54 protein-coding genes (2 of these 54 only partly in view) are annotated in these 55,960 nt (G+C 62.1%); 29 read left to right on the forward strand and 25 right to left on the reverse strand.

The window, feature by feature from the left end:
- The 8 genes from eutC to ACODTD_RS16145 form a co-directional block, all read left to right on the forward strand.
- Nucleotides 1-131: the end of an ethanolamine ammonia-lyase subunit EutC gene (eutC, locus tag ACODTD_RS16110; RefSeq protein WP_373423147.1), read on the forward strand. It extends 703 nt beyond the left edge of the window; the window shows 131 of its 834 coding nt (coding positions 704-834); the start codon falls outside the window, past its left edge; the stop codon is at nt 129-131.
- Between the two features lie 116 nt (nt 132-247).
- Nucleotides 248-709: a GNAT family N-acetyltransferase gene (locus ACODTD_RS16115; protein ID WP_007958617.1), complete on the forward strand. Its 462-nt coding sequence runs from the start codon at nt 248-250 to the stop codon at nt 707-709.
- Nucleotides 710-936: 227 nt separating this feature from the next.
- The gene (locus ACODTD_RS16120) at nt 937-1,587 is read left to right on the forward strand and encodes a DedA family protein (protein WP_011336118.1); all 651 of its coding nucleotides are present in this window, start codon (nt 937-939) and stop codon (nt 1,585-1,587) included.
- Nucleotides 1,588-1,591: 4 nt separating this feature from the next.
- A complete protein-coding gene (locus ACODTD_RS16125; RefSeq protein ID WP_201818762.1) occupies nt 1,592-2,404 on the forward strand; it encodes a M90 family metallopeptidase in 813 nt (270 codons plus the stop codon).
- Between the two features lie 114 nt (nt 2,405-2,518).
- Nucleotides 2,519-3,046 carry an inorganic diphosphatase gene (gene ppa / locus ACODTD_RS16130; protein WP_007933577.1) on the forward strand — a complete coding sequence of 176 codons (528 nt, stop codon included), beginning with the start codon at nt 2,519-2,521 and terminating at the stop codon, nt 3,044-3,046.
- Nucleotides 3,047-3,267: 221 nt separating this feature from the next.
- The gene (locus ACODTD_RS16135; protein WP_011336120.1) at nt 3,268-4,008 is read left to right on the forward strand and encodes a S24 family peptidase; all 741 of its coding nucleotides are present in this window, start codon (nt 3,268-3,270) and stop codon (nt 4,006-4,008) included.
- A gap of 442 nt (nt 4,009-4,450) precedes the next feature.
- Nucleotides 4,451-4,690, forward strand: a complete 240-nt coding sequence (locus tag ACODTD_RS16140) for a type II toxin-antitoxin system RelB/DinJ family antitoxin (protein ID WP_285357863.1) — start codon at nt 4,451-4,453, stop codon at nt 4,688-4,690.
- Complete coding sequence (locus tag ACODTD_RS16145) at nt 4,680-4,976, forward strand: type II toxin-antitoxin system RelE family toxin (protein ID WP_169432089.1); 297 nt, start codon at nt 4,680-4,682, stop codon at nt 4,974-4,976. The genes ACODTD_RS16140 and ACODTD_RS16145 overlap by 11 nt, the downstream gene beginning before the upstream one ends.
- A 59-nt stretch (nt 4,977-5,035) precedes the next feature.
- Here ACODTD_RS16145 and ACODTD_RS16150 read toward each other — a convergent pair whose 3' ends face one another.
- From ACODTD_RS16150 to ACODTD_RS16175, 6 genes are read right to left on the reverse strand one after another with little or no spacing between them, the layout of a single operon-like run.
- On the reverse strand, nt 5,036-5,848 hold the full coding sequence (locus ACODTD_RS16150) for a YfaP family protein (protein WP_489105007.1): 813 nt from the start codon (nt 5,846-5,848) through the stop codon (nt 5,036-5,038).
- A 3-nt stretch (nt 5,849-5,851) separates the two neighbouring features.
- Nucleotides 5,852-7,471, reverse strand: coding sequence for a DUF2300 domain-containing protein (locus ACODTD_RS16155; protein WP_489105008.1), 1,620 nt, complete (start codon nt 7,469-7,471; stop codon nt 5,852-5,854).
- A gap of 1 nt (nt 7,472) precedes the next feature.
- A complete protein-coding gene (locus ACODTD_RS16160; protein ID WP_489105009.1) occupies nt 7,473-12,038 on the reverse strand; it encodes an alpha-2-macroglobulin family protein in 4,566 nt (1,521 codons plus the stop codon).
- Nucleotides 12,035-12,700: a DUF1175 domain-containing protein gene (locus tag ACODTD_RS16165; RefSeq protein ID WP_285357871.1), complete on the reverse strand. Its 666-nt coding sequence runs from the start codon at nt 12,698-12,700 to the stop codon at nt 12,035-12,037. The genes ACODTD_RS16160 and ACODTD_RS16165 overlap by 4 nt, the downstream gene beginning before the upstream one ends.
- Entirely contained in the window at nt 12,670-14,382 is a 1,713-nt protein-coding gene (locus ACODTD_RS16170; protein WP_201818771.1) for a DUF2138 domain-containing protein, read from the reverse strand. Before ACODTD_RS16170 ends, ACODTD_RS16165 begins: the two co-directional genes overlap by 31 nt.
- A gap of 51 nt (nt 14,383-14,433) precedes the next feature.
- The gene (locus tag ACODTD_RS16175) at nt 14,434-15,225 is read right to left on the reverse strand and encodes a YfaP family protein (protein ID WP_489105010.1); all 792 of its coding nucleotides are present in this window, start codon (nt 15,223-15,225) and stop codon (nt 14,434-14,436) included.
- A 277-nt stretch (nt 15,226-15,502) separates the two neighbouring features.
- On the opposite strand from ACODTD_RS16175, the gene ACODTD_RS16180 reads away from it, so the two are divergent.
- From ACODTD_RS16180 to ACODTD_RS16210, 7 genes are all read left to right on the forward strand, one after another.
- Nucleotides 15,503-16,636: a Fic family protein gene (locus tag ACODTD_RS16180; RefSeq protein ID WP_201818774.1), complete on the forward strand. Its 1,134-nt coding sequence runs from the start codon at nt 15,503-15,505 to the stop codon at nt 16,634-16,636.
- 120 nt (nt 16,637-16,756) lie between these two features.
- Nucleotides 16,757-18,064: an AAA family ATPase gene (locus tag ACODTD_RS16185; protein ID WP_064382206.1), complete on the forward strand. Its 1,308-nt coding sequence runs from the start codon at nt 16,757-16,759 to the stop codon at nt 18,062-18,064.
- On the forward strand, nt 18,057-18,647 hold the full coding sequence (locus tag ACODTD_RS16190) for a retron system putative HNH endonuclease (protein WP_084777013.1): 591 nt from the start codon (nt 18,057-18,059) through the stop codon (nt 18,645-18,647). Before ACODTD_RS16185 ends, ACODTD_RS16190 begins: the two co-directional genes overlap by 8 nt.
- A 102-nt stretch (nt 18,648-18,749) precedes the next feature.
- Nucleotides 18,750-18,992, forward strand: coding sequence for an exodeoxyribonuclease VII small subunit (locus ACODTD_RS16195; RefSeq protein ID WP_007894317.1), 243 nt, complete (start codon nt 18,750-18,752; stop codon nt 18,990-18,992).
- Complete coding sequence (ispA, locus tag ACODTD_RS16200; protein WP_201818776.1) at nt 18,989-19,876, forward strand: (2E,6E)-farnesyl diphosphate synthase; 888 nt, start codon at nt 18,989-18,991, stop codon at nt 19,874-19,876. The genes ACODTD_RS16195 and ispA overlap by 4 nt, the downstream gene beginning before the upstream one ends.
- A gap of 91 nt (nt 19,877-19,967) precedes the next feature.
- Nucleotides 19,968-21,866: a 1-deoxy-D-xylulose-5-phosphate synthase gene (gene dxs / locus ACODTD_RS16205; RefSeq protein ID WP_064382210.1), complete on the forward strand. Its 1,899-nt coding sequence runs from the start codon at nt 19,968-19,970 to the stop codon at nt 21,864-21,866.
- A gap of 153 nt (nt 21,867-22,019) precedes the next feature.
- A complete protein-coding gene (locus ACODTD_RS16210; RefSeq protein WP_285357887.1) occupies nt 22,020-23,903 on the forward strand; it encodes a TonB-dependent receptor domain-containing protein in 1,884 nt (627 codons plus the stop codon).
- Here the strand turns inward: ACODTD_RS16210 and ACODTD_RS16215 are convergent.
- The 12 genes from ACODTD_RS16215 to nrdR form a co-directional block, all read right to left on the reverse strand.
- Nucleotides 23,900-24,700, reverse strand: coding sequence for a cobalamin-binding protein (locus ACODTD_RS16215; RefSeq protein WP_221615927.1), 801 nt, complete (start codon nt 24,698-24,700; stop codon nt 23,900-23,902). The two genes, ACODTD_RS16210 and ACODTD_RS16215, sit on opposite strands and share 4 nt — an antisense overlap.
- Complete coding sequence (locus tag ACODTD_RS16220; RefSeq protein WP_011336131.1) at nt 24,700-25,119, reverse strand: hypothetical protein; 420 nt, start codon at nt 25,117-25,119, stop codon at nt 24,700-24,702. Before ACODTD_RS16220 ends, ACODTD_RS16215 begins: the two co-directional genes overlap by 1 nt.
- A complete protein-coding gene (ribA, locus tag ACODTD_RS16225; protein ID WP_007955551.1) occupies nt 25,116-25,733 on the reverse strand; it encodes a GTP cyclohydrolase II in 618 nt (205 codons plus the stop codon). Before ribA ends, ACODTD_RS16220 begins: the two co-directional genes overlap by 4 nt.
- 132 nt (nt 25,734-25,865) lie before the next feature.
- Nucleotides 25,866-26,591 carry a substrate-binding periplasmic protein gene (locus ACODTD_RS16230; protein ID WP_285357892.1) on the reverse strand — a complete coding sequence of 242 codons (726 nt, stop codon included), beginning with the start codon at nt 26,589-26,591 and terminating at the stop codon, nt 25,866-25,868.
- A gap of 28 nt (nt 26,592-26,619) precedes the next feature.
- Nucleotides 26,620-27,123 (reverse strand): phosphatidylglycerophosphatase A family protein, encoded by a 504-nt coding sequence (locus ACODTD_RS16235; protein WP_011336134.1) that lies wholly within the window; start codon nt 27,121-27,123, stop codon nt 26,620-26,622.
- Nucleotides 27,120-28,085, reverse strand: a complete 966-nt coding sequence (gene thiL, locus ACODTD_RS16240) for a thiamine-phosphate kinase (protein ID WP_489105011.1) — start codon at nt 28,083-28,085, stop codon at nt 27,120-27,122. The genes ACODTD_RS16235 and thiL overlap by 4 nt, the downstream gene beginning before the upstream one ends.
- Nucleotides 28,086-28,111: 26 nt before the next feature.
- A complete protein-coding gene (gene nusB / locus ACODTD_RS16245; protein WP_064382216.1) occupies nt 28,112-28,612 on the reverse strand; it encodes a transcription antitermination factor NusB in 501 nt (166 codons plus the stop codon).
- The gene (ribH, locus tag ACODTD_RS16250; RefSeq protein ID WP_003228649.1) at nt 28,609-29,085 is read right to left on the reverse strand and encodes a 6,7-dimethyl-8-ribityllumazine synthase; all 477 of its coding nucleotides are present in this window, start codon (nt 29,083-29,085) and stop codon (nt 28,609-28,611) included. The genes nusB and ribH overlap by 4 nt, the downstream gene beginning before the upstream one ends.
- A 91-nt stretch (nt 29,086-29,176) precedes the next feature.
- On the reverse strand, nt 29,177-30,268 hold the full coding sequence (ribBA, locus tag ACODTD_RS16255) for a bifunctional 3,4-dihydroxy-2-butanone-4-phosphate synthase/GTP cyclohydrolase II (protein ID WP_011336136.1): 1,092 nt from the start codon (nt 30,266-30,268) through the stop codon (nt 29,177-29,179).
- A gap of 16 nt (nt 30,269-30,284) precedes the next feature.
- Nucleotides 30,285-30,947, reverse strand: coding sequence for a riboflavin synthase (locus ACODTD_RS16260; protein WP_285357906.1), 663 nt, complete (start codon nt 30,945-30,947; stop codon nt 30,285-30,287).
- Between the two features lie 47 nt (nt 30,948-30,994).
- Complete coding sequence (ribD, locus tag ACODTD_RS16265) at nt 30,995-32,128, reverse strand: bifunctional diaminohydroxyphosphoribosylaminopyrimidine deaminase/5-amino-6-(5-phosphoribosylamino)uracil reductase RibD (protein ID WP_489105012.1); 1,134 nt, start codon at nt 32,126-32,128, stop codon at nt 30,995-30,997.
- Nucleotides 32,125-32,589: a transcriptional regulator NrdR gene (gene nrdR / locus ACODTD_RS16270; protein WP_003228656.1), complete on the reverse strand. Its 465-nt coding sequence runs from the start codon at nt 32,587-32,589 to the stop codon at nt 32,125-32,127. The genes ribD and nrdR overlap by 4 nt, the downstream gene beginning before the upstream one ends.
- A 128-nt stretch (nt 32,590-32,717) precedes the next feature.
- Between nrdR and ACODTD_RS16275 the strand changes: the two genes are divergently transcribed.
- Genes ACODTD_RS16275 through trxA form a run of 3 tightly spaced genes read left to right on the forward strand, consistent with a single transcriptional unit; the run spans nt 32,718 to nt 34,747 of the window.
- Entirely contained in the window at nt 32,718-33,182 is a 465-nt protein-coding gene (locus tag ACODTD_RS16275; RefSeq protein WP_197870097.1) for a YbaY family lipoprotein, read from the forward strand.
- Nucleotides 33,179-33,835: a class I SAM-dependent methyltransferase gene (locus tag ACODTD_RS16280; RefSeq protein WP_489105013.1), complete on the forward strand. Its 657-nt coding sequence runs from the start codon at nt 33,179-33,181 to the stop codon at nt 33,833-33,835. The genes ACODTD_RS16275 and ACODTD_RS16280 overlap by 4 nt, the downstream gene beginning before the upstream one ends.
- A 39-nt stretch (nt 33,836-33,874) precedes the next feature.
- Nucleotides 33,875-34,747, forward strand: coding sequence for a thioredoxin (gene trxA / locus ACODTD_RS16285; protein ID WP_007955581.1), 873 nt, complete (start codon nt 33,875-33,877; stop codon nt 34,745-34,747).
- A 4-nt stretch (nt 34,748-34,751) separates the two neighbouring features.
- Here trxA and ACODTD_RS16290 read toward each other — a convergent pair whose 3' ends face one another.
- Nucleotides 34,752-35,111, reverse strand: a complete 360-nt coding sequence (locus tag ACODTD_RS16290; protein WP_489105014.1) for a hypothetical protein — start codon at nt 35,109-35,111, stop codon at nt 34,752-34,754.
- Nucleotides 35,112-35,245: 134 nt separating this feature from the next.
- Between ACODTD_RS16290 and ACODTD_RS16295 the strand changes: the two genes are divergently transcribed.
- The 5 genes from ACODTD_RS16295 (at nt 35,246) to ACODTD_RS16315 (ending at nt 39,215) form a co-directional block, all read left to right on the forward strand.
- Nucleotides 35,246-35,839, forward strand: a complete 594-nt coding sequence (locus ACODTD_RS16295) for a DUF2796 domain-containing protein (RefSeq protein ID WP_489105015.1) — start codon at nt 35,246-35,248, stop codon at nt 35,837-35,839.
- 14 nt (nt 35,840-35,853) lie between these two features.
- Entirely contained in the window at nt 35,854-36,564 is a 711-nt protein-coding gene (locus ACODTD_RS16300; RefSeq protein WP_489105016.1) for an ABC transporter ATP-binding protein, read from the forward strand.
- A 1-nt stretch (nt 36,565) separates the two neighbouring features.
- Nucleotides 36,566-37,831, forward strand: coding sequence for an ABC transporter permease (locus ACODTD_RS16305; RefSeq protein WP_064382224.1), 1,266 nt, complete (start codon nt 36,566-36,568; stop codon nt 37,829-37,831).
- A gap of 11 nt (nt 37,832-37,842) precedes the next feature.
- Entirely contained in the window at nt 37,843-38,361 is a 519-nt protein-coding gene (locus ACODTD_RS16310; protein WP_011336146.1) for a DUF3299 domain-containing protein, read from the forward strand.
- Nucleotides 38,362-38,516: 155 nt separating this feature from the next.
- On the forward strand, nt 38,517-39,215 hold the full coding sequence (locus ACODTD_RS16315; protein WP_011336147.1) for an OmpW/AlkL family protein: 699 nt from the start codon (nt 38,517-38,519) through the stop codon (nt 39,213-39,215).
- Between the two features lie 178 nt (nt 39,216-39,393).
- Here ACODTD_RS16315 and ACODTD_RS16320 read toward each other — a convergent pair whose 3' ends face one another.
- Nucleotides 39,394-40,323 carry an NAD-dependent epimerase/dehydratase family protein gene (locus ACODTD_RS16320; protein WP_011336148.1) on the reverse strand — a complete coding sequence of 310 codons (930 nt, stop codon included), beginning with the start codon at nt 40,321-40,323 and terminating at the stop codon, nt 39,394-39,396.
- On the reverse strand, nt 40,316-41,200 hold the full coding sequence (locus tag ACODTD_RS16325) for a sugar nucleotide-binding protein (protein ID WP_011336149.1): 885 nt from the start codon (nt 41,198-41,200) through the stop codon (nt 40,316-40,318). The genes ACODTD_RS16320 and ACODTD_RS16325 overlap by 8 nt, the downstream gene beginning before the upstream one ends.
- Before the next feature lie 178 nt (nt 41,201-41,378).
- Between ACODTD_RS16325 and ACODTD_RS16330 the strand changes: the two genes are divergently transcribed.
- A complete protein-coding gene (locus tag ACODTD_RS16330) occupies nt 41,379-45,674 on the forward strand; it encodes a DEAD/DEAH box helicase (protein WP_489105017.1) in 4,296 nt (1,431 codons plus the stop codon).
- Here the strand turns inward: ACODTD_RS16330 and ACODTD_RS16335 are convergent.
- Nucleotides 45,668-47,773 carry a mechanosensitive ion channel family protein gene (locus ACODTD_RS16335; protein WP_489105018.1) on the reverse strand — a complete coding sequence of 702 codons (2,106 nt, stop codon included), beginning with the start codon at nt 47,771-47,773 and terminating at the stop codon, nt 45,668-45,670. The two genes, ACODTD_RS16330 and ACODTD_RS16335, sit on opposite strands and share 7 nt — an antisense overlap.
- A gap of 190 nt (nt 47,774-47,963) precedes the next feature.
- On the opposite strand from ACODTD_RS16335, the gene ACODTD_RS16340 reads away from it, so the two are divergent.
- The 5 genes from ACODTD_RS16340 (at nt 47,964) to ACODTD_RS16360 (ending at nt 53,278) form a co-directional block, all read left to right on the forward strand.
- Nucleotides 47,964-49,175: an MFS transporter gene (locus tag ACODTD_RS16340; protein WP_489105019.1), complete on the forward strand. Its 1,212-nt coding sequence runs from the start codon at nt 47,964-47,966 to the stop codon at nt 49,173-49,175.
- Nucleotides 49,176-49,276: 101 nt separating this feature from the next.
- A complete protein-coding gene (locus tag ACODTD_RS16345; protein ID WP_489105020.1) occupies nt 49,277-50,203 on the forward strand; it encodes a DUF72 domain-containing protein in 927 nt (308 codons plus the stop codon).
- Nucleotides 50,200-50,997: an endonuclease/exonuclease/phosphatase family protein gene (locus ACODTD_RS16350; RefSeq protein ID WP_489105021.1), complete on the forward strand. Its 798-nt coding sequence runs from the start codon at nt 50,200-50,202 to the stop codon at nt 50,995-50,997. The genes ACODTD_RS16345 and ACODTD_RS16350 overlap by 4 nt, the downstream gene beginning before the upstream one ends.
- Nucleotides 50,994-52,280: a cardiolipin synthase ClsB gene (gene clsB, locus ACODTD_RS16355; protein ID WP_285357933.1), complete on the forward strand. Its 1,287-nt coding sequence runs from the start codon at nt 50,994-50,996 to the stop codon at nt 52,278-52,280. Before ACODTD_RS16350 ends, clsB begins: the two co-directional genes overlap by 4 nt.
- On the forward strand, nt 52,277-53,278 hold the full coding sequence (locus ACODTD_RS16360; protein WP_085609125.1) for a lysylphosphatidylglycerol synthase domain-containing protein: 1,002 nt from the start codon (nt 52,277-52,279) through the stop codon (nt 53,276-53,278). Before clsB ends, ACODTD_RS16360 begins: the two co-directional genes overlap by 4 nt.
- On the opposite strand, the gene ACODTD_RS16365 is transcribed toward ACODTD_RS16360, so the two are convergent.
- The 3 genes from ACODTD_RS16365 to ACODTD_RS16375 form a co-directional block, all read right to left on the reverse strand.
- On the reverse strand, nt 53,266-54,024 hold the full coding sequence (locus ACODTD_RS16365; RefSeq protein WP_007955615.1) for an alpha/beta hydrolase family protein: 759 nt from the start codon (nt 54,022-54,024) through the stop codon (nt 53,266-53,268). The genes ACODTD_RS16360 and ACODTD_RS16365 overlap by 13 nt on opposite strands.
- Nucleotides 54,014-55,120, reverse strand: a complete 1,107-nt coding sequence (locus ACODTD_RS16370) for a DUF3182 family protein (protein WP_489105022.1) — start codon at nt 55,118-55,120, stop codon at nt 54,014-54,016. The genes ACODTD_RS16365 and ACODTD_RS16370 overlap by 11 nt, the downstream gene beginning before the upstream one ends.
- 178 nt (nt 55,121-55,298) lie before the next feature.
- Nucleotides 55,299-55,960 carry the 3' portion of a GlxA family transcriptional regulator gene (locus ACODTD_RS16375; RefSeq protein WP_489105023.1) on the reverse strand. The gene runs 334 nt beyond the window's last position, so only the last 662 of its 996 coding nucleotides appear in the window; the start codon falls outside the window, past its right edge; it ends in the stop codon at nt 55,299-55,301.

Below are 55,960 nucleotides of genomic sequence, written 5' to 3' on the forward strand. Positions count from 1 at the left end.
TGATGCGCGAAGCCTGTCGGCGCCAGCTGTCGGGCGTCAATCTGAAGGACGAAGCGCAGGTTCAGACGCTGGAATCGGAAGCCGGTACAGACATGAAGAGTAATTTCCTACTCGATCCGCCCCCAGCCTGAACCGTTTCCGCATTGCCTTTCTGCGCCGGTTTCAGGCAGGATCGATGCACGGCCGCCCGGGTTTCCCATCGCCGTCAGAGCACGTGAAGACAGACACTTGAAGGACGAGACCTACCATGCGGATTATCCAAGCGACCCTCGAACACCTGGATTTGCTGACCCCGTTGTTCGTTAAGTACCGCGAGTTCTACGGCTCCCTGCCCTATCCGGACTCGTCCCGGGCCTTTCTCGAAAAGCGCCTGCGACGCAAGGAATCGGTGATCTACCTGGCCCTGGCCGATGACGACGACAAGAAACTCATGGGCTTCTGCCAGCTCTACCCGAGCTTTTCCTCCCTGTCGCTCAAGCGCGTGTGGATCCTCAACGACATCTACGTCGCCGAAGACGCCCGCCGCCAGCTGGTAGCCGACAACCTGATCCGCACCGCCAAGAAAATGGCCAAGGAAACCCAGGCCGTGCGCATGCGCGTCTCCACCAGTGCCGACAACGAAGTGGCGCAGAAAACCTACGAATCCATCGGATTCAAGGAAGACACCGAGTTCAAGAACTACGTGCTGCCGATCAGCGACGAGCTCTGATCCCGGGGTGTCCTGCGGGGAGGGAGCAGACGCCCTCCCCAAAATGAATCCCAACCCGACATTTATTCACACCGACATCCCCCGCTACAAAACCAACGCGCTTTTCACCTCTCAAACCGTATAATCCCGAGCTTTCCGGCTTGTAAGAAAAACTACACCCGCTTGTAGGCTTACACGAAGTCATCCGCACAGGTCTGCCGAGTCAGGCCGTCACCACAGGTGCCTCCATGGATTTCAACCCGCTCGACCTTATCCTGCATCTCGACGTTTATCTCGACCTGCTGGTGAACAATTACGGGCCATGGATCTACGCCATCCTGTTTCTGGTGATCTTCTGCGAGACCGGTCTGGTGGTAATGCCATTCCTGCCGGGTGATTCCCTGCTGTTCATTGCCGGTGCAGTGGCTGCAGGCGGTGGCATGGACCCGGTATTGCTGGCGGGCCTGCTGATGCTCGCGGCAATCCTGGGCGACAGCACCAACTACGTGATCGGGCGAACGGCCGGTGAAAAACTGTTCAGCAATCCAAATTCGAAGATCTTCCGCCGCGACTATCTGCAACAGACCCACGACTTTTACGACAAACACGGTGGCAAGACTGTAACCCTGGCGCGCTTCCTGCCGATCATCCGCACCTTTGCCCCGTTCGTCGCCGGTGTCGCGAAGATGCCTTACCCGCGCTTCTTCGGGTTCAGCGTGTTCGGTACGGTTCTGTGGGTCGGCGGTCTGGTGACGCTGGGCTACTTCTTCGGCAACGTGCCGTTCATCAAGAAGAACCTGTCGCTGCTGGTGGTCGGCATCATTCTGCTGTCGCTGATTCCGATGATCATCGGCGTGGTTCGCAGCCGTTTCGGCGGCACCAAAGCCCAATCGCACTAAGCCGATGTGGTCGCTGAGCGCCTGGCGCCGCCGGCGCATTCTGGCCAGACACCCGATTGCCGACGAACTGTGGCAGCGGGTGCGCCATCACCTGAGTTTTCTCGATGGCATCACTGCCGCAGAAGACCAGTGGCTGCGCGAAGCCAGCGTGCTGCTCCTCGAAGACAAACACCTGACCGCACTGCCCGGCGTCGAACTGCACCAGGAACAACGCCTGCTGCTCGCCGCCCAAGCCCAATTGCCGCTTTTGCATCTCGGCGATCTGAACTGGTATCAGGGTTTCCACGAAATCGTCCTCTACCCCGACGATTTCCTCAGCCCCCAGCGCCATCGCGATGCCAGTGGTGTCGAACATGAGTGGGACGGCGAACACAGCGGCGAAGCCTGGCAGCAAGGGCCGATCATTCTCGCCTGGCCGGGCGTGATGGCCAGTGGTGGCTGGGAAGGCTACAACCTGGTGATCCACGAACTGGCGCACAAACTCGACATGCTCAACGGCGACGCCAACGGCCTGCCACCGCTGCACGCCGACATGCGGGTCAGCGACTGGGCGGAGGTGATGCAGGCGGCCTACGACGACCTCAACCGCCAGCTCGACCGCCATCCCGACGCCGAAACTGCCATCGACCCGTATGCCGCCGAGAACCCGGCCGAATTCTTCGCCGTTACCAGCGAGTACTTCTTCAGCGCTCCGGATCTGCTGCACGAGGCTTATCCACAGGTGTATGCGCAGTTGCAGCTTTTCTACCGCCAGGATCCGTTGGCGCGTCTGAAGCAACTTCAGGCCACCGACCCGGTCTATCAGGCTCACGAGTAAAGGTCTGCACGACTTCCGGTACGTGGCGTCCACGGCAGAATATGCCTATAATCGCCGCCACTTTTTGGTCAATCCGGCCAAGTGTTTTTGGTCAACTAACGGGGGCAACGCCCAATGAGCTACAGCAAGATTCCGGCTGGCAAAGACCTGCCGAACGACATCTACGTCGCGATCGAGATCCCGGCCAACCACGCGCCGATCAAATACGAAATCGACAAAGACAGCGATTGCCTGTTCGTTGACCGTTTCATGGCCACCCCGATGTTCTACCCGGCCAACTACGGTTACATCCCGAACACCCTGGCTGACGACGGTGATCCGCTGGACGTGCTGGTCGTAACCCCTTACCCGGTTGCTCCAGGTTCGGTGATCCGCGCGCGTCCAGTCGGCATCCTGAACATGACCGACGACGGCGGCGGCGATGCCAAAGTCATCGCAGTTCCACACGACAAGCTGTCCCAGCTGTACGTGGACGTGAAGGAATACACCGACCTGCCAGCCCTGCTGATCCAGCAGATCGAGCACTTCTTCGCGAACTACAAAGATCTCGAAAAAGGCAAATGGGTGAAAATCGAAGGCTGGGACGGTGCAGACGCCGCCCGCGCCGCGATCACCAAGTCGGTTGCTGCCTACAAAGGCTAAGCCTCGCGACCTGCGACACGCTTGAAGAAAACCCCGGTTGATCCGGGGTTTTTTGTGCCTGCCCGGCAGAGGCTTAAACAGCCTGTTTATGGCGGCCTACAGAAAGGTTTTAGTCTGTGTAATTTCCCACAAGCACGCCTTACATCCCGTCGCAAAATTTGCCCTTATTTTGAACGCAAGGTTTATTCAAACCGCTCTAGGCCGGTCGTAGACTCGTGTTTATGAGAAAGAACACTAGCGGTCCAAGATTCAAGGCACTCCTGGAAGCTGCGAACATCACCACCACGGGATTCGCAAAGTTCTGGGGCACGGAAGCCCAAAACGTTCATAACTGGTACACCCGGGGCGTACCCGCGTACCGCATGGAAGAAGTCGCGCGCCTGCTGTCCGTCAACAGCCAATGGCTGAAGACCGGCGAAGGCCCGAAAGACGCCCCGCACCTGCATACGGAGTCGGGCGACATCCTCGATGCCCATGCCATTCGCGGCGTCTACACGGTGCTAGAAACCAACGACATCGAATTGCCGCTCTACAAAGAAACCCCGGTCGCCCCCGGCTCCGACAAAACCCATGTCATAAAAGACCCGGAGCAAACCATCCGCCTGCCCCGCAGTCACCTCGAAACACTGGAAATCCGCTACACCGACGCCATTTGCACCCACATGATCGGCAACAGCATGGCCGAGAAAATCGAAGACGGCTCCACCCTCGCCATCGACCGCGGCCTCACCCAGGTGGTTGACGGCGAAATCTACGCCATTGAGCACGACGGCATGTTGCGTATCAAATACCTGCACCGCATGCCCGGCAACGCCCTGCGCCTGCGCAGCCACAACAGCGCCGAATACCCGGACGAGATCTTCCGGGCCTCACAGATCGAAGAGCAGAGGATTCATGTGTTGGGGTGGGTGTTCTGGTGGTCGACGCTGGGCAAGCGGCGGCCGGTGGTGCCGTTTCTCTGATCCTCCATCACTCCCGGCCCCAGCACAGAACGTTGTAGGAGCGGGCTTGCCCGAGAAGAGGACCGGATACCCGGTACAAACCTCTGTTTTCTGCCGCAGAAATCGCTCTATTCCGCACTTGAGACTGGGAATCCCCAACAAAACTCAGTATCCTGCGCCCCACATTCGCGCATCGACCCGCCAAGCGGCCCAGATGACGCCTGACGCGGCAGACCACTGTCTGACCAAGTCCCACAGCCGGACGCAAGATCCGGATGTACGTTTTGAAGGCTGGCGCGGTTTACCAAAAATAAACCAAGCCAGTCCCCGAGAAGCCGGCCACAAGCCGGCTTTTTAATGCCTGCTGAAAAGCCAAACCTACCGTCCGAAATCTGAATCGCCGCTTGCCGGATACCAAACGCGCTAGTACCGTAAAGACAAACGTCATTACAGGTAACTCATCATGGCATCCATCAACATTCGTATCGACAACGAACTGAAACAGCGCGCCTTCGCAGAGCTGGAAAAGCTCGGGCTGACGCCCTCAGAGCTTCTGCGCCAAACGCTTCAATACGTCGCGGACCGGGGCAAACTACCATTCAAAGCGGCATTGATTAGCGAAGAAGATGAAGCGCTTATCGCCGTGGTCACTGAACGTCTTGCCGCTCCTCAGCGAGTCAAGGTAAGTCTGGATGACCTATGACCTCGAGTTTGATCGTCGTGCATTGAAGGAATGGAACAAGCTGGGCGATACGATTCGCGAGCAGTTCAAAAAGAAACTCGCCGAGGTTCTCAAGAATCCTCGCATAGAAGCCAACAGGCTTCGCGAGCTGCCAGATTGCTACAAGGTGAAGCTGAAAAGTGCTGGATATCGCCTGATTTATCAGGTGATTGATCACGAAATTGTGGTGTTCGTAGTCGCTATCGGAAAGAGGGAGCGAGAGGCGGCTTATGACACTGCACAGGATCGACTGTCGTCCCAACCCTGAGCCAGTTAATCATCAGGATCAATTCTGAAATTGGGCAGCAACCTGCTGCCCAATTACCCTCACGGATAACTGAACGACTTCACCAACGTCAATTCCCCCACCGCCCGCATCGGCACGATGAAAGTCTCCATTTTCTCGCTAGGCGTCCCCTCCTCCGTAATCACCGTCACCTGCGCGGTGGTCAACGGCTGCACCGCCTCTTCCCCACCCTCATCATCACCGCGATACCCACCGCCAAAATAATTCACATACACCAGATACTGCCCCTTGATCGGCGCCGGCATGGCGAAGATTTCCGGGCCGTATCCGGTGGTCACGTCGACATCCAGAGCAGCGCCATTGGGGGCAACGCGATCGCCATACCAGATGTGCGCGCCATCAGGCGTGACCAAGTGCAGGTCGAGGTCAGTGCCATCGCTGTCCCACGCCAGCAACACCCGCAGTTTTGCCGGAGTAGCGCCGCCACTGGTGTTGAGGAACTGCGTGCGGTGCCGTTGCTGGCCGTCCGGGCTGCGGACTTCGACGCTGTTGCTGCCGTTGGGAAAGGAGAACGGGCGGTCGAAGCGGCCGCTGTCGTCGATTTTCAGCGGCATGCTGACGCCGTTGACGATCAGGCGGCCGGGCTCTCTGTTTTTCGGTGTGGCTTTGATTTCCCCGCTGATGCGGGCGGTGTTGGCCTGGCTGAGCGGGGTGTTCACCGAGGAGGCCGGGTAGTTGACGGTCTGGCGAAAGCTCTCGCCCTCGCCTTCAGGCGCGCCGCTGCGCCAGCCGCCGACCGGGGTGTCGAGTTTGACGCCGTCAGCGGCGATCACCGGCGAAACCGCGGTAAATGCACAGAGCAACAGCAAGACCTGTGGATAACGGAGTGTCATGGTCTATTCCAGCAAAAGGTGACGGGCGAGCCCTTCGATATAGGTTTCATCCTGGCCATTGGGGTGTGCTTCAAAGGCCAGGTGCAGGTATTCGTGAGTCAGGTCGAGGCGGTCCTGCAAGGACAACACGCCGCGCACATAGATGCGCTGGCGTTCGCGGTCGACGAAGGGGCGGCCGAAGGCGAGTTTGCAGACGGCGAACGTGCTGACTTCGTTGTAGCCGGTTTCGCTTTCCAGCCTGGGACGCCAGCCGCGCCGCTGTTTTTGCAGCCAGTCCTGCGCAGCAGGTAGCGCTTCGCAGGACGCCACCGGGTTGTCCCAACGGCTGAGGCTGGCGCGCGGGTAGGCGTGCAGCAGAATCGCGTCGTAACGCTGGCCGGCACTGGCTTGTTCGACCGCTTGTTGCCAGGCCAGTTTGTCCGGGCCGGGCTGATCGGAGTGATAGGTGATGGTACTGCCGGCCAACACCAGATCCGCCGTCCATGCGGCGATGTTGCGGGATTCGGCGGAAGCAGGACGCGGGGCGACGCGTTGGCGGGTGCTGCTGTCGTCGATGCTCAAACATTCGCCGTTACGCGTGGCGTTCTGCAGCAGATACGTGCGGATTGCCACGGCCAATGCTTTGGCCGCTTCGTGCGGTTCCGGTTTGGCTTCACGCTCCAGCACACGGGCGACGTACTCTTCACGATCCAGCCGCGCCACAAGCTTGTCGTTGAGCAGAAACAGCTCGCCGTCGCTGTGGATATCCAGCGCATTGCCGTTGGCGAATTCGACGCGGTAATCACCCTGCAACGGGCCGGAGGTCACCGCTCGATTACCGGCCAGAACCCGCGAAACCGGATATCGCGAGAACAGTCCGACTTCGACACAACGCCCTGCTTCCGCCGGCCACGATGTGGGTAACACCGTCGCCAACGCCGAACCGTAACGCCGCAAAACCATCTGACTGGTGCCCCGGCCACCGGCCCAGATCGGCGAGCCGTCCGCCGTCCAGCCAGCGAATCCACCCTGGCGTGATTGAGGGTCCTGATCGCCGAGCCAGCTCCAGGTCTTCACCCGCAAGCGTCCGCCGAGCTCACCGACGACATTGCCGTCCGCCGCGTTCAGCACCACGTCGAGCAGCACACGACGCATCTGATCCTGAGCCGGCAGCCAAGACAGAACCTTCAGCAAGTCAGCCACGGACACCCGAGTAGCCGGCTGCACCGATGGCAGGTCCAGCAACCACGACGGCGCCTGTCGCGCCTGCCAATAGGTTTTCCAATCGCCAGCGGTGATGCCCAACCGCGCCGGCTCGAAATACAGCCCGCAGGATTTCACCAGCGCCTGATCACGCTCGATCTTGCCGCCCGCGGTGCAGCAATAGACTTCTTCCTTCGACTGCCCGCGACATTCATAAGCAGGCTCCCGCGCACCGGTATCCACCAACCACGCATAAACGAACAGCTTCCACAGACTGCCCAGCGGTGTCTCCAGCGACGAAGGCATTGGCTCGCGCGCCGTCAATTGCGAGGTATTCAGCGACAGCAGTTCGCCCTTGTAGGCCACGCGCAACGGCTCATCCTGCGCCATCGCCAGCGCAGGAATCACACACATCAGCAGCCAGACCAGCGGCCGGGTCATGTCAGTTGACCGTGACCTGACCGAGGGCCGCTTTCGCTTCGCGGGCCTGATGCTGCGGCGCGTAGACCTGAGTGAAACGCACCGGCGGCAGGTTGAACTGGCCCTTCTGCGAGAACCGAACCAGATGGCGCAAACGCAATTCACCGCTCAGTGCATCCACCGGAACCGCGTAGGCCAGTTGGCCCGGTTCGAACCGCGCCTTCTCCAGCGCGGTCGGCTCGGTGCCGTCCTTGCCCTGCAACTTGATGCCCCACGTGGTGCGCTCGACATCGGCGCCCGGCGGCAACGGCACTTCGAGCATGCCGTAGCGCAACGGTTTTGGTGCCTTGCTGGTGAGGATCACCTCGTCCAGATACAGACTGTCGCTGGACAACGGCTTGCTGCCGACCGGCTCCAGTTTGAAAGTGAAGGCTTCGTCACCCGGTACCAGACGCGACAGGCGACGAGTGATGGTCACCGCCATCGGATCGACTGCCGGTTGTTGAGTCTGGAAGCTCAGCGCGGCACGCAAAGGACGCTCCTGAGTGCCCGATACCGACAACACGCTCGGCACCGGCGCAGCACCCTGCCACGTCCAGTACATCTCGCCGGTCGCGCCATAGTTTTTCTTCCAACCTTCGCCCGGTGCCAGCGCGATGGTCGGCGATGCCTGGGCGATGCTGCGTTGCAGCCAGGTCAGCGCCAGCGCACGTTCGAGGGTCGATTGCTGCGGCAACAGGCGTTGCAGCAGCGCGTTCGCACGAGCCTGATCGAACGGTTGCAGCGACAGGTTCAGCGCTTCGGCAAACGGCTGCGAGCTGACCGACAAGCGCTGTTGCGCAGCGCCCAGCTGACGATTGAACGCGTCCGGCAGAGCAACTTTCGACTGGGTCGCCAACGATGCGGCCAAGACCCGCGCCGCCGCCAGACCGAGCGTCGAATCCGGATCGCCCATCACCAGACTGTCTTCGCCGTCGTCCATCAGGGTTTCGGCATTGCCTTCCCCGGCCTTGGCCAGATCCTCCAGCAAACCGCTGAGCAGCGTGTTGACCGGCAGATGCATCTGCTTGGCGAACGACAGAATCAGCGCCCGTTGCAGCAACGGCGTGTTCGGCGCCTTCTTGGCATAAACCTCCAGCACCCGCTGCCAGTGCTCCGGCGGCAGGGTCAGCTCCAGCACCTGGCTGGCGTTCCAGTCGGCGTAATAGGCGTAAGCGGTGAGGAACGCATCCGGCTCGCCATCGAAGCCCCACCAGGTGAAGCTCGCCGACGGGCCGGCCATTTGCACCAGGCGCAGACGGCTGTTCTGCATGATCAGGCGCAAGCGTTCGCGGATCTGCGGGCTCGACGCCAGCGACGGATAAGCGATGCTCAGCGGCAGCAAGCGGCTGGCGGTCTGTTCTACGCCGCCGTACGGATAGCTGAGCAGATCATCGAGGGCCGAACGGAACAGCGCTTGCGGGCTGTCATCCAGACGCAGGCGAATGTCGGTGGCGTCCGCCGGCAGGCTCAACGGCGTATCGCCGCTGGCCACGTCGAGACTCTGGGTCTGCGTCACTTGCCAGCCTTCGCCGGTGGCGGTCAGGCGTACCGCGAGGGCGTCGGCGGTCTTGCCGTCCTGCACCAGTTCGGCGGTCCATTCGCCGGAGACCAATGCGAAGGCCGGTAGCGGCAAGTAGTTGATGCCGTTATTGAGGGTCACCGGCAGACGCTGTTCGGCGCCGGCGTAGTGCGTCACCAATTCAGCCTTGACCGGTTTCTCGGCCTGGCTAAAGGCGAACACACCGAGTTGCGGCTGATCGCCCTTGCGGAATTTGCTCGGCCCGCTCCACTTCAGGTACAGCGGTTTTTCCGAACGGACGAACTGCTTCTTTTGCCCGACCTGACCGTCATCGGCAATCGCCCGCGCAGTGATGCGCCAGCGGGTCAGCGAGTCCGGCATCTTGAAGGTGAAGCGAGTCTTGCCGTCGGCATCGGTCAGCAATTCCGGTTGCCATGCAGCGGTGTCGATATCTTCGCGACGCGGCCGCTCCAGCACTTTCACCCCACGCTCGCTGCGGTTGGCTTTGCCCGGTGCGCCAGGGCTGCCCGGCAACGCCACGTCGTAGCTGATGAACGACAGGCTCGCACTGGTGCGCACGTTGTTGCGGCGCGGGTGGTAGAAGAACTGGTCGATGGTCGGCGCGACTTCCGGTTGCAACGCATAGACCATTTCATCAACCACGCTGACCGTCAGGTGCGCCGGCACTGCCTTGCCAGCGAATTGCGTGTTCAGATCGACCGTCACGGTATCGCCCGGCTGATAGGTGTCTTTGTCGGTCTTGATCGCCACGTCGATCTGCGGCGCAACAACCTTGATCCCGGCATTCTGGAAGCTGTACTGACCGCCCTTGGTGTAGAGCACCGAGAACGTCAGGTTCGGCGCGAAGTTTTCCTTCACCGGGATGCGTGCGCGGTATTGGGTGTCGCTGAGTTTTTCCAGTTTCAGCCAGTCGCCGCCCTTGGCCAGCAGCGCGGTGGCTTCGACCTTGTCGCGCTCCAGCGACAGCAGTGCATCGCTGACTGGCTCCGGGAATGTGATCAGCGCCAGCGCTTCGTCGCCGGCCTTGTATTCGGGTTTGTCGAGGACGATTTCCACAGTGCCCGGCACAGCCTTGACGCCATCGCCGGTGACCGAATGACCGGTCGCACCCAGCACTCGGCCGTGCTGATCTTTCAGCGACAGGTTGTAGGTGCCCGGACGCTCGAAGGCCACGCTGAAGCCTTTGGCTTTCGCTGCCAGTTTGCCTTCGCCGGTGGTCTGGTCTTCCAGACGCACCCAGCTGTAGCTGCTCGGCACCACGGCCTGCGCCTGTTGGCTGCCGCCCTCGTTGGCGTAGCTGAACGCGACCTTGTCACCCACCGCGCTGAAGCGCTGCGGCGCAGTCAGACGGAAGCTGGCAGCACCGCGGTCGATGAGGATTTCTTTGGTGGTCTTGACCCGGTACGCCGCGCCATCGCTGGCGAACACGGTGAGCATGTAGCGGCTCGGTTTGTCGGCGGCCGGCAGGTCAAGGGTTGCATTGCCCTTGCTGTCGGTGGTCAGTTCGGTGCTGGTCAGCTCCACCGGGAATTGACCGAGGTATTGCAGCTCGTTGTCGACCATCGACAGTTGCTGAGCGCGCAGGCTCAGGGTCAGTTTGGCGTTGGCCACCGGTTTGCCGTCCGGATAGAGCAGCACCAGGCTGCCTTTCACCGGTTCGCCGGTGCGGTAATCCTGCTTGGCCAGGTTCAGCGAGATTTCGAAATGCGGCTTGATGTACTCGGCTACACGGAACGCGCTGCTGTAGACCTGATCCTTGTAGTTGAAACGCAGCTCGTAACCACCGGCCACGGCGTTGTCCGGCAACTGGAAACGGCCCTGGGTACCGGCCTTGGAGTCGAGTTTCAGATCGAGCCGCTGCAATTCGGTGCCAGTGGCATCGAGCACGCTGACATTGACGTCCGCCGCCCCCGGCAATACCGAGTCCCGCGCATTCTTGAATTCGCGGCCGACGATTTTCAGCGACACCCAATCGCCCGGGCGATACAACGGCCGGTCGGTGAACGCGTAAAGTTTGGTGTCGTAGATTTCGCTGTCGTAATAGAAGTTTTCCGAGACGAATACGCCGCCCTCTTCGTCCTCGCCGATCACGAACGAACGCTCGGGACTGACGTGTTTCAGGCGCAGCAGACCATCGGTGTCGGTGGCGCCGCTGCTCATCACGCCGAGGCCGTCGGTCCACAGCACATTGACCTTCGGCACCGAGCTGCCTTCGTATTTGCGCGCGGCCCACACCAGCAATTCATCACCGGCAATCTTGCTCACCGCCACGGTGTTGGAAACGAAAACCATGGTGGTCGCGCGGTACTTGCCGATCAGCGCTTCGACCAGATACAGGCCCGGTTTCAGATTGCCCAACGGGATGTAGACGTTGCCCGGCGCGACGCTGACGAACTCGCTGGAAGACCCGGCCAGATTGACGCCGGTCGGCGGCTGGATCGGTTTGGCCTGCCACAGCGGATAGCGGAACTGGCTGACCACCGGCAGGCCCGGAATCAGGGCGAATTGCGGTTGCGCGTCATAAGGCGTAGGCGCGGCGATGGCATTGCCCATCTTCAGCTCCGGCACTTCCTCGGTGACTTGCTGACGCGACTCGTAGGAGAACGCACGCTGCATCACCCGACGGGACTTGCGGTACCAGTTGTCCCACAGGTACGCCAGGGTGTTCGACAGGCCTTCGCCCTTGAACTGGCCGTCGCTGACCACGCGGTGCAGGTTCTTCTGGCGCTTGAGGAAGTCCAGCGGCTTGTCGATCTTGTACACACGGATGTCGGCGCCGCCGTAGGGTTCCATGCGGAATCGACGGTAGTCGCGACCCGGCGCTTCGAGGCGTACCACCGCCTGTTCATCGGCGGCGAAACTGCTGTCGGCCAGCAGGAAAAAGCTCTCACCGGACACCGGCGTGTAGCCGCTTGGCTCCACGGTGTCTTCGGCATTCACGGCCGAAAACGGCAGGGTCAACAGCAACAGAAAAGGCAGTAAACGCAGCATGCGGGCACCGGTCATTGGGAGAGAAAGTTCAGTCGATAGACGCCGATGAAGTTGGGGTTGGCTGCGTCGGGTATCCATCGGGTGTCCTTCCATGTCATGAGTTGCTGCAGGCTTGCCGAACGCATGCCGTTGTCGGTTGGGGTGGTCGTGCCGGTGTGATAGGCGATGTAGCGGCCCATCCAGATCATCAGGTGCTGGTCGTCGCCCTGATCGAAAAACATCAGATCGCCGGGGCGTGCCTGGGACACGTCGCGGCCGATCAGATGGCTGTTGAACTGAATCAGTTTGATCGCGTTGACGTAGGGCCCGACCTTGCCGCCACCCTGCTGCCATTGCTGGGCGAGCTTGCGCTGATCGGCGCTCAGGTCCAGCTCCGGCGGCAGGTAGCGGTTGGACACGCCATTGCTGCGCAGCCATTTGTCGTCATGGACTTTCAGTGCTTCGTTGGCGGCGAAACGCACCAGCCCCGCGCAATCCTGCTGATACCAGCGCGGGCTCGGGCCTTTGCTCAACTGCTCCTGAGCGATGCGCACGAACCAGGCGCGAAAGACCTGGGATTGCGCAGGATCGAGGGCCGGCGCCTCAGCGGCTCGGGCACCGGCGCTGAGCAACAGCACCAGAAGGCCAAGGCTGCGAATCAAACCAGTCACAGCGCTTTCCACTCCAGCGGCAGCCATTGCCAGTGACCGTCAGGCTCGCTGCCTTCCGGCAAGGTCAGGGCGTATTTGCCCATGCCGCCGAGGGTGCGCAGTTTCGGGATCAGGTAGGTTTGTGCGGCGTTGTAGAACACCGGCTCCATGTCCTGCGGCAGGCTGTCGAGGGTTTCCTGCTGGATCAGTTGCGCCATTGAGTCCGGGCCGAAGTAGATCGGCATCAGCACGTCTTTGGGCAGCACGTCGGCCATCGGCGGGAAGCGTTTGTCGAGGGTGCCGAGGGCCTTGTCGACCAGTTTGTCGTCGAGGGAAAACAGCAGCGTCGAACCGTGGCGCGCCAGGCTGACTTTCATGAACGCACGGCCGGTGATCGCGTCCGGGTTCTCGGCATCCTTGGCCGCGTACGGGCCGAAGTTGGAGCTGACCTGACGTTGCCAGAGGTGGCTCTGGCCTTCCTGTTTTTCCACCACGGGGAACGCGTGCTCGTCGACCTTGCCTTCGTAAGCGCCGACCATCGAATCGAACAGAGTGCCGATATCAGCGTCGAGCTTGCCGTTGTCTTCGTCGTTCAGACTGGCCACCAGCAAGGGCGTGTACAGCCGCGAATCGGCGTACCAGCACAGGCCCGCCGCGCCGGCCACGTGCTCGGTGAGTTTCTGCGCTACCGCTTCTTCGGCGCCGAGTTTCACCAGCAACGGTTTTTGCGGCTCGGCTGCGACCGGCAGCGTCACGCAGGCACTGGCGCCCAGCGGCATGGCTTGCCAGACCGGTTTGAAATCGAAGTCCGGCTGGTTCTCCAGCTCATCCATGGCGAGATAGCTGTGCCAGCCCTTGTCGTCCATGTCGAAACGCAGGCCGGCGAAATTCGGGATGAAGCGTTGATAACCCATGGCCAGGACGCTGGAATTGACCGACAGGCGCTGCTTGGTTTCCGGCGTCTTGGCCGGCAACCCGAACGCTTCGGGGAACAGTTTTTCGCCATTGAGCAACGCCGCCAGCGCCTGCGGCGAAACATGGCCGGACTCCTCGGAAGCACCACTTTCCGGGTCGTAGAATTTGGCCGGATTGGACAGCACCACCAGTTTGTCGCCACGGGAGGCGAACAGCAGGGATTTGCCGGCGTTGTAGGTCAGTTGATACAGCGGCACTTCGTCGCCGCCGACTTTCAGGGTGCTGAGCACGCTCAGTTGCGAATCATCCAGGGCGACTTTCGCCAGCGGCTCCAGCACCTTGGCCAGACCGCCGCGATCCATCACCAGCAGGAAATCTTTCAGCCGACCATCGGCACCGCGCCACAACGCTACGTCTGCCGGTTGATCGAAGAGCTGCTCGATCAGGCTGTCCTGCAGCTTCAGGTCATGCTCGTAGATGATCCGCCGCAGACTGCCGATCAGCCCGAGGCGGTCGGCGTGGGTTTCGTAATAGAAGACGAAATCCTCGGTCAGCGTGGCCTTGAGGAACGGCACCGTCAGCAGGTCCTTGGGCAACTGGCTCAGGGAGCGGGTTTCCAGCAGCGCGTCCGGGCGGCTCAGGCCGAGCTTGTCACTGGCCAACTCCGCTGGTGGTGCCTTGGGTTTGTGCATCAGCCAGCCGAGCCCGCCCGCCACGCCGGCCACCAGGCACAGCCCGACCGCCAGCAACGGCCAGCGCCGGGAAGGTTTGGCGACGGGCGCGTCGGTAGCCGGGTTCGCAGTGTTATCGCTCATCTTCTCGCTCATGTTCCCAAAGCTCGGCAGTTCATCCGTGGTGCGGGATGCTTAATAGTTGAAAGTCTTGACCAGCAGCAGATCACCGATGGCCCGCAGGGGCACGATGAACGTTTCGCGTTTTTCGTCGACGGTGTTTTCGTTGAGCACCAGCGTGATCTGCGAGGTGATGACCTCGTTCTGGTTGCTGGTCTCCTCGAAGTTATAGCCGCCGTTACCGAAGTTGCCCCAATAGTTGACGTAAACCAGATAGGTGCCGTGCAGCGGCGCGGTCATGGTGAACATTTCCGGGCCGGGGCCGTCGACACCGTCCGGATCGAGGCCGCCGCCGTTGCTCATCGCCGGCCGCGCCCAGAAGGCGTGCTGGCCGTCAGGCGTAATGACGTGCAGGTCGAGTTCGGCTTTAGGGTCGTCCCAACCGAGCACCACGCGGATCCGCGCCGGCGTGCGCAAATTGTTGGCTTCGTAGAATTGAACGCGCTTGAGCGACTGGCCGTCGGCGCTGATCACTTCGACGCTGTTGGAGCCGGCGCCGAACGCATACGGCCGGGCGAAACGCCCATCGTCGTCGGTGTACAGATTCAGTGGATTGCCATTCACCGCCAGGCTATGAGGCGGGCGCAGATGCCCGATGGCCTTGAGCTGACCCTCGATCATCGAGCGATTGCGCTGGATGCCGCGATCGATGGGCGGCGTGGGATAGGCGACTTGCGGGTTTTCCGTGCGGTCGAGCAGACCGTGATAGCGCCAGCCGCCCACCGGTTCCGACATCTCGGCACTCGGTGCAGCCGACAGCGCCGGCACGCAGGCCAGGCCGATCAGCAGCAAAAGAAGTGAACGCATGTGATGCCTCCTGCCATGCCTGAACGAAACCTTGCACCCGATCCTCGGCGCTTCACAGTGGGCGATACTGCGTTTCGTCTGAAAGACCCGTGACTGTCGGGTCGTAGAAGGCGCGAAGGTTAGCGATTCGGCAGTTTTTTAACAATCGGATACATCTTGAAATGCGGTAGTAATCACGGCGACTAGTGGACGATGAGCCGAATAGGCGTCATATTCGGCTCACGAAATGAGCCGAATAGCACTTCTATTCGGCTCACGCACTCAGGAACGGCATTTCATGGCAACTCACTGGATCTGGCAGCAACCCGATTGGCCCGACTTCAACTGGCAGGCAGAGCATCTCACTGCGCTGTTGCGCGAATGCGTTCAGGCGCAGGGACAATTGATGGGCATGGCGGGATCAGTGGGCAATTCACTGAGCGCTCAAACTGAGCTGGACGCGTTGCTGCAGAACATCGTGACCTCCTCGGCCATCGAGGGGGAGCAGTTGAATATTGAATCCGTGCGTTCTTCATTGGCACGACGTCTGGGGCTGGAATCACCGGATGGCGACAACGTCAGCAAGCGCAGCGAGGGGCTGGCGCAACTGATGCTCGATGCCACTCAACGTTTTGCCGAACCGCTGACGCTGGAACGATTGCTGGAATGGCACTCATGGCTGTTTCCAGAACAGGAGAGTGGTTTCCTTTCGCGAGCAATCAATGTAGGCGCATTACGCGGCGATGAGCCGATGCAGGTGGTTTCCGGGCGAATCGACCGCCCGACCGTGCACTTCGAGGCGCCACCGCGACAAGGGCTTGAGCGACAACTCGACAGTTTTCTCAAATGGTTCGACGCCAGTCAGCATCAGGCAGGCCTCGATCCTTTACTGCGAGCCGGTATCGCACACTTCTGGTTCGTCACCTTGCACCCATTCGACGACGGCAATGGGCGCCTGACTCGCACCCTCACCGATCTGGCATTGGCTCAAGGCGAAGCGCAGGCCATTCGTTTTTATGCGATGTCCGCCAGCATTCTCGACGACCGCGCGGGCTATTACCGGATTCTCGAATCGAGCCAGAAAGCCACGCTGGACATCACAGACTGGCTCGCATGGTTCCTGCAAACCCTGCTGCGCAGTCTGCAACAGGCCATCGCGCGGATTGAAAGTGTGTTGGGAAAATCACGCTTCTGGCAGGCGCACCGGGAATCCGGGCTGTCGGCGGAGCAGATCAAAGTGCTCAATCGTTTGCTCGACGGTGGTGAGCGCGGTTTCGAGCACGGTATCAGCGCAGCGCAGTATCAGTCGGAAACAAAACTGTCCAAGGCCACAGCAACCAGGCATTTGGCTGAATTGGTCAAGAAAAAATGTTTGAAACGGACAGCCGCAGGAGGGCGGAGCAGTCGCTACCAAATCAACTCTCCAGACTGAGTGCGCTGCCAAGCATTATCCAGTTTCAATTCAAGATTTCGACTGGAGCTCAATGTCATCTCATGGTCAACTACGGCCAGAAAATCCGTCGGCAAGGACGGGAAAAATAGAGGTACTCCTGTGAAGCTGCGCAAACTGAAACTAAAGGATTTCCGTCGATTTGAAGACATTGAAATCGACTTCCATCCTGAGCTGACGGTCATTGCCGCACGTAACGGGCAGGGTAAAACCACAATACTTGAAGCCATTGCCACCGCGCTGGGGCCATTTGTCGGCGCATTCGATATGGGCAAATCCAAGCACATTGAGCGAACCGATGCTCGTTACGTTCGTCTCGGCAACAGCTTCGAAAACGAACAGAGATTTCCAGTCATCATTGATGCTGTCCTCGATGATCCCGCCATCCAATGGCAACGAGCACTGCATGGCCCCAAAAGCCGTACGACTACAAAAGAAGCCACCTCACTGGCCAACTGGGGCAAAAACCTTCAAGAGTTAGCACGAACCAAGGCTGCAACTGCTTTGCCGCTAATCAGCTATTACCCAGCTGGACGCCTTTGGATCACACACAACAACAGCTCACGAAAAGCGGTGGTTAGTGCCAGTAGAACCATGGGGTATGAAGACTGCCTGTCTTCTGCATCAAATTTTGTGCAAATGCAGCAATGGATGCGGAAGGCGACAATGGCCTTGCTTCAACAACAAGAGTTGCCGGGTTACGAGCAATCGGATCTGAAGCCAAGAATCACCGGCATTCAAAATGCAGTAAATCTGGTTCTGGAGAATGAAGGCTGGAGTAACTTTCACTACAGCCTTGGCTATGAAGATCTCGCAATGTCTCATCCTGATCATGGGCTTCTGCCAATCAGCCTGCTGAGTGATGGCGTTCGAGCGATGATTTCATTGACTGCCGACATGGCATTTCGCTGCGCGCGCCTGAATGGTCAGTTTGAGGATCAAGCCCCATTGCTCACAGAAGGTATTGTTCTGATCGACGAGGTCGATTTGCATCTACATCCTGCCTGGCAACAACAGGTCCTGGCAGCACTTCGCAAAGCGTTCCCGAAAATTCAGTTCATCGTTAGCACACATAGTCCTCAGGTCTTGACGACGGCGAATCGTGAGCAGATCCGTGTCATTCACAAGGACGAGCAAGGCTGGGTTTCAGAACAACCGGCTATGAGTCCCTTGGCACAGGAATCCGGAGATGCGTTGGCGGGCGTCATGAATGTCAACACCCGCCCTCCGATGGCGATCGTTGAAACTGCCCACGCGTACGAACAATTGTTCCGGGATGGTGCCGGTAACAGCCCAAAAGCTACCCAGTTGAAACAGGAACTGGATAACGCTGGTTACGAAATCTCCGAGGCTGACATGACGCTCTGGACGTTCCTCGCGGCGCAGGTCAGGAAGACGCGTAATGATTGAGTTGACTCACAACCCCGCTCCCCCAAAAGCACTGCTGGATTTCAACGAAACTTATCCCGGCGCGGGACCAGATGATTTTGATGGAGAGGCTTTCCGCCCGGTGAAAAAAATCGTGAAGGCGAGCCTCCATAATGATCAAGGTGGACTTTGCGTTTACTGTGAAATGCCGCTGCAACCCGACACAGGTCAAATTGACCACATCAAGCCCAAGCGCGGTAGTGATGGCCACCCTCACTTGACCTTCTCTTACACCAACTATGCACACGGGTGTATCCGGTCAGACGGATGTGGCCAGCGAAAAGGAGATCGGCTTCTCCCGATTGAGCCTGCTCCCGGTTGCAATGAGCAGTTCTCTTTATCGTCAGATGGTTCACTGGAACCCATGCCCGATCTCAACAGGAGAAATAGGCATTTGGTTCGTCAAACGCGAGATATGCTTGGGCTCCATAGTGCAGCACTCATTCGAGAACGGGAAAAGTGGATAAAAGCGTTCGTCAGCTTGCTCAAAGAACACCCGCAATTGGCGAGAGACTTTCTGAAACAAGCCCCTTTCCGTCATATTTTGCTCAGGTTAATCAGCTAGCGCCTTCGCCATTTCAAGGCTTTGACCCGCCCCGCTCATTTGCCCATACCCCCCCTATCTGCTAGTGTCGCGCCGGTTTAACGTCAACCGGAATTAGCCGCCATGGCCCGCAAAAAAGCTGCACTGGATTTCGAACAGTCCCTCGCCGACCTGCAAACGCTGGTGGAGCGTCTGGAGAACGGTGAATTGTCGCTGGAAGACTCGTTGACCGCTTTCGAGCAGGGCATCGGCCTGACCCGTGACTGCCAGGCGGCGCTGGCCCAGGCCGAGCAGAAGGTCCAGGTGTTGCTGGAGCGCGATGGCGAACTCGCCGAGGAACCCTTCGACGCGGATCAGCCAGAATGATTGCAGCGTATTCGGCCACCAGCCAGGCACGGGTCAATGCGGCACTGGAAACCCTGTTCAACGCTCCGCTGCCAGAACTGGCGCGGCTTTACGAAGCCATGCGCTACAGCGTGATGAACGGCGGCAAACGCGTGCGCCCGCTGCTGGCCTACGCCGCATGCGAAGCCCTTGGCGGCAAGGCCGAACAGGCCAACGGCGCAGCGTGTGCGGTTGAGCTGATCCACGCGTATTCGCTGGTGCACGACGATTTGCCGGCGATGGACGACGACGATCTGCGTCGCGGCCAGCCGACGACTCACAAGAAATTCGACGAAGCCTGCGCAATCCTCGCCGGCGACGGCTTGCAGAGCCTGGCGTTCAGTGCCCTGCTCGACCCGCGCCTGAGCGACCTGAGCGCGGACATCCGCCTGCAGCAGGTCACAGCACTGGCGCACGCGGCGGGCCCGGCTGGCATGGTCGGCGGTCAGGCCATCGACCTCGGTTCGGTCGGCCTCAAGCTTGATCAGAAAGCGCTGGAACAGATGCACCGACACAAGACCGGCGCGCTGATCGAAGTCAGCGTCAGGCTCGGCGCCCTGGCCAGCGGCTCTGCCGAGAAGGATGAACTCAAGTCCCTGCAGACTTATGCACAGGCCATCGGCCTGGCATTCCAGGTCCAGGACGACATTCTCGACGTCGAAAGCGATACCGAAACCCTCGGCAAACGCCAGGGCGCCGACATCGCCCGCGACAAGCCGACCTACCCGGCACTGCTCGGTCTGGACGCCGCCAAGGCCTATGCGCTGGAACTGCGCGATCAGGCCCTGCACGCGCTGCGACCGTTTGACGCGGCTGCCGAGCCGTTGCGCGATCTGGCCCGGTATATCGTCGACCGGCGCAACTGAAGGCTTATCTGCCAAAAAAGACCAACGCGTGGGCAGGGGGCGATGCATCAGGTAAACTGCCGCATCTTTTATACCTATAACGATTCGCCTGATGCCCACGACGTTTCATGAGATTCCCCGCAAGCGCCCGACCACGCCCCTGCTCGACCGCGCTAACACGCCGGACGGCCTGCGCCGGTTAGGCGAAGCCGAGCTGGAAACCCTGGCTGATGAGTTGCGCCTGGAATTGCTCTACACGGTCGGCCAGACCGGTGGGCACTTCGGTGCCGGCCTGGGCGTCATCGAGCTGACCATCGCGTTGCATTACGTCTTCGACACCCCGGACGACCGGTTGGTGTGGGACGTCGGTCATCAGGCCTATCCGCACAAGATCCTCACCGGTCGTCGCGAGCGCATGGAAACGCTGCGCCAGAAGGACGGCATCGCCGCCTTCCCGCGCCGTTCCGAGAGCGAGTACGACACCTTCGGCGTCGGCCACTCCAGCACCTCGATCAGTGCCGCGCTGGGCATGGCCATCGCCGCCCGCCTGCAGAACAGCGATCGCAAGGCGATTGCGGTGATCGGCGACGGCGCCCTGACCGCCGGCATGGCCTTCGAGGCGCTGAACCACGCGCCGGAAGTCGACGCCAACATGCTGGTGATCCTCAACGACAACGACATGTCGATCTCGCGCAACGTCGGCGGTCTGTCGAACTATCTGGCGAAGATCCTTTCCAGCCGCACTTACGCGAGCATGCGTGAGGGCAGCAAGAAAGTGCTGTCGCGCCTGCCCGGTGCCTGGGAAATCGCCCGTCGTACCGAAGAGTACGCAAAAGGCATGCTGGTCCCCGGCACCCTGTTCGAAGAATTGGGCTGGAACTACATCGGCCCGATCGACGGCCACGACCTGCCGACCCTGATCGCCACCCTGCGCAACATGCGCGATCTGAAAGGCCCGCAGTTCCTGCATATCGTCACCAAGAAAGGCAAAGGCTTCGCACCGGCGGAAGTCGACCCGATCGGTTACCACGCCATCACCAAACTCGAACCGCTGGACGCCCCTGCCGCTGCGCCGAAAAAGGCCGGCGGGCCGAAGTATTCCGGCGTGTTCGGTGAGTGGCTGTGCGACATGGCCGCTGCCGACCCGCGTCTGGTGGGCATCACCCCGGCGATGAAGGAAGGCTCGGATCTGGTGGCGTTCAGCGAACGCTTCCCGCTGCGCTACTTCGACGTGGCGATTGCCGAGCAACACGCCGTGACCCTCGCCGCCGGCATGGCCTGCGAAGGCGCGAAACCGGTGGTGGCGATCTACTCGACATTCCTGCAACGCGGTTATGACCAGTTGGTGCATGACGTCGCGGTGCAGAACCTCGACGTGCTGTTCGCCATCGACCGCGCCGGTCTGGTGGGCGAAGACGGCCCGACCCACGCCGGCAGTTTCGACCTGTCGTTCCTGCGCTGCATCCCGGGCATGGTGATCATGACCCCGAGCGATGAAAATGAACTCCGCAAGATGCTCACCACCGGCCACCTGTACAACGGCCCGGCGGCGGTGCGTTACCCGCGCGGCACCGGCCCGAACGCGACCATCGAGAAAGACCTCGAACCGATCGAGATCGGTAAGGGCGTGGTGCGTCGTCAGGGCAGCAAGGTCGCCCTGCTGGTGTTCGGCGTGCAAATGGCCGAAGCCCTGAAAGTCGCCGAGACGCTGGACGCGACCGTGGTCGACATGCGTTTCGTCAAACCGATGGACGAAGCGCTGGTACGCGAGATCGCCAACAGCCACGACCTGCTGGTGACCATCGAAGAGAACGCGATCATGGGCGGCGCCGGTGGCGCGGTCAGCGAATTCCTCGCCCGCGAGAACATCCTCAAGTCGGTGCTGCACCTGGGCTTGCCGGACGTTTACGTCGAGCACGCCAAACCGGCGCAGATGCTGGCCGAGTGCGGACTGGATGAAGTGGGGATCGAAGCGGCGGTGCGGGAGCGCCTGGAACTGCTCAACAAGTAATCACCATCCCTGTGGGAGCGGGCTTGCCCGCGATGAGGTCGGCACAGTCAACATTGATGTTGGATGTACCGACGCCATCGCGGGCAAGCCCGCTCCCACAGTGTTTTGTGCCGCTGGAAATCTAGTGCCACCAGAAATACCAACGGAATACCGATGAACCTCTCGCGCCTCGCCCTGCCCCTCCTGCTGCTGCCCTCCGCCAACGCCCTCGCTGACAATTTCGAACGCGACCAGGCCCTGAAGCTGCCGGACGTGCTGATCAGCGCCAACCGTCAGGTCGAAGCGCGCAACGACAGCAGCGCCGCCAACACCGTGTTCACCCGCGAAGACATCGAGCGTCTGCAACCGCGCAGCGTCACCGATCTGCTGCAACGGGTACCGGGCGTGCAAGTGACGCAAACCGGCGGACGCGGGAGTCTTCCGGGTATTTACATCCGCGGCACGCAATCGGCGCAAAGCCTGGTGCTGGTCGATGGCCAGCGCATCGGCAACTCCACTTCCGGCGACAGCAATCTGCAACACCTCAACATCGAGCAGATCGAGCGGGTCGAAGTTTTGCGCGGTTCGCGTTCGGTGATCTACGGCAGCGATGCGATTGGCGGGGTGATTCAGATCTTCACCCGGCGCGGCGGCGAACAAGGCTTGCAGCCCCGGGTGCATGTCGGATTCGGCAGCAATCAGACCTGGGAGCGCAGTGTCGGCCTGTCCGGAGGTGATGAGGAAACACGTTTCAACCTCGGCGCCAGCCTCGATGAAACCGCCGGCCTCGACCGCACCCACGAATCCTATCCCAGCGACAGTGACCACGACGCCTATCGCAATAAGTCCATCAGCCTGAGTCTCAGCCACGCGCTGACCGATGACATCGAAGTCGGCGCCAACCTGCTCGATAACCGTGGCAAAAGCGAGTTCGACAACCCGTTCGGCCGCTTCGACCCGGTGACTTTCGACTCCCTCCAGCAGCAGCCCTACAGCGATTTCACCGTCAGCAGTTTCAGCAGCTACATCGACGCGCGAATCAACGAGCGCTGGAAGTCGCGCCTGGAACTCGGCCATAGCGAAAACCGCGAGAAGTCCTTCGACAAGCTCAGCGACGAACGCTCGGTGTTCAACACCTACCGTGATTCGGTGACCTGGCAGAACGATCTGACCCTCGATGCGCGCAACAGCCTGATCCTTGGCGGCGACTGGTACGAAGACCGCATCAACAGCAGCACCGCGTTCGACGAAGACAGCCGCTGGAACCGCGCCGCGTTCATCCAGCATCGCTTCCAGGCCGACAGTTTCTCCACCGAACTGGGCCTGCGTCGTGATGACAACCAGCAGTTCGGCGGCCAGAACAGCTGGAGCGGCACGCTGACCTTGCCGGTCAACCCGGACAACGATCTGCTGCTCAGCTACAGCGAAGGCTTCCGCGCGCCGACCTTCAACGATCTGTATTACCCGGACTTCAGCAACCCCGACCTGAAACCGGAAACCTCGAAAAGCTACGAGCTGCAATGGCGCAGCCAGTTGAGCGACAGCACTCGCCTCGAAGCCTCGCTGTACCGGACCGATCTGGAAGACGCGATCATCTTCGGCAGCAACTCACGCCCGGAAAACGTCGCCTCGGCGCGGATCAACGGCTTCGAAGCAGCGCTGAAACAGGAGCTGTTCGGCTGGCAGAGCAACCTCGGCGTGGCGATCATCGATCCCCGTGACCGCGACACCGGCCACACGTTGGCACGGCGTGCACGGCGGACATTGAGCTGGGATCTGGATCGACAGTTCGATCGCCTTGGCCTCGGCGCCAGTTGGCAGGCCGTGAGCAGCAGCTATGACGACCTGAACAATCAGCAGCCGCTTGGCGGTTATGCACTGCTCGGACTGCGCAGCAGCTGGGCGTTGAACCGCGAGATCAAGCTGGATTTCAAGATCGACAACCTGCTGGACAAGGGTTACAGCCGGGCGCTGTACAGCCATGACGGCAGTCAGTATGACTATCGCGAGGAAGGTCGGGCGTTCATGTTCGGCGTGACCTGGACACCGCAGCTCTAACGATCTGGCGCGATCAGGTGGCAGAGTTTGGCGGTCGCCTCGATCATCTGCCCGCTCGGGCGCTCCAGACCTTTGTCGGTGACCAGCAGTAATTGCCGATGCTTCACCGCTGTGACCTGCGGCCAGGCGTTCCACGCATCGAGTTGCGGCTGATCGCCGGCGAGAATCACTTCGGGATCACGCTGTAAAACCGCCTCGATGCTCACCTGCGGCGCGGGCAGGCTCAAATCGGCAAACACATTGCGCGCGCCGCACACTTCAAGCGCATCGCTGATGATCTGCCCGCCGCCGACGGTGTACAGCGGCGCGTCCCAGACCTGATAGAACACCCGCAGCGGCGTTTCCCGTCGGTAGCGCTGGCGCAGCTCATCGAGGTTTTGTCGCAACTCACTAGCTCGTTCGATCCCACGCTCAGGACGACCGAGCTGTATCGCGATGGCTTCAATCTGCGCAGTCAGCTGTTCGAGACTGTGAGGCTCGGCAACGAACGTCGGGATGTTCAGGCGCTTGAGCTGATCACGTTGAGCCGGGCCGACACTGCCGGGCCACAACAGCAACAAGTCAGGTTTGAGGCTGAGCAGCCGCTCCATGTCAAGCTGGCCATAACGGCCTACCGAAGGCACGTCCTTGATCGCGGATGGCCGCTCACCGCCATCCAGCACCCCGACCAACAGGTCGGCCGAATCCAGTTCGACAACGATTTCAGACAGGGATGGCGCGAGGCTGACCACCCGCAGGGCGGCCAGCGTTTCACCGCTGACGGCCAGCAGCAGAACCGCCAGCCAGAGACGCCGCATCAGGCGAGTTGACGCGGGATACGGTAGAGGTAGAACAGCACCGCCGTGGACAGCGCCAGCAACATCAGCGGCACCGCTTCAAGGCCGACGAACACCGCCAGCGCGCCGATCCATGCCGGCAGCGCCGCGACCACGAATGCACTGCGAAGGCAGGCCGCCAGGGCGATCCAGGCAGCGGGTTCTTCAGGGGTATCGAGGGCTTTTTGCGTGGCGATCAGCGCATGTTTGTAGCGCCCGAAAAACTTCAGGCTGACAAACATCGACGCCACGCCAGCGATAAACAAAGGCATCGCCAAGACCGGCAGAATCGCCTCGCCCTGGCCGAACACTCCGTTGATCACGAACAGCGGCAACAGCGCCAGCGCCAGGTATTTCCACCAGGCGATCGACAGACGGCGCCGCACTTGCCCGCGGGTCACGCCCGGTCTACCTCGCCCTGATGCTCGTTGCCCATCATGTGGTCGAGCTTGCTGGCCTTGGTCGCCAGATAGAGTTTGTTGTGCGGATTGTGGCCGGTGTGCAGCGGCACGCGCTCGGCGACGACGATGCCCATGTCGGTCAAGGCTTTGACCTTGCGCGGGTTGTTGGTCATCAGACGCAGGGATTTGACGCCCAGATGCTCGAGCATCGGCAGGCACATGGCGTAGTCACGCTGGTCGGCGGCAAAGCCCAGACGCTCGTTGGCTTCAACGGTGTCGGCGCCGCCGTCCTGCAATTCGTAGGCACGGATCTTGTTCAAAAGACCGATGCCGCGCCCTTCCTGACGCAGGTACAGCAACACGCCACGGCCTTCGCGAGCGATGGCCTTGAGGGCGCCTTCGAGTTGCGAACCGCAGTCGCAACGCTGGCTGAACAAGGCATCGCCGGTCAGGCATTCGGAGTGCAGACGGCCGAGTACCGGGGCACCGTCGGCAATCTCGCCCAGGCTCAGCACGACGTGCTCGCGGCCGGTGGCTTCGTCGAGAAAACCGTGCATGGTGAATTGCGCAAAAGGCGTTGGCAGCTTGGAAGCGGCGACAAAAACGACAGGCACCGGTGTGCTCCTGATCTGAAAAGTCCGAGATTCGCTGGGCGGCATTGTAACAGCAGGTTCCCAGAGGCGCTTAGGCTGAATTATCGGGGATAACTATCAAAAAGTTTGATGACAGGCTCGTCGCTATCGCCTTTACTCGAACGGATACGGCTGCTTCCAGCGCTCGAAGATCGGCTTCAACTCGCCGCTTTTCACCAGTTGCTCCATGCGCTGGTCGTAGATCGACATCAGCGCCCGGCCTTGCGGGGTGTCGGCGAAGCCGAGGTACAGCGGCAATTCCGCCAGATGCGAATAACGATATTGCGACGGATCGGCGGCGTTTCTCACCACTGCTTCGATTTCCGTCAGCGCATCGATGTAGTAATCCGCCCGCCCCTGCTTGAGCATCGACAGGATGCCGGTGCGGCGCTCGATCTGGTTGAAGCGTTTGACGTTCGGCAGGTAGGTTTCGTAGCGATAGCCGCGCACCCAGGCCAATCGATACTTGCCCAGCGTCGCCTGGGTCGGCGATGGGTTGCTGGCAAGACCCAGCGCGTAGATGTGGTCGGAATCGAAATTCCATTTCGGGTACAGCACCTGCTCGGCTTCACCGCGATAGGAGCCGACCAGTGCGTCAGCTTCCTTCAGTTGCACCAGACCCACCGAGCGGGTGTAGGGCACGGTGCGAATATCCAGGGTCACGCCGGCCGGCTCGAACACTTTGCGCAACACGTCCCAGCCCAGGCCATGGCCATCGGCGGCGGTGTAGTCTTCCCAATCTTCACTGGCCAGGTGAATGACCGACGGCGGTGCGTCCTGTGCCTGGGCCACGGCGCCAAGCAAGGTCAAAACCACTATCGCCAACAAGCGTCGAGTCATCCCTGTGCCCCTCATCCACGCCTGGAAATCAGGCGAAAACCCACACCAGTCCCTGCATCGCCAGCCAGGCGAACACGCCGGCCAGCACGTCGTCGAGCATGATGCCGACGCCGCCGTGAACATGCCGGTCGATCCAGCGGATCGGCCACGGCTTGAGAATGTCGAAGAAGCGGAACACGAGGAACCCGGCCAGCAACCAGTACCAGCCTTCCGGCACCAGCCACAGGGTGATCCACATCCCGACCATTTCGTCCCAGACGATGCCTTCGTGGTCGTGCACCCGCAGATCGTCGGCCACTTTGCCGCACAGCCAGAAGCCGAACAGCATGGTGATCCCGAGCATCAGCCAGTACCCCCAGTCCGGCAGCATCTGCCACAACGGAATAAAGGGTAGTGCAACTAACGAGCCCCAAGTGCCCGGCGCCTTGGGCAAGGTGCCCGAGCCGAAACCGAACGCGAGGAAATGCCAGGGATTGCGCCAGACCGACGGCGGAACGAATTCGGCCGGAACCTGTTTCGGGTGATCTGTCACGGTGACTCCTGAAAATGTTGATAACCCCGGATTTGCGGGGTGATGTCCTGCCCGTCGCGATCCAGCAGCACTACGCCCTGCCCTTGCGTCACGCGGCCGATCACATGGATCGTCCAGCCATCGGCGAGCAGCGCCGGCAACTCGACGGATGGCAAGGTGAAGGCCAGCACGTAATCATCGCCACCGCTCAACGCCGCACGCTCGGCGCCGCGCTGACCGAGAAACGCCACCAGCGCCTCCGACAACGGAACACGCTCGCGCTCGACTTCGAGGCGGACCTTCGAGGCCAGTGCGATATGACCGCAATCGGCGAGCAGCCCATCGGAGATGTCCAGCGCCGAGGTGGCCTTGCCACGCAGGGCCTGACCGAGGGCGAGTTGCGGTTGCGGCGACCAGTAATGATCAAGCAGCGGCTGGGCAATGTGTGGTTCGGCGTGTCGCTGACCCAGCACCAGCGGCAAGGCCCCGGCTGCATTGCCCAGTTCGCCGCCGACACACAGCAGATCGCCCGGCTGCGCGCCGCTGCGGGTCAGCGCTTTGCCGGCCGGGACGCGACCGAAAACGGTGACGGTCAGGCTCAACGGCCCGCGAGTCGTGTCGCCGCCGACCAGTGCCACGCCGCAGCCCTGCGCCATGCGGTTCAAACCGCGGGCATAGGCTTGCAGCCAATCGGCAGTCACCGTCGGCAGAGTCAGGGCAAGGGTAAAGGCGACGGGCGTGGCGCCCATGGCAGCGAGGTCGCTGACCGCCACGGCCAGCGAGCGCTGACCGAGCAGAAACGGATCGCAGGGATCGGCGAAATGTACGCCGGCCACCAGCGTATCGGTGGAAACCGCCAGCTGTTCCCCGGAAGGAACCGCCAGCAAGGCGCAGTCATCGCCGATCCCCAGTGCAACGCCTTCGCCGCCCTGCGCACAAGGCGCGGCGGCAAAGAAATTGCGGATCAGCTCAAACTCGCCCATGCCGAGAAAAAGTATTCAAGCGCGGATCAGCGCTTGAACGCCTTCACTTCAGCTTCACGCAGGCGCGGAGCCAGCTTGTCGAGCACGCCGTTGACGAACTTGTGGCCGTCGGTCGAACCGAACACCTTGGCCAGTTCGATACCTTCGTTGATCACAACGCGGTACGGCACGTCGACGCGCTTGAGCAGTTCCCAGGTGGACAGGCGCAGAACCGCCAGTTCGACCGGATCCAGCTCTTCGATCGCCAGATCCAGGCAAGGCGTGAGCGCGGTGTCGATTTCGGTCTTGAACTGCGGAACCCCGTGGAGGATTTCGCGGAAGTACGCGCCATCGACATCGGTGAAATCGTTATCGACCCGGAACTGCGCTTCGATCTCGTTCAGCGAAGCCTTGGCCATGTGCCATTGATACAGGGCCTGAGTCGCGAGCTGACGGGCTTCGCGGCGCTTGGCGCTTTTAGATGGCTTGCCGGCATCCGCAGGTTTCGGATCGCGCGGGTTGAAACGATCGCTTTCGTCGCTAATCACTTGGCCTCCAACTGCGCCAGCAGGCTGACCATTTCCAGAGCGGACAGGGCAGCTTCAGCACCTTTGTTGCCGGCCTTGGTGCCGGAACGTTCGATGGCTTGCTCGATGGAATCAACGGTCAGGACGCCGAAAGCGACCGGTACGCCGAACTCCATGGACACCTGGGCCAGGCCCTTGGTGCACTCGCCAGCCACGTATTCGAAGTGCGGAGTGCCGCCACGAATGACCGCGCCCAGGGCGATGATTGCTGCGAACTCGCCTTTCTGGGCGACTTTCTGAGCAACCAGCGGGATTTCGAAGGCGCCAGGTGCGCGGATGATGGTGATGTCGCTTTCGCTCACGCCGTGGCGAACCAGGGCATCAACTGCACCGCTGACCAGGCTTTCAACCACGAAGCTGTTGAAGCGGCCCACTACCAAAGCGTAGCGGCCTTTAGGGGCGATGAAGGTACCTTCGATGGTCTTCAGGGTCATTCGTCAGATCTCTTAAAGAGCCGGGACGCGTCTGTTTCGCGTCCCTCAGTGATTTATTTGCCGCGAATTCGGAGCCGGAAACAACCGGTCATTATTCGGAGGGCACGTATTCTACAACTTCCAGATCGAAACCGGATATCGCATTGAACTTCATCGGCGCGCTCATCAAACGCATTTTGCGCACGCCGAGGTCACGCAGGATCTGCGAACCGGCACCGACGATGCTGTAGGTGGTCGGTTTTTTCACCGCCGCCTGATCGCCGGTTTCGCGGATGTGCGCCAGCAACACGTCGCCATCGAGCGGGTGACCGAGCAGCAGCACCACGCCGCTGCCGGCCTCGGCGACCGCAGCCATGGCGGCGCGCAGGCTCCAGCGGCCCGGCTGCTTGACCATCAGCAGGTCGCGCAGCGGATCCATGTTGTGCACCCGAACCAGGGTCGGCTCTTCGGCGCAAACGGTGCCCAGGGTCAGTGCCATGTGCACGTCGCCTTCCACGGAATCACGATAGGTCACCAGGTTGAATTGGCCCAGTTCGCTGTCCAGCGGCTGCTCGGCAATCCGCTGAACGGTACGTTCGTGGATCATCCGGTAGTGAATCAGGTCGGCGATGGTGCCGATCTTGATGTCGTGTTCGGCGGCGAACGCTTCCAGTTCGGCGCGACGGGACATGGTGCCGTCGTCGTTCATCACTTCGCAGATCACGCCGCTTGGCTCGAAACCGGCCATGCGCGCCAGGTCGCAGGCGGCTTCGGTGTGACCGGCGCGGGCCAGGGTACCACCGGCCTGGGCCATCAGCGGAAAAATGTGGCCCGGGCTGACGATGTCTTCGGCCTTGGCGTCTTTCGCGGCGGCCGCTTGCACGGTGCGCGCACGGTCAGCGGCGGAAATGCCGGTGGTCACGCCTTCGGCCGCTTCGATCGAGACGGTGAACTTGGTGCCGAAACCGGAACCGTTGCGTGGCGCCATCAGCGGCAGCTTCAGGGTTTCGCAACGCTCGCGGCTCATCGGCATGCAGATCAGGCCACGGGCGTACTTGGCCATGAAGTTGATGTGCTCGGCCTTGCAGCATTCGGCGGCCATGATCAGGTCGCCTTCGTTCTCGCGGTCTTCGTCATCCATAAGGATGACCATCTTGCCTTGGCGGATGTCTTCAACCAGTTCTTCGATGCTATTGAGCGCCACAAGGCACCCCCTTCAGTCAGGATTTGAGGTAGCCGTTGGCGGCCAGAAAGCTTTCAGTGATGCCACCGGACGCCGGCTCTGCAGCCTTGTCGCCCAACAGCAGACGCTCCAGATAACGCGCCAGCAGATCGACTTCCAGGTTCACCCGGCGACCTGGCTTGTAGGACGCCATGATGGTTTCGCTCAGGGTGTGCGGGATGATCGTCAGCAGGAATTCGGCGCCATCGACCGCGTTCACGGTCAGGCTGGTGCCATCGACGGTGATCGAGCCTTTGTGGGCGATGTACTTGGCCAGCTCCTTCGGCGCGCGGATGCGAAATTCCACGGCACGGGCATTGTCGCTGCGCGAAACCACTTCGCCGACACCGTCGACGTGACCGCTGACCAGATGGCCGCCGAGACGGGTGGTCGGGGTCAGGGCTTTTTCCAGGTTGACCGGGCTGCCGCTTTTCAGGTCATTCATGGCGGTACAGTCGAGGGTTTCACGACTGACGTCGGCGGCGAAGCCGTTGCCCGGCAGTTCAACCGCGGTCAGGCACACGCCGTTGACCGCGATGCTGTCGCCGAGTTTGACGTCGCTCAGGTCGAGCTTGCCGGTTTCGACATGCACCCGCACATCACCGCCCTTTGGGGTCAGTGCGCGGATACTGCCGATGGATTCGATGATGCCGGTAAACATGGGGTTCTCCTTGAGAACGAAGCCAGCGCTAACGCGATGGCCGGGAATTATACGCTCGCCGATGGGACAGGGATGGCAGTGACTCGCCAGTCATCGCCAACCGCGCGAATTTCAGTGATTTTCAGCTCCGGCGCATCCTTCATATAGGCCAGCGGCCAGTCCAGAAGCGGACGCGCCGTGGAGCCGAGGAACTTGCCGGCAATGAAGATCACGAACTCGTCGACCAGACCGAGCTGGGCAAAGGCGCCGGCCAGTCGTGGGCCAGCCTCGACCAGCACTTCGTTGACGCCACGGTTGGCCAGTTCGATCAGCAATTGGTGCAGATCGACCTGACCGTCATCGCCCGGCACGATCAGGCATTCCGGGCCGTGGGCGTACTGTTCTTCGATGGCCACGCAGGTGGCGACCAGCGCCGGGCCGGCCTTGAAGAACGGCGCATCCAGCGGCACCCGCAGACGTCCGTCGATCAGTACCCGCAGCGGCGGACGGCTCAGGGCCAGCGCGGTCTGTTCGGCATCCAGCCCCAGCTCTTCGGCGCGAACGGTCAGGCGTGCGCCATCGGCCAGCACTGTATCGGCGCCGGTCAGCACCACGCTGGCCTGGGCGCGCAGACGCTGCACCGCCGAACGCGCGGCAGGGCCGGTGATCCATTGGCTCTCGCCGCTTTCCATTGCCGTGCGGCCGTCGAGGCTCATGGCCAACTTGACCCGCACGAACGGCAAGCCGTGTTCCATGCGCTTCAGAAAACCTTGATTGAGCTTGCGGGCTTCGCCTTCCAGCACCCCGCTTTCGGTGGCGATGCCGGCATCGCTCAAGCGCTGCAGACCGCGTCCGGCGACTTGTGGATTCGGATCACGCATCGCCGCAACCACTCGGCCAACACCGGCATTCACCAGTGCATCGGCACACGGCGGCGTGCGGCCGTGGTGGCTGCAAGGTTCGAGGGTCACATAAGCCGTGGCGCCCCGGGCCAGCTCACCGGCGGCGCGCAGGGCGTGGACTTCGGCGTGGGGTTCGCCGGCGCGTTCATGCCAGCCTTCGCCGACAATCTGCCCGTCGCGCACGATCACGCAGCCGACCCGTGGATTGGGATGAGTCGTGTAGTGCCCGTTGCGCGCCAGCTCCAGAGCCCGGGCCATGAAGTGGGCGTCGAGGATGGCCTGCTCGGCGGCGGCGGTCATTCTTTCACCGGTTCGCGTGCGAGGCGGTCGATCTCTTCGCGGAATTCGTTGAGGTCCTGGAAGCGGCGGTACACGGAAGCGAAACGGATGTAGGCGACTTCATCGAGCTTTTGCAGCTCGGCCATCACCAGTTCGCCGACCACGAGGGACTTGACCTCACGCTCGCCGGTGGCGCGCAGCTTGTGCTTGATATGAACCAGCGAGGATTCGAGGCGCTCGACGCTCACCGGACGTTTCTCCAGGGCGCGTTGCATGCCGGCGCGGAGTTTTTCTTCGTCGAATGGTTGGCGGCTGCCGTCGGTTTTGATCAGGCGCGGCAACACCAGTTCGGCCGTCTCGAACGTCGTGAAACGTTCGCCGCAGGCCAGGCATTCACGCCGGCGGCGCACCTGTTCGCCCTCGGCGACCAGACGCGAGTCGATGACCTTGGTGTCGTTGGCACCGCAGAAGGGACAGTGCATGGTGGCTGGCAACAAAAAAAGGGAGGGCCATGGTAGCGCATCCCGGTGGCAAGACAAGCCATAGGCTTTGCGGTATACAGACTGCCATGATCGTTTGATCCATGGATTTCATTTTGCTGGAGCCGCCAATGTCCCTACGACCGCTCGTTTTGCTCAGTGTTTTCAGCCTGCTGGTGGCCTGTGGCAGCGATGCGCCCAAGCCTCAGCCGCCCACGCCGGGCCCGGCGCCGCAACAGGCGCAGAAAAAAGCCCGGGAAGCCGCCGATCTCGGCCCGCTGCCCGCGTATCAGCGCGAACTGAGCGGCACCCTGCAAGGCGTGCCGGCCGGCGCCGAAGTCGAACTGGCGCTGCTGGTGATCGACGAAAAGGATCGCCCGCAACAATTGCTCGCCAGTTCCAGCCTGATCGGCAACAACCAGATTCTGCCGTTTCACCTGCGTTTCAACCCCGAAGCCTTTCCGGTGGGCGCGCGGGTTGAATTGCGCGGCCGCGCCAGCCAGTCCGGCCAGTTGATCCTGCACCTGCCGTCGCAGACCATCACTCAGCCGACCACCCAGGCGCTGGGCCAGCTGCAATTTGTCAAAGCCCCATGAATGCACCGTCAGACCTGCAACAGTCGCTGGGCGAATTACTCGGCGACGCGCGACTGAAAGCCTGTGCGTTGCCGAACACCGATTTGCAGCTATGGCTGATCGATGGCGACAACATGGCCCGCGAATTCAGCCAGGAAGAAACCCAACGCATCCTGCATGAACCGCCGTACTGGAGTTTCTGCTGGGCCAGCGGTCTGGCGGTGGCGCGCTATCTCGCGCAATTCCCCGAGTGGGTCCGGGGCAAGCGGGTGCTGGATTTCGGCGCCGGTTCCGGGATCGCCGGCATCGCGGCGGTGAAGGCCGGAGCGCTGGAGGTGGTGGCCTGCGACCTTGACCCGCTGGCGATTGCCGCCTGTCGGGCGAATGCCGAACTCAATGATGTGCAAATGAGCTATTCCACGGACTTCTTCGCCGAGGCCGATCGCTTCGATCTGATCCTGGTAGCCGACGTTCTCTACGACCGGGAAAACCTGCCGCTGCTCGACGCCTTCCTGAGCCGTGGCCGCGAGGCGCTGGTGGCGGATTCGCGGGTTCGGGACTTCCGTCATCCGCTGTACCGGCGCATCGAAATGCTCGAGGCCATGACCCTGCCGGATCTGGCCGAGCCCGAAGAGTTTCGCCATGTCAGCCTCTACCACGCGGCCCGCGCCTGACCGTATAGTTGCCCCATTCACGCTTTTACGAGAGACCCCATGAGTCAGCAAACGCCGTACATTTTCGACGCCACGACGGCCGACTTCGACCAGTCGGTGATCGAGGCTTCCTTTCAAAAACCGGTGCTGGTGGATTTCTGGGCCGAATGGTGTGCGCCGTGCAAGGCGCTGATGCCGATGCTTCAAGGCATCGCCGAAAGCTATCAGGGTGAGTTGCTGCTGGCCAAGGTCAATTGCGATATCGAGCAGGACATCGTCGCCCGCTTCGGCATCCGTAGCCTGCCGACCGTGGTGCTGTTCAAGGACGGTCAACCGGTGGACGGCTTTGCCGGTGCACAACCGGAATCCGCCGTGCGCGCCCTGCTCGAACCCCATGTGCAGATGCCGGCGCCGTCGGCTGCCGATCCGTTCGAACAGGCTCAGGCATTGTTTGACGAGGGCCGCTACGCCGACGCGGAAGCGACATTGGTCACGCTGCTGGGCGAAGACAATACCAACGCCAAGGCGTTGATTCTCTACGCTCGCTGCCTGACCGAACGCGGTGAACTGGGCGAAGCGCAAACCGTGCTCGACGCGGTCAAGAGCGACGAACACAAAGCCGCGCTGGCTGGTGCCAAGGCGCAGATCAAGTTCCTCGGCCTGGCCCGTGACCTGCCGGACGCCGCCGACTTGAAAAGCCGTCTGGCGCAAAACCCGCAGGACGACGAAGCGGTGTATCAACTGGCGATCCAGCAACTGGCCCGTCAGCAATACGAAGCGGCGCTGGACGCCTTGCTCAAGCTGTTCATCCGCAACCGCAGCTACGGCGAAGGTCTGCCGCACAAGACCTTGCTGCAAGTGTTCGAACTGCTGGGCAACGATCACCCGCTGGTGACCGCTTACCGGCGCAAGGTGTTTGCGGCGCTGTACTAATTGCTTACTCGATCCAGCTGTAGAGCGGCGTATCCCCGCCGCTCGCCACTTTCACATCGGATGAATGGCGCAGGCGCACCAGCAATCGCTTGCCCGCCGCCGCGCTGCCGGTCAGTCCTTCGAGCTGATCCAGCAACTCCGGCCCGCTGAGTTGTCCGGCCTTGCGCAACAGATCCCTGGCGACCTGCCACAACGCGTCATCCTGATTCACCGGTTTCGCCACCGGCGCCGCCGCTGCTGTCTGCGGCTGGGCCGTCTGCACCTGCACGCCAAACTGCGCACCGAGCCGCGCCCAGTCGCTTTCATCCAGTTCCAGGGTCAAATCCACCGGCAACTCGCCGACGGTTCCGCGTATCCGCAACATAACTTTGCTCCCGCACTTTTCTGACCTGCATGCTCCCATGGGACTTGTGTAACGCCAAGCGGGCGGGCAAACTCTGCGCACTTTCGTTATAAGATTACATAACAAACTCTTCACTTTACTTTCCGGAGACCGCCATGCGTCGTCTGCTCCTCGCTTTGCCGTTTGCCCTGTTGCCGCTGGCCATCGCCCATGCCGCCGATGAGCATGATCACGACCATGAGCACGGCAGCCTCGGTGCCCACGAACATGGCGTCGGTCGCCTGAACGCCGCGCTGGACGGCCAGACCCTGGAACTGGAGCTGGAAAGCCCGGCAATGAACCTAGTCGGTTTTGAGCACGTCGCCACCAGCGATGCCGACAAGGCCAAGGTCGCAGCCGCCCGCGCGCAACTGGAAAAACCGCAGGCGCTGTTCAGTCTGCCGGCCGCCGCCGGTTGCAAAGTCACCCATCAGGAGCTGGAAAGCCCGCTGTTCGGCGACAAGCCGGATGCCGACGATCACGACGAAGAAGAAGCCGGCAAGGACGGTCACGAGCATCATCACGACCACAGCGAAATCCACGCCCACTACCAGTTCAGCTGCGCGGCACCGGGTGCGTTGAAAACCCTGGATCTGGCGAACCTGTTCAATACCTTCCCGGCCACCCAGAAAATTCAGGTACAACTGATCGGCCCGAGCGGCCAGCAAGGCACGGAAGTGACGGCCAAGGCCGCCGCCCTGAAGTTCTGACACGAAACGGCGCCATGACCCAAGCACTCATCGAACTGTCCGACCTGGGCTTCAACTGGCCCGGTCACCCGCCGTTGCTGGACATCCCGGCGTTTCTTCTGGAAGCCGGCGAAACCCTGTTCCTCAAGGGCCCCAGCGGCAGCGGCAAGACCACCCTGCTCGGCCTGCTGGGCGGGGTGCAGAAACCCGGCCGCGGCAGCATTCGCCTGCTCGGCCAGGAACTGACCGACCTGGGTGCAGGCGCCCGTGATCGCTTTCGGGTCGATCACACCGGTTACATTTTCCAGCAGTTCAACCTGCTGCCGTTTCTCTCGGTGCGCGAGAACGTCGAGCTGCCGTGCCACTTTTCGAAGCTGCGGGCCGAGCGTGCGAAACAGCGCCACGGCAGCGTCGATCAGGCTGCTGCCACCCTGCTCGCCCACCTGGGTTTGAAGGACGAAAGCATCCTGAGTCGCCGCGCCGATTCGCTGTCGATCGGTCAGCAACAGCGGGTCGCCGCTGCCCGTGCGTTGATCGGTCAACCGGAACTGGTGATCGCCGACGAACCGACCTCGGCACTGGATTACGACGCCCGGGAAAACTTCATTCGCCTGTTGTTCGCCGAGTGCCGTGAGGCCGGCTCGAGCCTGTTGTTCGTCAGCCACGACCAGAGCCTGGCGCCGCTGTTCGACCGTCACCTGTCCCTGGCCGAACTCAATCGCGCCGCCACGTCTGCCGAGGTCTGAGATGTATCTGTTCCGTCTGGCCATGGCCAGCCTCGCCAACCGGCGTTTCACTGCCCTGCTTACCGCATTCGCCATCGCCCTCTCCGTCTGCCTGCTGCTGGCGGTGGAGCGGGTGCGCACCGAAGCCAAGGCCAGTTTCGCCAGCACCATCAGCGGCACTGACCTGATCGTCGGCGCCCGTTCCGGTTCGGTGAACCTGTTGCTGTACTCGGTATTCCGCATCGGCAACGCCACCAACAACATTCGCTGGGACAGCTTCGAACACTTCGCCAGCAACCCGAAGGTGAAGTGGGCGATCCCGATGTCCCTCGGCGATTCCCATCGCGGTTACCGGGTGATGGGTACCACCGAAGCGTATTTCGAGCATTACCAGTACGGTCGCCAGCAGCATCTGCAACTGGCGGACGGCCGCGCCTTCGCCACCGATCCGTTCGAAGTGGTGCTCGGTGCCGAAGTGGCCGAGGCGCTGCATTACAAGCTCGGCGACAAACTGGTACTGGCCCACGGCGTGGCGGCGATCAGTCTGGTCAAGCACGATGACAAGCCGTTCACCGTGGTCGGGATTCTCAAGCGCACCGGCACCCCGGTGGATCGTACGTTGCACATCAGCCTCGGCGGCATGGAGGCGATCCACATCGACTGGCACAACGGCGTACCGGCCCGTGGCAACGGGCGGATCAGTGCCGATCAGGCACGCAACATGGACCTGACGCCGCAAGCGATCACCGCGTTCATGCTCGGCCTCAACAGCAAGATCTCGACCTTTGCCCTGCAACGGGAAATCAACGAATTCCGTGGCGAGCCGATGCTGGCGATCCTGCCGGGCGTGGCCTTGCAGGAGTTGTGGAGCCTGATGAGTACCGCCGAAAAAGCACTGTTCGTGGTCTCGCTGTTCGTGGTGCTGACCGGGCTGATCGGCATGCTCACCGCGATTCTCACCAGCCTCAACGAGCGTCGCCGCGAAATGGCGATCCTGCGTTCGGTGGGCGCGCGACCGTGGCACATCGCAAGCCTGCTGGTGCTGGAGGCGTTTGCTCTGGCACTGACCGGGGTGATCGCCGGGCTGGCGTTGCTGTACCTCGGCATCGCTGCGGCACAAGGTTATGTGCAGGCCAATTACGGGCTGTATCTGCCGCTGGCGTGGCCAAGCGAGTATGAATGGACGCTGCTCGGTGGCATTCTGGCTGCCGCGCTGCTGATGGGCAGCGTGCCGGCCTGGCGCGCGTATCGCCAATCCCTGGCCGATGGCCTGTCGATCCGTTTATGAGGATGTTCACCATGCCCCGCGCTGCCCTTGCGCTGCTGTTGCTGGTCGCCCTGCCCGTGTGGGCGGCGGCGCCGAAAGACCTGACCTGGTCGGAGATGATCCCGCCGGACGCAGCGCCCGAAGTGCCGAACATGACGCCGCTGCATGACCTGTCGAAGATGAGCGATGCGCTGTCCGCCGAGTCTGCGCCAGCGGCCAAGCAGGACATGCCCAACGCCCCCGTGGTGCAAAGCCTCGACGGCCAGAACATCCGCCTGCCGGGCTACATCGTACCGCTGGAAGTCAGCGAAGAAGGTCGCACCACGGACTTCCTGCTGGTGCCGTATTTCGGCGCCTGCATCCACGTGCCGCCGCCGCCCTCGAACCAGATCGTGCACGTGAAAAGCGAACTCGGCGTGAAGCTCGACGAGCTGTATCAGCCGTACTGGGTCGAGGGGCCGTTGCAGGTCAAGCAGTCCACCAGCGAACTGGCCGATGCCGGGTATCAGATGGAAGCGGACAAGATTTATGTGTACGAGCTACCGGAGTAAACCTGCGGGTTCTTTATTGCTTGCCAGCGATGAGGCCATGAAAGTTCCACAAAAAACCGGGGCATCACTGTTTCATTGAGCTGAGTCAAAAGACCGTATCAGACGGATTCGTACCATAGGACATCAAACATTTTTAACGTCCTTTGGGAGCTTCCATGAACAAGTCCTTGCTCAGCGCCTCGCTGTTTGCCCTCGCGCTCGCAGCCCCGCTCGCCCACGCCCACGAAGCCGGCGACATCATCGTTCGTGCCGGTGCGATCACCGTCAACCCGAAGGCCGACAGCTCCAGCGTCAAGGTCGATCAGGGTCCGTTGAGCGGCACCAACCTGGGCGGCAAGGCGACCATGAGCAGCGACACCCAACTGGGTCTGAACTTCGCCTACATGCTGACCAACAACATCGGTATCGAGCTGTTGGCCGCCTCGCCCTTCGAGCATGACGTGAAGATCAAGGGCACCGCCCTGCCAGCCGCCAACGGCAAACTCGGCACCCTCAAACACCTGCCGCCGACCCTGAGCGTCGTCTACTACCCGCTGGACGCGAAGTCGGCGTTCCAGCCGTACATCGGCGGCGGCATCAACTACACCTGGATCTACGACGAGCACGTCGGCAGCGAAGCCCAGTCCAACGGCTTCAGCAACTTCAAGGCGAAAAACTCCTGGGGCCTGGCCTGGCAGGTTGGCGCCGACTACATGCTGACCGACAACATCATGCTCAACGCCCAGGTGCGCTACATCGATATCGACACCCGCGCCACCGTCGAGAACAACGCCGTAGCCCCGGGCACCCGTGCACGGGTGAATGTGGACGTTGATCCCTTCATCTACATGGTTGGTCTAGGCTACAAGTTCTAAAGAACGTTCACGTGGTGGTGAATGAGGCTTGGTGACGAGCAGGCTCAGAACTGGCGGCGATGTTACGCCATCGACCGGGGAGCAAGCTCCCTCGCTACAGGAAACCGGTTTGAAAGCCGAATTCCGGCCGTGAAAAAGGCGCCTGTCAAAAGGCGCCTTTTTCATGTCCGCAAGAAGCTCAGCGGCCGAGCAGACGGGCCAGGCCGACGTTCATCGGCGTTGGCGTGGGGCACTTGAATCGCTCAAGCAACCGGCGGTTGTTCGCCCGCGAATGACGGATGTCACCGGAGCGCGCCGGGCCGTAGCTGACGGGCGGCAACTCGCCGACCACCGCTTCGAGCGCGGCCAGCATCTGCTTGAGGTTGGTCGCCTGATTCCAGCCGACGTTCACCGCACCGACATCCACTTGCGGCTTTTCGAGCGCCTGCACCAGGACATCGACCAGGTCTTCGACGTACATGAAATCCCGGGTCTGCTCGCCATCGCCGAACACGGTGATCGGCAGGCCTTTCTGCGCGCGTTCGCTGAAAATGCTGATCACCCCGGAGTACGGCGAGGACGGATCCTGGCGCGGTCCGAAGATGTTGAAGAAACGGAAGATCGCCGGTTCCAGACCGTGCTGGCGGCGGTAGAAATCGAAGTACTGCTCGCCGGCCAGTTTGTCCGACGCGTAAGGCGTCAACGGCGCCTTGGGCGTGTCTTCGTCAATCGACTCGCCTTCGCCATTGTTGCCGTAGACCGCCGCACTGGAGGCGTACAACACACGTTTGACGCCGGCCTCGCGCATGGCTTCGCAGACGTTCAGCGTGCCGATGAAATTGCTCTGGTGGGTTTTCACAGGATCGTCCACCGACGCCTGCACCGAAGCGACGGCGGCCAGATGGGCGACCGCGCTGCAACCCTGCATCGCTTGTGCGACCAGAGCAGCATCGGCCACATCGCCGACGATCAGTTCGACCTTGGGATTATCCAGCGGCAGGTTGCTGCGCTTGCCGGTCGACAGATCATCGAGAATCCGCACCGAATGGCCCTTTGCAAGCAGCGCGTCAGTCAGGTGCGAGCCGATGAAACCGGCGCCGCCGGTGATGAGAACAGGGCCTTCAGCCATGACGATAAAACCTATCCAGTAAGCCCGGGAGCGCGGCACGCCAGGCGCGCGGCTTGATCCCGAAGGTGTGCAGAATTTTCTTGCAGGCGAGCACCGCGTGTTGCGGTTCTTCGGCGGCATCCGGCCGCGCGGCGTGGGCCTGGGCGGTCGGGGCTTCGATGGCCAGCGGGTGCAGGCTGCGCGCTTCGGAGAGAATCGCCTGGCCCAGCGCCAGCGGCGTGGTCGCCTCGTGGCCGGCGTAGTGGTAAGTGCCCCACAGCGGCGCGGCGCAATCGAGTTGCTTGAGCACCGAAATGATCACCCGCGCCGCATCGTCGACCGGGGTTGGATTGCCACGGCGGTCATCGGCCAGCAGCAATTCTTCCGGTTGTTCGGCACGGGCCAGGAAGCGTCCGAGTATTCCTTCCGGGCTGTCGTCGAGCAGCCAGCCGAAACGCAGCAGCACATGTTGCGGACAGGTGGCGCGTACGCTCTGCTCGATCCGCCACAGCGCCTGGCCGCGCAGGCCCAGCGGCACTGGCTCGTCCTTTTCGCTGTAGGCAGTGGCGCGGGAACCGTCGAACACCCGATAACTGGACGGCTGCACCAGCACGATGTTGTGGTGCTGGCACAGTTCGGCCAGACGCTCGATCGCGCGTTCCTGTCCGGCCAGACGGCTTTCGCTGACGGCCTCGGCCTGGAACCAGTCGAAATAGTAGGCAAGGTTGATCAATGCATCGGGACGGGTGTCGTCGAGCAATTGGGTCAGGCTCGCGGCATCCCAGCCGTCTTCGGGCGGGCGGGGGGCGAGGAAACCGATGTCTTCCTCTGCACCGAGGCGAATCAGCGCCTGCCCAAGGGCATTTCCGCCGCCCAGTAACATAAGGCGCATTCGCATAGAGTCAGCAGGCCCAGTCTGATTGGAACGATGGCTTTGGCGACGATGCTCGTGGCAGCGTCGTCGATAATTGCCGGAATCGTTGCATTTTGCGGGTTTAGTGCGCAACCGTCACCCGTAAAGTGTAGATCCCGAGCGGTACTTGCAACTTCGTCCGCCCGCCCGCATAACTGAAGCCATGAATCTGCCCCTCCCCAAGGACGCGGCCCTGGCAGGCTTCCACCCCGCCGTCAGCGCCTGGTTCAGCAGCACCTTCCCGACGGTGACGGCCGCCCAGGCCCGCGCATGGCCATTGATCCGCCAGCGCCGCTCGACGCTGATCGCCGCGCCCACTGGTTCCGGCAAGACCCTCACCGCGTTCCTCGCGGTGCTCGACGATCTGGTCCACCGTGGCCTGGAAACCCCGGACGGTCTGCCGGACGAAACCCTGGTGGTCTACATTTCGCCGCTCAAGGCGCTGTCCAACGACATCCGCATCAATCTGCAGAACCCTCTGGCCGGGATTACCGACCAGTTACGCCAAATGGACCTGCCGGCGCTGGAAATCACCACCGCCGTGCGCACCGGCGACACCCCGCAGAAAGACCGCGCCGCCATGCGCAAGAGCGCGCCGCACATATTGGTGACCACCCCGGAATCGCTCTACGTGCTGCTCGGCTCCGAGTCCGGCCGCAAAATGCTCGGTACCACGCGCACGGTGATCGTCGATGAAATCCACGCCATCGCCGCCGGCAAACGCGGCAGTCACCTGGCCTTGAGTCTCGAACGCTTGCAGGCGCTGTGCGCCGAACCACTGACCCGCGTCGGTCTGTCGGCCACGCAAAAACCGATCGATGCGGTCGCGCGGTTTCTGGTCGGCCATGACCGCCCGTGCGAAATCATCGATATCGGCCACGCGCGCCCACGGGATCTGGGCATCGAAGTGCCGCCGGTGCCATTGTCGGCCGTGATGGCCAATGACGTCTGGGAACTGGTTTATGACCGCCTCGCCACACTGGCTCGTGAACACCGCACCACGCTGATTTTCGTCAACACCCGACGTCTGGCCGAACGCTTGAGCCGACACCTGAGCGAACGCCTCGGCAAACAGGCGGTGGCGGCGCACCACGGCAGTCTGGCCAAAGAGTTTCGACTCGATGCGGAACAGCGGCTCAAGCGCGGCGAGTTGCAAGTGCTGATCGCCACCGCGTCGCTGGAACTGGGGATCGACATCGGCGAAGTCGACCTCGTCTGCCAGATCGCTTCACCGCGCTCGATTGCCGGTTTTCTGCAACGGGTCGGCCGCTCCGGGCACCAGGTCGGCGGCACACCCAAGGGGCGCCTGTTCGCCACCACCCGCGACGACCTGATCGAATGCGCCGCGCTGCTCGACTGCGTGCGCCGGGGTGAACTCGATACGCTGCACATCCCCGAAGCGCCGCTGGATGTGCTGGCGCAGCAGATCATCGCCGAGGTCAGTTGCCAGGAGTGGGCCGAGGACGATTTGCTCGCGCTGCTGCGCCGGGCCGAGCCCTACGCCCGCCTCGACGAAAAACACTTTCAGGCACTGCTGGGCATGCTCGCCGAGGGCTACAACGGCCGTCAGGGCATCCGCAGCGCCTACCTGCACCGCGACGCCGTCAGCCGAACCCTGCGCGGACGACGCGGTGCAAGGCTGACGGCAGTCACCAGCGGCGGCACTATCCCCGACAACGCCGACTACAGCGTTTTGCTCGAACCTCAGGGCCTGAACATCGGCAGCGTCAACGAAGACTTCACCGTGGAAAGCATCGCAGGCGATGTGTTCCAGCTCGGCAACGCTTCTTATCGGATCCTGCGGGTGGAGGCCGGCAAGGTGCGGGTCGAGGACGCTCAAGGCCAGCCACCGACCATTCCGTTCTGGCTCGGCGAGGCGCCGGGGCGCAGCGACGAATTGTCGGCGGCCGTGGCGCGCCTGCACGCGCAGCTCGATCAATTGCTCAGCGCCAGCCCCGGCAACCTGCAACCGGCCCTCGACTGGCTGACCGACACCCTCGGCCTGAACCTGGCCAGCGCCGAACAACTGGTGGATTACCTGGCCCGCGCCCGCCTCGCCTTCGGCGCCCTGCCGTCGAGGGACACGCTGCTGATGGAGCGTTTTTTCGACGAGTCCGGCGGCACCCAACTGATCATCCATTCGCCGTTCGGCAGCCGTATCAACCGCGCCTGGGGCCTGGCCCTGCGCAAGCGTTTCTGCCGCACTTTCAACTTCGAATTGCAGGCCGCCGCCAGCGAAGACGCGATCGTGCTGTCGCTGTCCACCAGCCACAGTTTCGAACTCGATGAAGTCTGGCGTTACCTGCACAGCAACAGCGCCGAGCACATTCTGATTCAAGCGGTGCTGGATGCGCCGCTGTTCGGCGTGCGCTGGCGCTGGAATGCCGGGGTGGCGCTGGCCCTGCCGCGGTTTACCGGCGGGCGCAAGGTCGCGCCGCAATTGCAGCGGATGAAAAGCGAAGACCTGATCGCCAGCGTGTTTCCCGATCAGATCGCCTGCCTGGAAAACCTCGCCGGTGAACGGGAAATTCCCCAGCATCCGCTGGTGGAACAGACCCTCGACGATTGCCTGCACGAAGCGATGGACAGCGAAGGCTGGCTCGAACTGCTGCGGCGCATGGAGCGCGGCGAAGTGCGCCTGATCGCCCGTGACCTGCCGGCGCCCTCGCCGTTGGCGGCGGAAATCCTCAGTGCCCGCCCTTACACCTTTCTCGACGATGCGCCGCTGGAAGAGCGTCGCACCCAGGCAGTGCTCAACCGCCGCTGGAGTGATCCGCAATCCGCCGATGACCTCGGCGCGCTGGACGCCGACGCGATCAACGCCGTGCGCGAAGAAGCCTGGCCGACGCCGAACAGCGCCGACGAAATGCACGAAGCGCTGATGAGCCTGGCGTGCATCAGCGACCGCGAAGTCGCGGCCAATCCGCAGTGGCGCGACTGGCTGAGTGCCCTGGCCGAAACCGGGCGAGCCTGTCGATTGCCAATAGATCCCGAGCATTCGGTCTGGCTGGCGAGAGAACGCCTGACCTGTCTGCAAGCGCTTTATCCACAGGCGCAGTCGGCACTCCCCGCGTTACCTGGTTTCGACCAAGCATGGACGGCCGATGATGCACTGATCGAAGTGATCCGCGCGCGGCTCGGCGCATTCGGACCGCTACCGCTGGCGGCGATTGCCGAGCCGCTGGCCTTGACGCCGGCTGCTGTTCATCAAGCCCTCGCTCATCTGGAGCGCGAAGGTTATGTGCTGCGCGGCCAGTTCACGCCGGGATCGACCGTTGCAGAGTGGTGCGAACGCCATCTGCTGGCGCGCATTCACCGCTACACGGTCAAGCGTCTGCGCCGGGAAATCGAGCCGGTAGCGTTGCAGGATTTCATGCGGTTTCTGTTCGACTGGCAGCACGTGTCCCCGTCCACCCGTGGTCAGGGCAACGCCGTATTGCCGGCGATTGTCGCTCAGTTCGAGGGCTACCCGGCCGCTGCTTCAGCCTGGGACAGCGACCTCCTTCCCGCGCGGCTCAAGGACTATTCACCGAGCTGGCTGGACGATCTGTGCCGCAGCGGCAAACTGGTGTGGACGCGCCTCAGCGCCCGGCAAAACATCAGCGGCACGGCGTTGCGCAGTACACCGATCGTGTTGCTGCCACGCAGTCAGGTCGGCTTGTGGAGTGCACTGGCCGAACAGACGCCGGTCAGCGAACTGTCGCCCAAGACCCGCAAGGTTTTCGACGCGCTGAACCAGCACGGCGCGCTGTTTTTCGATGAGCTGATACATGAAGCGCACCTGCTGCGCACCGAGCTGGAAATCGCCTTGCAGGAACTGGTCGGCGCCGGGCTGGTGAATGCCGACAGCTTTGCCGGATTGCGGGCGCTGATCACCCCGGCGAGCAAGCGCCAGCAGCGCAGCAGTCGACGCGGGCGCGGGGCGTTTGTCGGTGGGATGGACGACGCCGGGCGCTGGGCGCTTTTGCGTCGTGGGCCGGTGGTGGAAAACCGTCAAACGGCGTCGCCCGAAACCCTCGAACACATCGCCATGACCTTGTTGCGCCGCTATGGCGTGGTGTTCTGGCGCCTGCTGGAACGTGAGGCCGACTGGCTGCCGAGCTGGCGCGAACTCCTGCGCACGTTCCATCGACTGGAGGCGCGCGGCGAGATTCGTGGCGGGCGGTTTGTCAGCGGTCTGGCCGGCGAGCAATTCGCCCTGCCCGAGGCAATTCCGCTGCTGCGCGAAGTGCGCCGTCGACCTCACGACGGCAGCCTGATCGCGGTGTGCGGCGTCGATCCGCTGAACCTCGCCGGGACCTTGTTGCCGGGGGCGAAAGTGCCGGCGCTGGCGAGCAATCGGCTGGTGTATCGCGACGGGTTGCCGGTCGCTGCCGAGGTCGCGGGCAAGCCGCAATTCTGGGTGGAGCTGGACTCCGCCGCCATGATCGAAATCCGCAACAGGCTGACCCGTCACTGAGTGCGCACCTGCTCCGGCAACACCACCGACGAATGCGCCGGCGGCGCCTCTTCTTCCTGGCGCTTGGGCAACAAAACCTGCTGTGGATAAGTCTGGGCGAAATGCACCCACGGGCTGTTATCCACAAGCTTTTTCAAACGCTGGTTGAACGCGCGGCTCACCGCGTATTGCCCGCCCGAGACCGTGCGGAACTGCGCGGTCAGCACCACACCGTTCAGGTCCATCTTGTCCACACCGAACACATCCAGCGGCCCTTGCAGGTTGTACTTGAGGAACGGGTCTTCGCGAATCGAATCCCCCGCCTCGCGGATCAGTTCGATGGCCTTGTCGACATCGGTGTCGTAGGTGAACTGCACCGAGAAAAACGCGAACGCAAACTGCCGCGATTGATTGGTCACGGCCTTGATCTGGCCGAACGGCACCGAATGCACGAAGCCCTTCCCGTCACGCAGGCGCAGGGTGCGAATGGTCAGGCCTTCGACCGTGCCGGCATGCCCGGAATCGAGCACCACCCAGTCGCCGATCGACAGGGTGTCTTCGATGATGATGAACAGCCCGGTGATCACGTCCTGCACCAGTTGCTGCGAGCCGAAACCGATGGCCAGGCCGACCACCCCGGCACCGGCCAGCAGCGGTGCGACGTTGATCCCGAGATTGGCCATGGTGGTGATCGCGCAGATCACCACCAGGATGATTTTGATCGCGTTGCGCAACAGCGGCAGGATGGTTTTCACCCGGGTGCTGGGCTGGCGCGCCGAGCGTTTGCTGACTGGCGGTTTCAGCGCCTCCTGAATCGCCGTGTCGAGCACCACCCACAGCAGCCACGTCACGAGAAGGATCAGGCCGATGCTACTCAGCGCATTGCTGATCGCCCGCCCGACCGTGCTGCTCTGGGCAAAGTCGAGCAGCGACACGCCCCAGATCCGCCCGAGAATATCGATGAATGCAATTGCAATGACGATCCGCAGCAAGGCGTGCAACAGGCTGAGGAAACGTTCCTTGTAGGCACTGCTGCGCTGAATCGCCTCGGCCCTGCGCGACTTGAACAGGTGCTGCAGCACGGTGCTGAGAAAAACCGCGCCGATCAATAGCACCGTGGTGAGCAACGCGCAGCGCAGGGCTTTCTGGTTGTCCTCGCCGATGCCTATCAGATTCACCGCCGAGACCAGCACCATCAGCACGATCGGCCAATACCAGAGCCCGGAAAAAATCCGCAGCGATTCCTGCAGCGACGGTTGCTTCAGGCGCTGGGCCAGCGGGCGATTACGGATGAGGTGCGCCACCGGACGACGCAGGCGAATCACCAGCAGGCCGAAGATGATCGACGCCAGCAGACCGGTGAACACCGCAATGCTGCTGGTGATGTTGCCGCCCAGTTGCCGGGCGATCTGCGGGCTGGTCAGGGCGTCACTCAACGCGGCGAGAAAGCCGATCAGGAACAGCGGTTTCGGGCAGTAGTCGCAGATGATCTGCACGGCGCGGCGCTTGTGGCCGACGTTGAACATCACCACCACGCACAACAGCATCGACGTGGAAAATATCCCGCTGCTGGTGGCGTAGGCAAAACACAGCGCCAGCGCCCGACCGACCGAGGCCGACAGAAAATGGCTGACGTACAGGGTCAGCGGCAGACAGATGAGTGCGGGCAGCGTGTAGGGCAACAGGTAACCGAGCAAATCCTGGCTGCGCTGACGTGTGCGCAACCAGCGCCCTTCCCGCAGACGCTTGCCCAGCACACTGCCGAGCACCGTCAACACGGCAAACGTGCCCAGCCACACGCCTGAAAGCATCAGGAAATCCCCCGCCACGCTCCAGCCCGAGCGGTTCGAAGGTTGATTGACCAGCCTGTCGACCTCATCCGCCGCCCGGTCGGCGCGCAGGCGCCAGGCGTCGACCAGATGCTCGTTGAGATCGAGTTTGTCCTGCACGTCGTCGATGCCGGAACTGATGGCGCCGAGCAGTCCGCCCTGCACGATCGGTTCCGGTTTGGCCGGCTCTTCACTGGCCGCCGGAACACCCGGCAGGCTGGCGGCTTGCACTGCATTGCCACCGAACAACAGCAATGCCCCCAATAGAATCGCGATCCTGAACCTGGTCAAAACGCAGAGCTCCCTTGGTTGAACCTGTAAGGAACTGATCGGTTTTGGCTTGGCAAAGTTCAAGAACGCCTTGAGAGCCGCTCTTTGATCTTTGCGCCCAGATCAAATATCAAATGCCCACCCCAGTATTTTTCCACCCCCACCAAACCCCGACACTGCGCTCCATTCAATCCCCCACCGGAGTGCCGTCATGCCCATTGCCCTGCTCGCGCTGACCCTCAGCGCCTTCGCCATCGGGACGACCGAGTTCGTCATCGTTGGCCTGCTTCCCACCATCGGCGCCGATCTCGGCGTCAGCCTGCCGTCCGCCGGTCTTCTGGTCAGTTTGTACGCCCTCGGCGTAGCCATCGGTGCGCCGGTGCTGACCGCCCTCACCGGTAAAGTCCCGCGCAAACTGTTGCTGCTGTCGCTGATGGTGCTATTCACCCTCGGTAACATGCTGGCCTGGCTGGCGCCAAGTTATGAATCGCTGGTAGTGGCGCGGATCGTCACGGGTCTGGCCCATGGCGTGTTCTTCTCCATCGGCTCGACCATCGCCACCAGCCTGGTGCCCAAGGAAAAAGCCGCCAGTGCGATTGCGATCATGTTCACCGGTCTGACCGTGGCGCTGGTCACCGGCGTACCGCTGGGCACGTTCATCGGTCAGCATTTCGGCTGGCGTGAAACCTTCCTTGCCGTTTCAGCACTGGGCGTGATCGCGTTTATCGGCAGCCTGCTGTATGTGCCGAACAACATTGCCCACAGCAAACCGGCGTCGCTGTTGCAGCAATTGCAGGTGCTCAAGCAACCGCGTCTGTTGCTGGTCTATGCCATGACGGCCATCGGTTACGGCGGCTCGTTCATCGCCTTCACGTTTCTGGCACCGATCCTTCAGGACATCTCCGGTTTCAGCGCCGGCACCGTCAGCCTGGTGTTGCTGGTGTACGGCGTGTCGGTCGCAGTCGGCAACCTCTGGGGCGGCAAACTGGCGGACAAGCGCGGGCCGATCAGTGCGCTGAAAATCATCTTCGCCCTGCTCGCCGCCGTGCTGTTCGTACTCACTTTCACCGCCGGCAACCCGTGGCTGGCACTGGCCACCGTGCTGGTCTGGGGCGCTGTCGCCTTCGGCAACGTGCCGGGCTTGCAGGTGTATGTGGTGCGTCAGGCTGAACACCACACACCGCACGCCGTGGACGTCGCATCGGGGCTGAACATTGCCGCGTTCAACCTCGGTATTGCCGGTGGCGCGTGGGGTGGCGGTTTGATCGTCGAGCACATCGGCCTGATCCATACCGCATGGATCGGCGGTCTGGTGGTGCTGGTGGCATTGGCCCTGACCGCCTGGAGCGGTCGCCTCGATCGCCTGGGCCCGGTGTACGCCGAACCCGCCGAAGGCTCGGCTCGGATCGTCACCGGGCACTGATCAAGCCAGCCCGACCGTCCGTAATCCCGTCGAAACTTTCCCCGACCGCCCGCAGTCATCCACTGACAGAGGCCGTATGGGGACTTTCGACGGGAGGCGGCATGGCTACGATTCACATCGGTATTTCAGGCTGGCGTTACGCCCCGTGGCGCGGGGACTTTTACCCCAAGGGGCTGGCGCAGAAACGCGAATTGCAGTTCGCCTCACGGGCGGTCAACAGCATCGAAATCAACGGATCGTTCTACGCCCTGCAACGGCCCGAACGCTACGCCCAGTGGTACGCCGAAACGCCGGATGACTTCGTGTTCAGCATCAAGGCGCCCCGCTTCATCACCCACATCCGCCGCCTGCGCGATATCGAGAAACCCCTGGCCAATTTCTTTGCCTCCGGGGTGCTGGAATTGAAGGAAAAATTCGGCCCGATCCTCTGGCAGTTCCCGCCCAACTTCACATTCGACCCCGAACGTTTCGAAGCCTTTCTCGACCAGTTGCCCCACGACACCCAGGCCGCCGCTGACCTCGCCCGCCGACACGACTCACACCTGCACGGCCACGCGAGCCTGAAGGCCTACGGCAAAAAACCGCTGCGCCATGCCGTGGAAATCCGCAACGACAGTTTCATCGACCCCGACTTCGTGCGCCTGCTCAAGCGCTACAACACTGCGCTGGTGATCGCCGACACCGCCGGGAAATGGCCGTACCGCGAAGACCTGACCAGCGATTTCGTCTACCTGCGCCTGCACGGTGCCGAAGAGCTCTACGCCAGCGGTTACACCCGTGCAGCGCTGCAACGCTGGGCCGAACGGATCGACGCCTGGCACCACGGCAGGCAACCGCGCGACGCCCATTTGATCGCGCCGCGCCTGAAGCCGCGGGCCCGTAAATCCCGCGAGGTTTTCTGCTACTTCGACAACGACATCAAGGTCCGCGCGCCGTTCGATGCCCGCAGCCTGTTGCATCGTTTCAACCTGGATAAAACGCTCGAAACCGCACCCGGCGAACCGGCCGCCGAAGGGGTACTCGCATGAGCATTCCCGAGCCGCTCGGCTTCACCGACGAGCAGACCACGGTCATCACCACGGTGCGCCGTTTCACCGTGCTGACGGTCAACACCCACAAGGGTTTCACCGCACTGAACCGGCGTTTCATCCTGCCGGAATTGCGCGAAGCGGTGCGCAGCGTGTCCGCCGACGTGGTGTTTCTTCAGGAGGTTCACGGCACTCACGAACATCATCCCAAGCGCTACAACAATTGGCCGACGATGCCGCAGTACGAATTTCTCGCCGACAGTCTCTGGCCGCAGTTCGCCTACGGGCGCAACGCCGTGTACCCGGAGGGCGATCATGGCAATGCAGTGCTGTCGAAATTCCAGATCGTGCGCCATGACAACCTCGACGTTTCGATCAGCGGCCATGAAAACCGGGGGCTGCTGCACTGTGTGCTGCGCCTGCCGGGAGACGACCGTGAAGTGCATGCGATCTGCGTCCACCTGGGCCTGCGCGAAAGCCATCGCAACGCTCAGTTGGCTCTGCTGAAAAAGCGCCTGGCCGAACTGCCCGAGGATGCGCCGGTGATCGTCGCCGGCGATTTCAACGACTGGCGCCAGCGCGCCGATGCCTTGCTTGAACCCTGTGGCCTGCGTGAAGTGTTTGCGGCGCATCACGGCCGGTCGGCACGCAGTTTTCCCGCACGTCTGCCATTGCTGCGCCTGGACCGGATCTACGTACGCAACCTCAAGGCCAGTCAGCCCAAAGTGCTGGCGAACCGTCCCTGGTCACACCTTTCCGACCATGCACCGCTATCGGTGGAGATTGAACTATGAGCAGTGCACCGCTGGAGAAGTCCGCCGTAGAACCGGTCAGCATCACCCCACCCGTGCGCGAGCCCGGCACCGTCGATGTCGAGTATCGATGGCAGGGCAACAACCGGATCGAGCTGCTGGAAAACGGCGAAGAGTATTTCCCCCGGGTGTTCGAAGCGATGCGCGCGGCGAAAAGCGAAATCCTGCTGGAGACCTTCATCGTGTTCGAAGACAAGGTCGGCAAGGAATTGCAGGAGATTCTGATTGATGCCGCCCGGCGTGGCGTGCGCACCACCGTCAGCCTCGACGGCTTCGGTTGCGGCGAGTTGAGCACCGGCTATCTCGCCGCGCTGAGTGAAGCCGGCGTGCATTTACAAATCTTCGATCCGGCCCCCAAGCATCTGGGGATTCGCACCAACTGGTTCCGCCGTTTGCATCGCAAGATTGTGGTGGTCGACGGGCTGGTTGCGTTCATCGGCGGGATCAATTTTTCCGGCGATCACCTGGCCGATTTCGGTCCTGAAGCGAAGCAGGATTACTCGGTGGAGATTCAGGGCCCGGCGGTGACCGACATTCATCATTTCGCCCTGCTGCAAAGCGGCCGTCCGGGACGCGCAAGGTTCTGGTGGCAACGGCGCCGGCAGCGTCGCGCCGAGATGGCGTTTGACGATCACGACGGTCAGGTACGTCTGGTGTTCCGCGACAACGATCGCCACCCCACCGATATCGAAGATGTCTATTTGCAGGTACTGCGCCGCGCCCAACGGCGGGTGGTGATCGCCAACGCCTACTTCTTTCCCGGCTATCGCCTGCTGCGCGAAATCCGTAACGCTGCCCGGCGCGGGGTCGAGGTGCGGCTGATTCTGCAGGGGCAGCCGGACATGCTGGTGGCCAAGCTCGCCGCGCGCATGACCTACGACTACCTGCTCAAGGCCGGGGTGCAGATTCACGAATATTGCGAGCGGCCGTTGCACGGTAAAGTGGCGCTGGTGGACGAGGAATGGAGCACCGTCGGCTCAAGCAATCTTGATCCGCTGAGCCTGTCGCTGAACCTGGAAGCCAACGTGCTGATCCGCGACCGCGCCTTCAATCGCCACCTGTTCGAACGCCTCGAAGACCTCAGCCACAACCACTGCAAGGCGATGGACGCCGCGAAGTCGCCGCGCGGGCGGATCTGGCACATGACCGTGGGCTTTCTGGTGTTTCACTTCCTGCGGCATTTCCCGGCGATGGCCGGCTGGCTGCCGGCGCACAAGCCACGGCTCAAACCCTTTACCCATGCCGCCGGGAGCGATCCGTCATGAGCCATTCCGAAGCCCACGCGGCGGTGCATCCGACACCGGCGGGCAAGTCCCGCTGGAGCCGCTGGAAACGTCCGCTGACCCTGCTGTTTTTTCTTGCGCTGATCGTATTGCTGACGATGTTCGCCAGCCGCATCGAATGGGCCGAAGTGCTGCAGACCCTTGCCGACTTCAAGGTGCGCACGCTGATCATCGCTTCCAGCCTGACCTTGCTGAGCTTTCTGGTGTACGCCAGTTTCGACCTGATCGGCCGCACCTATATTCGTCAGGACCTGACCTGGAAACAGATCCTGCCAGTGGGCGTCATCAGCTATGCGTTCAATCTTAACCTCAGCGCATGGGTCGGCGGGATCGCCATGCGTTATCGCCTGTATTCGAGGCTCGGGGTGAGCAAAAGCAACATCGCCAAGATCCTCGGCCTGAGCCTGGCGACCAACTGGTTCGGCTACATGACCATCGCCGGCGTGGTGTTCGCCAGCGGGCTGGTGCGGATGCCACCGGGCTGGAAAATCAGCAGCGGTGCGTTGCAGGGCATTGGCGTGTTGCTGCTGTTGGTCAGTGTCGGCTATCTGGTCGCCTGCCAGTTTTCCCGGCGGCGCGAGTGGTCGATTCGCGGGGTGGAAATCAACCTGCCGTCGCTGCGCATGGCGGTCCTGCAATTGCTGCTCGGGGCATTGAACTGGTCGCTCATGGCAGCCGTGATTTTCACCTTGCTGCCGAGCAAACTCGACTATCCGCTGGTGCTCGGAGTGCTGTTGATCAGCGCGATTGCCGGGGTCATCACCCACATTCCCGCCGGGCTCGGCGTGCTGGAAGCGGTGTTCGTGGCGCTGCTGCAACACGAGGCTTCGCGCGGCAGTCTGGTGGCAGGATTGCTGGCCTATCGGGCAATCTATTTCCTGCTGCCGCTGCTGATCACCGTGCTGATGTACCTGGTGGTGGAAGCCAAGGCCAAGGCGTTGCGGATCGAGAAGAAACCCAAATCTGATCAGCGGGACTGAATGATGCTCAACCGCTCGCCCACCACCATCTCGGTGATCCAGTCAACCAGGATCGAGGTGTAGGCCTGCTGCGAGGTCGGATCGCTCAGGGCATGGTCGGCGCCATCGATGATGCGGTGGGTCAGCGAGTGAGTCTGCTGACACGCGGCGCGGTAACTCATGATCGTCGCGTGGGGCACGTAGTCGTCGGTTTCCGACTGCACCAGCAGCACGTCGCCAGTGAATTGCGAGCAGGCGTGCAAGGCGCGGTTGCTGTCGGCGCGCACCAGGGTGCCGCGATAATCGCGCAGGTCGGCCTTGTCCAGATCGCGCTTGGGCGTGTGCCATTGCTCGTCGCGGTACAGCGCCGGCACCCGCAGCGCCAGCCAGCGCACCGGGCGCAGCGAGGTCAGAATTGAAGCGAGGTAACCGCCATAGCTGGTGCCCACCACCGCAATGGCCGAAGTGTCCAGCGCCGGATGGGCGAGCAACCGGTCGTAGGCCGCCAGCAAGTCACGCAGGTTGTCTTCGCGAGTGACCCGGCTCAGCGGAATGCCGGTGCCGCCAGTGTGCCCGCGCAGGTCGAACGTCAGGCACACGCAACCCAGGCCGGCGATGCCTTTGGCCCGCTCCAGATCGCGCTCCTGACTGCCGCCCCAGCCGTGCACGAACAACACGCCGGGGACTTTCGATTTGGGACTGAGGAACGTCCCGCTCATCTGTTCATCGTCAATGTCGATTTGAATGCTTTCGCTTCTAGCCGTCATAGGATTTGACCGTTACGTATTTGAGGAGAAAGTCGCTGTTCTCGGCCGGCCCGCGATACACCTCGATGGCATCCGCCGGCAGGGCCTGATCGGTATAGGTTTCCACCGACGACACGCGGATCGCGCGCATCGAAGGATCGTTGACGAAACTTTGCAGCGCCGCCACTTCCGCGCTGCTGGCGCCGCCCATGCGCCAGGACTGCTCGAGCACGCCACTGCGCGGCCGGCCTTCGCTGTCCAGGCCCTGGGCGATGTCGTAATTGCGCCGCGAGGCGTAGAAACGCGGATAGGCCTCGTCCGCCGCCCGGTCGAACACCTGCGCCTGCCGGATCGCCAGACGCACGTCGTCGGGCAGATCCAGCGCCAACAGATCCTCGTAACCGCCCTGCACCACCAGCAGGTTCGAGCCGCCGTACACCTCTTCGCCGTGGGCGTCCTTGGTCAAGTATTGATCACCGCAGTAACTCAGCACCCTGCCGCCGATGAACGACTGGCCGACGCTGTGGGTAACTACCTGACTCAAATCCTGCTCCAGCACCACGCCATCGCTGAACAATTCTCTAGCCTCGGGTCGGGCGAGGATTTCGTCGAACGCATCCAGGCTCTTGATCACTTCCTGACCACGCCCGGCGCAGGCGTGAATCGGCTTGATCCGGATCGGCCCGCTGTACAACAGATGTTCGGCGGCGGGCCGTGCATCCTCCAGCGCAAAAACACTCAGCCCGTCCAGCACCACGGTGCGCACCCGCTCGGAGAACAATGGCGACCAGCCTTGCGGCGCATGGGCCTGATGGCTGCGCAAACCGTGGCTGATGGCTTTGGTGCAGATGAAATCGTGCTCGACGAAACCGCCCCACAAATCGTCCGGGCCGCTCACCCCCAGTTCGCGGGCCGCCGCGCCGACGAGGGTCTGGGTCGGCAGCAGATAAATATCCCGGCCGCGATGCTTTTCGGCGTCGTAACTGCCGCCGAACTTGAGGCCGAGGATCTGCGCCAGCCATCGCGCGAGGGCCTTGTTGGTCTGCACTTCATGTCGTGGTGCGCCGGGCCGAACCGAATGGGCGACGACCACTTTCCTGCGGGATGTCGGGGTCATGCGTCCCCCTTCCAATGGCTGGGTGAATGTAGGTCAGAGGGTGCAGAGATCAGGCCAACCGGCGCTGGCGTGAAACACGCTGAAAATCAGCCACTTGAAAAAACCGTGCTGGCACCGCGCCTGTTTCAATCTGCACGACCGGCTCGATGACTCCGGTATTCTGCACGACGGATGGGTTTTACTTCGCCACGGCCGCCGGCGGACTCACGCCGAATCGCGTGCGGTATTCACTCGGCGCCAGCCCGGTGATTTTCTTGAACGTTGCGCGAAAGGCTCCCGGATCCTGATAACCCACCATCCACGCGATGTGGTCGATGGTGCCATTGGTGAACTCGAGCATTTCCCGAGCCTTGCCGACCCGCAGGTGCTGGCAGTATTCGGTGGGTTTGAGGCCGGTCGCCGCGCGGAAACGGCGCAGGAATGTGCGTTCTTCGAGGCCCGCACGTTCGGCCATCGCCGTCAGCGAGACATCGGTCGCGCCGTTGCCTTGCAGCCAGTGCTGAACCTTGAGAATCGCCGCGTCGCCGTGATTGAGGATCGGGGCGAAATTGCTGCCGCAGGCACTCGCGCTGTCGCTGTGTTCCACCACCAGAAACCGCGCGGTGCTGCTGGCGATGCTCGGTCCGAGCAATCGGTCCACCAGTCGCAAACCAAGCTCTGACCAGGCCATCAGCCCCGCCGTGGTAATCAGGTCACCGTCGTCGACAATCGGCGTGTCGGCCTTGAGCCTGATCTTCGGGTAACACTCGGCGAAAGCCTTGGCCGAGGTCCAGTGCGTGGTAGCGCTGCGACCGTCGAGCAACCCGCTCTCCGCCAGCAGCCACGAGCCGACACACACCC

This window comes from Pseudomonas sp. FG35, assembly GCF_057809295.1.

What these genes read in the sequence shown, in the direction of transcription:
- ACODTD_RS16115 (WP_007958617.1), top strand. Translation starts at nt 248, where the DNA reads ATGCGGATTATCCAAGCGACCCTCGAACACCTGGATTTGCTGACCCCG.
- ACODTD_RS16120 (WP_011336118.1), top strand. Translation starts at nt 937, where the DNA reads ATGGATTTCAACCCGCTCGACCTTATCCTGCATCTCGACGTTTATCTC.
- ACODTD_RS16125 (WP_201818762.1), top strand. Translation starts at nt 1,592, where the DNA reads ATGTGGTCGCTGAGCGCCTGGCGCCGCCGGCGCATTCTGGCCAGACAC.
- ppa (WP_007933577.1), top strand. Translation starts at nt 2,519, where the DNA reads ATGAGCTACAGCAAGATTCCGGCTGGCAAAGACCTGCCGAACGACATC.
- ACODTD_RS16135 (WP_011336120.1), top strand. Translation starts at nt 3,268, where the DNA reads ATGAGAAAGAACACTAGCGGTCCAAGATTCAAGGCACTCCTGGAAGCT.
- ACODTD_RS16140 (WP_285357863.1), top strand. Translation starts at nt 4,451, where the DNA reads ATGGCATCCATCAACATTCGTATCGACAACGAACTGAAACAGCGCGCC.
- ACODTD_RS16145 (WP_169432089.1), top strand. Translation starts at nt 4,680, where the DNA reads ATGACCTATGACCTCGAGTTTGATCGTCGTGCATTGAAGGAATGGAAC.
- ACODTD_RS16150 (WP_489105007.1), bottom strand. Translation starts at nt 5,848, where the DNA reads ATGACACTCCGTTATCCACAGGTCTTGCTGTTGCTCTGTGCATTTACC.
- ACODTD_RS16155 (WP_489105008.1), bottom strand. Translation starts at nt 7,471, where the DNA reads ATGACCCGGCCGCTGGTCTGGCTGCTGATGTGTGTGATTCCTGCGCTG.
- ACODTD_RS16160 (WP_489105009.1), bottom strand. Translation starts at nt 12,038, where the DNA reads ATGACCGGTGCCCGCATGCTGCGTTTACTGCCTTTTCTGTTGCTGTTG.
- ACODTD_RS16165 (WP_285357871.1), bottom strand. Translation starts at nt 12,700, where the DNA reads ATGGCTGCCGCTGGAGTGGAAAGCGCTGTGACTGGTTTGATTCGCAGC.
- ACODTD_RS16170 (WP_201818771.1), bottom strand. Translation starts at nt 14,382, where the DNA reads ATGAGCGATAACACTGCGAACCCGGCTACCGACGCGCCCGTCGCCAAA.
- ACODTD_RS16175 (WP_489105010.1), bottom strand. Translation starts at nt 15,225, where the DNA reads ATGCGTTCACTTCTTTTGCTGCTGATCGGCCTGGCCTGCGTGCCGGCG.
- ACODTD_RS16180 (WP_201818774.1), top strand. Translation starts at nt 15,503, where the DNA reads ATGGCAACTCACTGGATCTGGCAGCAACCCGATTGGCCCGACTTCAAC.
- ACODTD_RS16190 (WP_084777013.1), top strand. Translation starts at nt 18,057, where the DNA reads ATGATTGAGTTGACTCACAACCCCGCTCCCCCAAAAGCACTGCTGGAT.
- ACODTD_RS16195 (WP_007894317.1), top strand. Translation starts at nt 18,750, where the DNA reads ATGGCCCGCAAAAAAGCTGCACTGGATTTCGAACAGTCCCTCGCCGAC.
- ispA (WP_201818776.1), top strand. Translation starts at nt 18,989, where the DNA reads ATGATTGCAGCGTATTCGGCCACCAGCCAGGCACGGGTCAATGCGGCA.
- dxs (WP_064382210.1), top strand. Translation starts at nt 19,968, where the DNA reads ATGCCCACGACGTTTCATGAGATTCCCCGCAAGCGCCCGACCACGCCC.
- ACODTD_RS16210 (WP_285357887.1), top strand. Translation starts at nt 22,020, where the DNA reads ATGAACCTCTCGCGCCTCGCCCTGCCCCTCCTGCTGCTGCCCTCCGCC.
- ACODTD_RS16215 (WP_221615927.1), bottom strand. Translation starts at nt 24,700, where the DNA reads ATGCGGCGTCTCTGGCTGGCGGTTCTGCTGCTGGCCGTCAGCGGTGAA.
- ACODTD_RS16230 (WP_285357892.1), bottom strand. Translation starts at nt 26,591, where the DNA reads ATGACTCGACGCTTGTTGGCGATAGTGGTTTTGACCTTGCTTGGCGCC.
- thiL (WP_489105011.1), bottom strand. Translation starts at nt 28,085, where the DNA reads ATGGGCGAGTTTGAGCTGATCCGCAATTTCTTTGCCGCCGCGCCTTGT.
- ribH (WP_003228649.1), bottom strand. Translation starts at nt 29,085, where the DNA reads ATGACCCTGAAGACCATCGAAGGTACCTTCATCGCCCCTAAAGGCCGC.
- ACODTD_RS16260 (WP_285357906.1), bottom strand. Translation starts at nt 30,947, where the DNA reads ATGTTTACCGGCATCATCGAATCCATCGGCAGTATCCGCGCACTGACC.
- ribD (WP_489105012.1), bottom strand. Translation starts at nt 32,128, where the DNA reads ATGACCGCCGCCGCCGAGCAGGCCATCCTCGACGCCCACTTCATGGCC.
- nrdR (WP_003228656.1), bottom strand. Translation starts at nt 32,589, where the DNA reads ATGCACTGTCCCTTCTGCGGTGCCAACGACACCAAGGTCATCGACTCG.
- ACODTD_RS16275 (WP_197870097.1), top strand. Translation starts at nt 32,718, where the DNA reads ATGTCCCTACGACCGCTCGTTTTGCTCAGTGTTTTCAGCCTGCTGGTG.
- ACODTD_RS16280 (WP_489105013.1), top strand. Translation starts at nt 33,179, where the DNA reads ATGAATGCACCGTCAGACCTGCAACAGTCGCTGGGCGAATTACTCGGC.
- trxA (WP_007955581.1), top strand. Translation starts at nt 33,875, where the DNA reads ATGAGTCAGCAAACGCCGTACATTTTCGACGCCACGACGGCCGACTTC.
- ACODTD_RS16290 (WP_489105014.1), bottom strand. Translation starts at nt 35,111, where the DNA reads ATGTTGCGGATACGCGGAACCGTCGGCGAGTTGCCGGTGGATTTGACC.
- ACODTD_RS16295 (WP_489105015.1), top strand. Translation starts at nt 35,246, where the DNA reads ATGCGTCGTCTGCTCCTCGCTTTGCCGTTTGCCCTGTTGCCGCTGGCC.
- ACODTD_RS16300 (WP_489105016.1), top strand. Translation starts at nt 35,854, where the DNA reads ATGACCCAAGCACTCATCGAACTGTCCGACCTGGGCTTCAACTGGCCC.
- ACODTD_RS16305 (WP_064382224.1), top strand. Translation starts at nt 36,566, where the DNA reads ATGTATCTGTTCCGTCTGGCCATGGCCAGCCTCGCCAACCGGCGTTTC.
- ACODTD_RS16310 (WP_011336146.1), top strand. Translation starts at nt 37,843, where the DNA reads ATGCCCCGCGCTGCCCTTGCGCTGCTGTTGCTGGTCGCCCTGCCCGTG.
- ACODTD_RS16315 (WP_011336147.1), top strand. Translation starts at nt 38,517, where the DNA reads ATGAACAAGTCCTTGCTCAGCGCCTCGCTGTTTGCCCTCGCGCTCGCA.
- ACODTD_RS16320 (WP_011336148.1), bottom strand. Translation starts at nt 40,323, where the DNA reads ATGGCTGAAGGCCCTGTTCTCATCACCGGCGGCGCCGGTTTCATCGGC.
- ACODTD_RS16325 (WP_011336149.1), bottom strand. Translation starts at nt 41,200, where the DNA reads ATGCGAATGCGCCTTATGTTACTGGGCGGCGGAAATGCCCTTGGGCAG.
- ACODTD_RS16330 (WP_489105017.1), top strand. Translation starts at nt 41,379, where the DNA reads ATGAATCTGCCCCTCCCCAAGGACGCGGCCCTGGCAGGCTTCCACCCC.
- ACODTD_RS16340 (WP_489105019.1), top strand. Translation starts at nt 47,964, where the DNA reads ATGCCCATTGCCCTGCTCGCGCTGACCCTCAGCGCCTTCGCCATCGGG.
- ACODTD_RS16345 (WP_489105020.1), top strand. Translation starts at nt 49,277, where the DNA reads ATGGCTACGATTCACATCGGTATTTCAGGCTGGCGTTACGCCCCGTGG.
- ACODTD_RS16350 (WP_489105021.1), top strand. Translation starts at nt 50,200, where the DNA reads ATGAGCATTCCCGAGCCGCTCGGCTTCACCGACGAGCAGACCACGGTC.
- clsB (WP_285357933.1), top strand. Translation starts at nt 50,994, where the DNA reads ATGAGCAGTGCACCGCTGGAGAAGTCCGCCGTAGAACCGGTCAGCATC.
- ACODTD_RS16360 (WP_085609125.1), top strand. Translation starts at nt 52,277, where the DNA reads ATGAGCCATTCCGAAGCCCACGCGGCGGTGCATCCGACACCGGCGGGC.
- ACODTD_RS16365 (WP_007955615.1), bottom strand. Translation starts at nt 54,024, where the DNA reads ATGACGGCTAGAAGCGAAAGCATTCAAATCGACATTGACGATGAACAG.
- ACODTD_RS16370 (WP_489105022.1), bottom strand. Translation starts at nt 55,120, where the DNA reads ATGACCCCGACATCCCGCAGGAAAGTGGTCGTCGCCCATTCGGTTCGG.